We start from the raw sequence: 57671 nt of genomic DNA on the forward strand, positions 1-57671 counted from the left end.
TATTCCGGCTTAGCTCAGTTGGTAGAGCGCTTGACTGTTAATCAAGATGTCGTCAGTTCGAGTCTGACAGCCGGAGCGAGCAGCAGAAAGAGGACCTAACGGGTCCTCTTTTTTGTACCTGTTTTTTCCTTAATATTAAAGGAATAGTATTTTATTTATATGAGAAAATAATGCGGTTACGTGACTTAAAAGCACTTTCACGGTACAATAGTAGCGGATACATTTTATCTAAAGGAGGAAATCTCATGGTAGGAATTGTTTTAGCCAGCCATGGTGGTTTTGCCGATGGAATTGCGCAGTCTGCGCAAATGCTGTTTGGCGAACAAGACAATTTTGCTCATGTCATTTTAAAGCCTGATGAAGGCCCAGATGATATTAGAGGCAAAATGGAAACAGCAATTGCTTCGTTTGAAAATCAGGATGAAGTTTTGCTGATAGTCGATTTATGGGGTGGTACGCCGTTTAATCAAGCAAGCGGTTTACTCGAAAAGCATCCTAAATGGGCAGTAGTAGCAGGTATGAACCTGCCTCTGGTGGTAGAAGCTTTAACACAGCGGATGACTAAGCCAGATGCTACGGCTCACCAAATTGCAACTGCTGTGGTAGAGCCAGCACGTGATGGTATTAAAATAAAGCCGGCAGAATTAATGCCAAAGTCTTCAACAAAAGATCAAACTAAGGCACAAGCTGCTGGTAAAAAGAAGACCATTCCCGCGGGTACTGTTGTTGGTGATGGTCATATTAAATTTGTTTTGGCACGAATTGATTCTCGTTTATTACATGGTCAGGTTGCTACAGGATGGATACCATCCATGCACCCGGACAGAGTAATTGTTGTTTCTGACAGTGTGGCGAAAGACGAAATGCGTAAGAGCATGATTCGTGAAGCAGCTCCTGCCGGTGTTAAGGCACATACTGTTCCGTTAAAAAAGATGGTTGAGATTGCAAAAGATCCCCGTTTTGGCAACACACATGCGTTATTATTATTTGAAAATCCTGAAGATGTTTTAAAGGTAATAAAAGCTGGGGTTGACATTAAGACTGTCAATGTTGGATCAATGTCTTATAAAGTTGGCGATGTCAATGCTAACAATGTATTGTCTATGAATCAAGAAGATGTTGATACTTTCCACGAACTTGAAAAAATGGGAGTCAAGTATGATGTGCGCAAAGTTCCAACTGATAAAGAGGGCAATATGGAAGCTATTTTAAATAAAGCTCAAAGTTTGCTTGACGAACAAAATAAATAAGAGAATAGGAGTAAAACATGAACGCTATTCAAATGATTTTAGTTGTCATAGTTGCCTTTCTTGCAGGTATGGAAGGCATCTTGGATCAATGGGAATTTCACCAACCACTGGTCGCTTGTACGTTAATCGGCCTAGTAACCGGTAATCTGGTTTTGGGCGTTACTTTAGGTGGATATTTACAAATGATTGCCTTAGGCTGGGCTAATATTGGTGCTGCTGTTGCGCCTGATGCTGCTTTGGCTTCCGTTGCTTCAGCTATCATTCTGGTTCAAAGTGGTCAAGGAACAAAGGGGATTGGTATGGCTACAGGTATTGCGATGCCTTTAGCTGTTGCCGGACTATTTTTGACCATGATTGTGCGGACTATTTCTACTGGTATTGTGCACATTATGGACGCAGATGCCAAAAAAGGTAATTGGCGTAAAATTAATATGTGGCAATGGATTGATGTTTGCCTGCAAGGATTGAGAATCGCTATTCCGGCTGCCTTGCTACTAGCTATTCCAGCTTCTACTGTTAAATACTGGCTAGGTTTAATGCCGGCATGGCTTAGTGATGGTATGTCAATCGGTGGTGCCATGGTTGTAGCTGTTGGTTACGCTATGGTTATTAACATGATGGCTAGCCGTGAAGTTTGGCCATTCTTTGCTATCGGGTTTGCCTTGGCGGCTATTAAAGACTTAACTTTGATTGCTTTAGGTGCTATTGGTCTAGCAATGGCTCTTATGTACTTGGCTTTAGAGTCAAACCGTGGTAATAACGGCAGCTCAAGTTCTGATAATGAAGGTACCGGCGATCCACTCGGCGATATCATAGATGACTATTAAAGTGATATTTAAGAGGAGGATTTTACAATGGCTGATAAAAAAATAAAATTAACTAAAGCCGACCGCTTCAAAGTTATGTGGCATTCACAATTTTTGCAGGCTTCTTGGAACTATGAAAGAATGCAGAACGGTGGGTATGCATATTCACTTATTCCTGCTTTGAGAAAACTTTATCCTAAAAAAGACGACATGGCTGCAGCTTTGCAAAGACATCTGGTCTTCTTTAACGTTCACCCTTATCTAGTATCGCCAATTTTAGGTGTTACTTTAGCCTTAGAGGAAGACAAGGCTAACGGTGCTAAGGTTGAAGATGAAGCTATTCAAGGTGTTAAGGTCGGAATGATGGGACCTTTAGCCGGTGTTGGTGACCCTGTATTCTGGTATACCGTGCGGCCAATAGTTGGTGCCTTAGGTGCTTCAATGGCTATTCAGGGCAACATTTTAGGACCAATTTTGTTCTTCGTTATTTGGAATGTAATTAGATTGGCTTTCATGTGGTACACACAAGAATTTGGTTACAAAGCAGGTTCTGCGATTACTAATGATATGTCTGGTGGTCTATTACAAAAGGTAACTCGTGGAGCTTCCATGATGGGTATGTTTGTTTTAGGCTCCCTGATTGAGCGCTGGGTTAATATTAAGTTCACCCCAATTGTCTCAAAAACACCTGTTCAAAAGGGTGGCTATATTGATTGGGGTTCACTTCCAGCCGGTGCTAAAGGTATTCAACAAGCTTTAATTGATCAGGCAAATGGCCTATCTCTTACTAAGTTTAAAGTAACTACTTTGCAAAACAACTTGGATAGTTTAATTCCTGGTTTAGCTGGATTACTCTTGACTTTCCTTTGTATGTGGCTGTTAAAGAAGAAAGTTTCACCAATTGTGATTATTATTGCCATCTTTATTGTTGGTGTTGTTCTGCACGTTCTGAATGTGCTTTAATTCAAAATGGTTGAATCAAGTAACACTAAAGTTGATTTAACGGCAAATGCGACTTGGTTTCGCGCATTGTCGACATACGGTAAAGTAATGGTCGGAGATAAGGCGTTTGAATTTTATAATGACCGCAATATCTCTGACTATGTCCAGATTCCGTGGCAAGAAGTTACCTATGTGGTGGCGGATGTCTATTTCCACGGTCGTTATATCCCTCGTTTTGAAATTCGCACCCGTGCAAACGGAAAATTTATTTTTACAACACGAAATAATAAAAAGACTTTGCGCGCTATTCGTAATTACGTGCCTGCTAATCGCATGCGGCAAGCATTGGGATTATGGCAAAAAATAAAAAGAAGAATAAGACATAATTAAAAAAATTCCTAGACAAAATCGATTGTCTAGGAATTTTTGTTTAGTTTTTGGTTTTGAGAGTTATTGTTCCTTCAACACCCAATTCTGTAGCGATTTTCTTTTTTAAGGCTTGAATTGCTTGCTCAGCTCTGTCTTTTTGATCAGCTGTTACCGCCTCCATGATTAATATTGCATTGGTGGTATCTTCTGTCAACATGGTTCTCTTGCCATCACGCCAGTTAAGAGAGCGACATACTGCACCATTTTCGTCATAATAAATAACTTCACCTGCTCTTGGCGGATCGCTTTTTTCAGCACCAAGTGGATAAAAATCTTCATTTCCACTTGCTACACCGAGGTGCATTTGCCCTGCAATTTGATCAAGATCTTCACCACCGCACGGAACGGCATATTCTAAAGAAACGCTGTTATAAATGTCAACTAAAGGGTTGATAGGATTAAAAACTTTACCTTGAGAAACTCGCTTTAAAAGGGCCTCAATCGAAGACCGTGCACCTTTTTTCTTTTTAAATTTGCTCAGAACCTCACGCCATTCGGCAATAACAATGTTGTCCTTAAACTCTTTTGCTGTTAAATACTGTTTGGCTTCTGTTTCAGCCTGATTGAGCATAATTTGATATTTGTCCGAATTATCAGGGATGTGATTGTTCAGGTCATTAACTACTAGTGTGTAAATTTTTGCTTGGGGAAAAATAGACCAAAAAGTATTATCAACAATTAATTTCTGCATGAGTTACCTCCAAAAATAAAAGCACCTACCAAACTCTACTAAGACCTAAAGAGTTTGATAAGTGCTGTCGCCCGGTGTCGATACTTCTTAATTTTTTTAAATTTTAATATAAAAAACCAGCAAATGCAAATATAATTATGCCTTCTTTTCTTCGTGCCAAATTTTTGACAGAGTTGACAAGACTATAAAGATTAGCAGTGCTGAAATCATAGAAATCCTGTTTTCAGGTAAGATTAACAACAATATGATCATTAAAATAAAAAAGATTAGTGTTATGTAGTCCAAAAAAGGAAAACCGGGCATTTTGAAATCAGTTAATTCTTGCGCAGGTGTTTTTTTCCTATATGCAATATGCGTTAAAAGCATCAGGCACCAAATAATTAAAAACATACTGGTAGAAGTAGAAGAAATAAAATTAAATGCCTCATTGCCGATAACGATGATGACAAAAGGTGCTAACGCCATTAGGCAAGCTGATAAGGTCAGTGCGTTTTGTGGTAATTGTCTTCTTAAATGACCAAATGTCTGGTTAAATTTACCCTTACCGTTAAAAGTAACTGAAAATAACAATCGGCCTGCACTATACAAAATACTATTAGTTGAAGAAACTGCAGCAGAAATAACCACAAAATTAATAATTGAACCGGCATTGCGGATGCCAGTTGCCGCTAAGGTCTGTACAAATGGACTAGAATTAGTAGCCACCTTATCCCACGGAATAACTACTAAAATTGCAATGATAGCCAGTACATAGAATAAAATTATTCGTAGTGGGACTTGATTAATAGCCTTTCTAATCGTTACCTTGGGGTTTTGTGCCTCTGCGGCAGTTAATCCGACTAGTTCAACGCCAACAAAGCTAAAGATGACCATTTGGAAGCCGGAGAAGAAACCGGTGCTTCCTTCAGCAAAAAAGCCACCATGCGCAGACAAGTTAGCTAGAGTAACGGGACCAAAAGAGGTTTTGCCACCAGTTATTAATAAATAGGCTACTAAAATCACAAAAGCAATAACCGTCACAATTTTGATTATGGCAAAACTAAATTCCAAGTTGCCAAAAAGACGGGCAGAAAGCAAATTGATAAATAGCAAAACAGCGATGGTAATTAAACCAGGCACCCAGGTGGGTAAATGCGGGAACCAATATTGAAAGTAAATCCCTAGAGCTGTCATTTCCGCCATGCCTAACGTAACCCAACTAATCCAGTAAAGATAACCTGAAATAAAACCAGTGTTTTTACCTAAATACTTTTCAATAAAATCAATATAGGTGTGTTTAGATAAATCAGAAACTATCAGCTCTCCCAAAGCCCGCATTAGTAGAAATAAGAAAATACCGACCACGACATAAATCAGAATGACGCTGGGACCGGCTCGTCTAATGCTGTTACCTACACCTAGAAATAAACCAGTACCAATTGTCCCACCTAGGGCAATTAATTGAATATGCGCGTTAGTCAAGGTTCGTTCATAGCTTGAACCGTTATTTTCCTCTTCTTCGCTCATTAAATCACTCCAATTTCTTAAAAAAACGTTACATTATTAAATTATAGCATTATACAAAAGTGTATGTTTTTAACTAATTAAAAAAATTAGCAGATTGTAATTTTTGTTATGCTAAAAAGGGCTTCATTTAAGCTTAAATTGTAGTATGATATACTTTATTAAAATTTAATTAAGGAGAACGATGCAATGTTTACCATTAGTCAATTTACTATTAACAACATGACGATTAGTTTAGTTTTACCCGAAATTAGACATGCAGAGGCTTTATATGAAAATATCGCCCATGATCGTAAAGAACTGGCACACTTCCTACCCTGGGCAGATAATATGACAAGCGTCAATGATGAGGTTGATTTTATCAAGGCAATGCGTGTCGATACGGCGCGTTATGAAAAGTTGGCTCTAGTAGTTCTAGTTGATGGTGAACCGGCAGGAATGGTGGATCTGCATAATATCAAACTCAAAAATGAAAGCGGTGAAATTGGTTATTGGCTGGGGCAAAAATATCAGGGCCAGGGAATTATGACTCAAGCTGTTAAAAAGCTAGTGGAAGTTTCGTTTAACCAGTTGGGCCTACATAGCATTAAATTACTGGCAGATACTAATAATCAGCCTAGCAGAGCTATTGCAGAAAGGCTGCATTTTGCTCACGTAGCTACCCTCAGAGATGAAGTTAAATATCACGGTCAGTTTTGTGATATGGAGCTATACATCACATTTAACCCTAAAAATTAGTCAAAAAAATTGCTGGCAAGTTTTTACCAGCAATTTTATTATTTGTCTGCGTAACCTTGGGGATGACTTTGGTGCCATTTCCATGCACTTGTCATCATATTTTCAGCGTTCTCATGTTGTGGCTGCCAGCCTAAAATAGTTCTGGCTTTAGCTGAATCGGCAACTAGACTGTCTGGGTCACCTGCACGGCGTGGGCCCATCGTATATGGAATTTCAACGCTGGTAACTTTACGAGCTGCTTGTAAGATTTCCAAGTTGGAGTAGCCATGAGCAGTCCCGAGGTTGAACACATCAGATTTATTAGTTTTAACTAAGTATTTTAGTGCCAGTACATGCGCGTCAATGAGATCTTCTACTTGAACGTAATCTCTGACATTGGTACCATCTTTGGTGTTGTAATCATTCCCAAAAATAGTAAATTTACCGTCACCGGTCAGAGCACTTTTTAAAATATTAGGAATTAAATGCGTTTCGGGTGCATGATCTTCTCCGATTGAACCGTCACTTGCGGCACCGGCAACGTTGAAGTAACGTAGTGCAATTGATTTGATGCCATCCGCTTTATCTGCCCAATGCATGATATTTTCCATCATTACTTTGGTTTCGCCATAAGGGCTGATCGGATTAAGCGGTGAATCTTCAGTAATTGGTAATTTTTTAGGGATGCCGTAAGTTGCCGCACTTGAAGAAAAGACGAGGTAATTGACACCAGCATCTTTCATTGCTTCTAGGAGCGCAATCATACCCGAAACATTATTGTCATAGTATTTCAGTGGGTTTTGTACAGATTCAGGCACTAGAGAATAAGCGGCAAAATGCATTACTGCTTCAATTTTCTCATTACGCAATATTTGGCTAACTAAAAACTTGTTCTCAATATCGCCTTGATAAAATTTAGCTTTTGGATTGACTGCTTTTCTATGGCCTGTATACAAAGCATCAAGGACAACAACATCATTTTTTTGCTCAATTAATTTCTTAACAGCTATTGAGCCAATATAACCGGCACCGCCGACGACTAAAATACGCATAAATTCCTCCAATTATTATATGGTAATGATCTTCTGTCTAAATTTTAGCACAGTCTGTTAATTTAAAAGACAATTATTGACAGTAAAATCATTTTGCAATACAGTTACTTTTAGTAAGATAGTTAGAAAGAAGTATCAAAATGATTCATAATTCCACAATTAATCAACAAATCAATCATCGCTCTATCAGAAAATTTAAAGATCAAACACTAAATGCAGAACAATTAAATACTTTGTACACCGTTTTTCAACATACAGCAACAAGCATGTTTATGCAAAATGCTACAATGCTTCATATTACTGATGAAGGTAAAAGGGCAAAAATCAGAGAATTATGTGGACAAAAATATGTTGGTGCTGAAGGAGATTTGTTTATCTTTGTAGTTGATTTATACCGCAACCAACAAATTCGCCGCCAATTAGGTAAAGATGACGGACGTGTTCATACCACGGATATTTTCTTTCAGGGGATGGATGATACATTACTTGCTTGGCAAAATGTGGCTAATGCTGTTGAAAGTATGAATCTCGGTTATGTGCCACTCGGTACCATTAATGATCATCCGTTAAAAATGTTAGAGGTATTAGACTTGCCTAAGCTGACATTTCCGGCTCTAGGAATGCAAGTGGGTATTCCTGATCAAGAACCGCAATTAAAGCCGCGCTTGCCACTAGCCTTTACTACTTTTGAAAATGAGTATCCGCGTGATTTTAAAGTGGCAGACTTGAAAGAATATGACCAAGTCGTTACCACTTACTATGACTTGCGGGATGCTAATAGACGTATTGATTCTTTCACTAATCAAATAACTGGTGACAAGTTAAACGATAAGAGAATTGATCGTGACGAGTTGCCCGAATTACTGCACAAGCAAGAGCTTTGCCTAGATTGGAAATAAAATAAAAGTCGCGCATTCGATTGCACGACTTTTTTTGTTTTGGTATAATTTAAACGTTGTGAAAGTTGCTGATTTAGCTCAGTTGGTAGAGCGTTTCCCTCGTAAAGAAAAGGTCGCCAGTTCGATTCTGGCAATCAGCATAACAAAGGCTAATATAGCATTAAAGCCCGTTGTATCAATCTTGATATGACGGGCTTTTGTTTGTTATGAAGCATTTTAAATAATTGTAAATTAATGTGAAATGTTGTGGTCAGTCACACTATAGGTCACACAAAGTAAAATAAGTTGAAAATTTGTCGTCATAAATTTTTCAGGAATGGATATAACCCTTGATGTAGCAGGCTTAATTGCCTGCTTTTTTGTGTGACTGAGTGTTAACTTGCAGTTAGTGTAAAATACATGAAATATATATTAAACTATATAGTAAATTTTCATCATGTTTTAGAAATTGTTACGCTTAGATTGTAAACTTAGCGTAAACTAGATGAATAAAAAATAGCTGAAACAAAATTGATCATTTCTTGTTTTAGCTATTAGTCTTAATTTAATATATGTTTTTATTCAACACATTCTATAGTTGTGCAATTACTGTAGTGGCAGCTATCACTATCTTCAGGAGCTTCATTAGTTGAATCAGCCATATCAACTGCTAGTTTCTGCAATCTAATTAATTCAGTCATTTTCAAGTCCTACCTTTCTATAAACCGCAATAATTATTACTTAAAGCAAGTATACAACATTTATTTTTAATTGTTAATAAAAAATGATATAATTTTTAAAGGGTGATATTAATATGTGTAATTATTTGTTAAATAGTTATAAAAAGATTTATAGTACATCAGTTCTTCCAGACAAAGTTAAAGACATTTCATACTATCATATTTCCAGAAATGCCAATCATTATTTCCTTCAGTTTGACTTTTCAAATAAAAAATCATATCGGCAAGGATTTAAAATTCATATTTCAGCAACTATGAAAAACTATCAAGAGATTTTAAATTCAGTTTTTGAGTTCTGTAAAAATCATAAAGTTGATTTTAAATATATATCAAATATGAAAGAATTATATTTAAACCTTTCTGGTACTACTAATAATCTTTGGTCCACTGGAAAGTTCATAACAATTTATCCAAGTAATTATTCTGATTTTTTGAATTTGGTTAAAGATTTGTATGCTTTGCCTAATTTTAAAGACAAAGAAGGAATTTGCATCTTAACTGATAAAAAGTATAGGGATTCAAATAATATCTTTTATCGTTATGGGATGTTATCTAAAAATGATAATAAAGGAATATATGATAAAAATGGTCAAAAATTATACGATGATTACAAAACTTTAGAATACAAATTACCTTACTTTGTTAAGGAGCCTTTTCCAAAAAAAGAAGCAAGCAATAAAAATAAAAGTAATAATCTTATTTTTAATAGCTATATACCAATTAAAGCATTACATTCTAAGGCTGCAGGCTCCGTTTTCCTAGTAGAAACTAATAAAAGAGAAAAGTATGTTCTTAAGAGTGCAATTAACGGATACTATGACACAACACAGTCAAAAATAGAAATATTAAAGAATGAAGAAAGAAATATAAAAAGAATGCATCATTTAAGTTTCGTTCCTAACTATGTAGATTCTTTTTATGAAGAGAGAAATTATTTTTTAGTTGAAGAGTATATTAAGGGAATAACTGTAGATGATTATAGAGCCTTAACTAGTAATGACTTTATTTCAAACAAAGATACTGCTAGTAAATTCTCTAAGATTATTATAGATTTACTTTCTAAAGTTGATAAACTACATAAGTCTAATGTATTTTTAGGTGATATCTCTAGTCAAAATATTTTGGTTAACACAGATAAAAATGAAGTTTACTTTATTGATTTAGATCAAACTATATTTCTTGGAGAAGTAGATCTACATAAAAGAGAAAATAATTTCTATAGAACAGAAGGATTTTATGATAATAAAATTCAGTATTTGACTCCATTAAAGCAAGATATTGAACAACTGGGATATTTACTTATTTCGTTTTTTTGCCGTGCTAATATGTTTTTAAAAATTGATAATTCTGGTCAAACATCAATAAAATTTTTTGAAAAATTTGCCAATTTAAATAAAATACCTAAAGTTTTCGTTGAAGCAGCAGAACAGCTAATTAAGAATCCTGATATTGATCTGCAAAAAATGATAAATTACTTGAAAACTAGTAATTTAGATTCAGATTCAGTAATTAGCACTGATAGTTTTCCTGATAATTTTTTAAATAGATTAATTAAAACAGATGAATGCGCTAAAATTGATAACTTACTTATATCTGAGTCTTCCGATTCTTTTGTACTTACATATACAGATGATTTTATTTATTCTGATAAACTTTCCAAGCTAAGATTGTATTATTTAAAAGATGAGTCGTTAATACAAAACGTATTTAAAGATTTTAAAATGAGAACAAAGCTTTTTGATAAAGTAAATATACTTATTAAGGAAATTGAAAAACAGAACAAAGATATTAAACAGCTTAGTTTAGAAAATATTATTTCATTAATTTTTTGTTGTCTTGTTATCATTAAAGATTATAAACTGCATGATTCTGATTTCTTTAATAGAATAGTTGAATGTACAGATTTAATATTATCTAAATATTGTGTGCGAAACAAAAATTCAAAGTTGTTAGGATTTAAGGTAAAGCTTATATCAAAATATTTATCACCATACTTAAGTGACGGAACAGCAGGTATTTTAGAATTATTGATATATTTTAAAAAATATTTTGGAATTAATAAGTATGATGAATACATTTTTGAGATGGCAAAAAACCTTAGTAAGGCTATAATGCCTAAAAATGCTTCACTTTATCGTGGCTTAGGTGGAATAGTTAATGCACTATTGGACTATAGAATGGCTTTTGATGATAGCAGATATGATAATACTATTATTAAAATGATCAATTGCTTTAAGTACTATTCAATTAATTCACACGGTACTGCTTTAATGATTGATCAAAGTTTTGGAACAGCAACAACTAATTTTAAAGATGGTAATCAAGGAATAATTTATGTTTTACAAAAAGCAAAACATATTCTTGGAAAGTGACACCAATGAAATTAAAAGATCTTTTAAAATTAAATATTCCACTAAGTGTTGTAATAATCTTTCTTACATTATTAGGATCTATATCAATTGCATATAAGAATTATATATTATCAATAACTATTAATGCCCTAATAGCAACAAACTGGAGTAAATGGTGGCTCTTTACTTTCTTAGAAATGATAACAGATATTTTAGGACATTTTTTAAAGCGGTTAGGGATATATCTTTTTAGTAAACAAAGTCAAGCTTATATTCATCAGATAAGATATCGCATAACCGAAAATTATTTTTCAAAAACTGATAACATTTCTAAAGTGTCTACAATGCAGAATCGATTAACAAATGATTTAAATATGCTTTATGATTTGTATTTAACGCCAACTTATAGAATATGGGGGTTAGTTTGTGATATCATTTTTTCTTCCACAATGATTTTTACTTTTAATCCATTTTTACTTGCTCTAACTTTTATACTTGCAATTATTTTGCTTTTTGTCCCTAAAATATTGTCTAACTCTTTGCAAAAAGCCACCACTAAAATTTCTGTTAGCAATTCAACCTATCTTAATACTTTAGAAAAATGGTTATCTGGTTTAGCTATTCTTCAACGCTACAATGTTCGTAAAAAATTGTTAACAGTATTATCAGATAGTTCGGCAAAGTTAGAACAGGCAACAGTCACTAAAGAGAAAAAAGTTAATGAATTAGAAACTGTCAACATGGCGGCTAATATGATAGCGCAGATGCTAGTTGATATTAGTGCAGGTATTTTAGTATTAACTGGTCAGTTAAACATAGGACTATATTTTAGTTTAGGAAACTACTCTAGCGTAATTTTTAGTGAATTAGGTGCGGTGACATCAAGGATTACCCAAGTTCAATCAACTAAGAGTTTAAGAGATAGTGTTAGTACTAGTTATTCAATTATTCTAAAAAACAATCAAGAATTATCTAAATCTACTTTAGACAATTTTGCTACAATTACAATTAATAATTTAAGTTTACAATTTCCTAATGCTGAGCGACTTGAATATCCAGATTTTACTATTAATGCTGGTGAAAAAGTTTTGCTATCAGGTGATAGCGGTACAGGAAAGTCAACACTTTTAAAATTAATATTAGGAGAAATTATTCCATCAACAGGAACAATAACTTTTAAAGATAAAAATGGCAACTCATTGCAACCAAACTTATCACAGATTGGTTATGTTCCCCAAGAAGCGCAACTATTTCCGGGAACGATTGAAGAAAACATTACTATGTTTAATTCACAATTAGACCATAAGGCGTCGGCTTGGGCGGAAAAAATGCAATTATCCGCAGACTTAAATAAATTTCCAGCCGGGATTCATACAGCGGTCAATTTAAATAAGGAAAACTTATCGGGAGGACAAAAACAAAAAATTGTCTTAGCTAGAACAGAAACTTATGATAATAATATCATTTTAATTGACGAAGGTACATCTGCCATAGATTCTAATGCTACACACAAAATTTTAAAAAATATTCTTTCTAGCAATTCAACAGTAATCTTCATTGCTCACAACTTAACACCGCAAATTCATCAAATGTTTGATCATGAAATTCATTTAAAAAATCCCCAATAAATTTATAAACTGAAAAAAGGCTAGTGAAAATTGATATGGACCCTAAAATTAGGACAAATTATTAATTTTTAACTTAGGACTAGCTGCTGATATTTTATCTTAATTCTTTTGTTATTGTAGTAATCAATATATTCTCTAATTGCCTGTTCTAATTCAGTTGGCTTTTCAAGGCCATAAAGCATTTTCCGTTTTAAGATATCAAAAAACTATCCATTAATCCATCGTCTAATGAATTACCCTTGCATGACATTGATTACTCAACACCACTACTTTTTTAGCCATGCCTGGAAAGTGGTGAGTTGATACTGCCAATCTCGGTCAGTGTAAGTCATATAGTGCCGGATGCTTTTGCCAAGTTAACTCTAATATTAGTCATTGTCTGTCTTAAGTTAGGACTGTAGGAAATTGTATAAGAAATAATTTCTTGCGTGCAGCCATTAATAATTGTTGATAAGTAGGTCTTTTGTCCGTTAAGTTTGAACTCACTTACGTCGGAGTACCATTTATAATTAGGCAAGATAGAGAAGAAATTACGGCGAATTAAGAATAAGAATTTGGAATTATATAGTTTAGTTAAATCAACACCAAAAAGCTCAAGCAATTTCTGAACTACATTTTGTGTTTAAGAGTTTAGTTTTTATAAGACGCATTTTTCTGCATAAATTTTGAATTAATCTAAGTTCCAAATTATGTAGCCATCACTAGTTTTGGTCGCACTTATAAAAGAAGTCTGGTAATAAGTTTCGGAAATAGAGTTAAGGAGAAAATTTAAAACTTTAAAAGCCGCATTTAGCACAGATTCATTTTCGTGTTCTGATGTACTTAGATTATTAACTTCTGCTGCCATTCTTATATATATATTATTGTATTTTAACTCGTTATTTCCCTTATCTTGCGAAAGCGGATTGCCGCTTGGAAAATTTGTACGATTAATGGAAACCAAGAATTGCGACTTGTTTTTTTTGGCAGTTTCAATAATTGAATCAAGTACTTTAATATCCGACTTGGCAAATTCTTTAATAATTTCTTTTGTGATACGCATATTTCCTTCGGGTATCCCTTTACCCAGAGAAATATGCGTTTTTTTAGTTTGGAGGGATTTTTCAAGTGCCATTTTGCCGGTAGTTAAGGCTTCATGGAAAAACATTATCAAGCTTGCAGAAGACAGCTCCTCAGAAGATACTGACCCAGTAAATAACTTACTAGAACTCATGAAATAATCAAATGCTTCAGAAAAGTTAATAATACTAAGAACAAAATTGGCTACGGGCGCAATAAACTGATATTTCGTATATAAAATTTTTTCTTCTAATGTGCCAGCAGTTAATATATTTACGTCATCTGTAAAAAAATTCTTATCCCGAATTTCTTCAAGATACTTTACAGCGTAATTATATACATTGGTTAAATATTTTGTAACTTCTTGTCCATTGTCAAATAGAGTGTCAATATATTTCTTTTTTAGTGTGCGAATAATTGCTGCTCTTTGGACTGGATTTTCGGGTCTAGTAGGATTTGTGGGAGAAATCCAATTAGTAAAAGTTGAACTAGCAGTTTTTTTACCGTATTCATCGATCCGGATAGGTATTTTGTCTGCTTCTATAAAAATATTTTGATTTATATCTTCAATAACTTCAAAATTTTTCTTGTTTTTCTCTTTCCTATATTCAGTTAATAACTTAGGAAATTTGTTTTCAGGTTTAGGACATTCGGGCATAGTTTTGTCTCCTTTATTATTTTTGCTACCCATCATTTTGTATAAGAATGATGGGTTATATTTTTGTTCTAATAGCTATCATACTTAACCATGAAGATTAAATCTGATTGCAATCAAACAAATCTTCATTAGTTGAATAGTATATAAGTGAAATTTTACACCTAATTATGTAAGCGTATGTAAAAAAGCGCTTAGATTGGAGATAAATATGACAATTAAAATAAATTTAACGGCAAAACAAGTATTAAATGGTATCACAGCGATTGTTACTGGAATTAATGAACGTAAAGCCAGTGAAAAATATGACAATGCTAAAGATGTTACCGAATACCCTTATCTAGTGAGAATGGCAATTACAGTTGATAAAAACAATGTTAATAACGGTCAAATGTTAAACTTCAAACTTAAAAAGGTTGATGGATTAAAAGCTGGTAAAATGATCGATTTTGATAAAAGTTCTATTAAGAATGATCAAGTTAATTTATGGGCTAACCAACGTGGTTATGTTCAAGTTTCCATTAAAGGAGATGAGATCATTGCAGGGTAAACATACAACTATCTGTAATTATATTGAAAATGTGCTTGATAGTGTCTTATCGGATGAAGCAAGCACAATTAAGCAATCTTATCTAGTCTTGGAAGTAATTAAGGAGCCTTGTGGCTTCTTGTTTATTCCGCGTTACCCAACAAATTTAGTATTAAATACAGATACCTATTACCGTATTTACGATATTATTTCGGCAGCTGTTTTCCCTGAATATACCTGTGTTAGACCTACTTCTATGCAATTAGTGGAAGTGGACGGTGAACAATTAGCAACAGCCAGAGGGTTTTATTTTCCAGGTTACAAGGGTAAGAAACAACGGCTTGTTGGCACAATTACTAAAATTGTGGCTGATTATGATTTAAATAAGGAAATACCGTTGATGCGGGGCTTAACGGTTGGCAGGAATGCCACCACTTGGATTATTAGTGGTAATACAGGCAGTGGTAAAAGCTATGCTTTACGCTATTTAGAAGAAATAATTAGCCGTTTAACTAATCAAAATGGTGATAAATCAGCACAGGTTATCATGATTGATCCCAAAAAGTCTGATGGTGCAAGATATGCGAAAAAACATACTGAAATCAAATTGTTAATTCCAGAAGATAGCGATCGCCCAGAAGATTTTTTAACTAGAGTGAATGCGGAATTGGCTGCTGTAGTTAAGGAAATGCAGTTAAGGCAAAGTAAGCTTTATGAAGTTTCAAATAAGATTAGTACTGACGCTAACGAAATCAATGTACCACCGATTTTTGTTGTTTTGGAAGAAATGGCAAGCTTAACTTTGGGCTTAGCACCAACTTCAAGACAAGTTAAGGATTTATACCGTGAATTAGAATTAATTGCCTTACTTGGCAGAGAAAGCTTAATCAATTTAATTATTACCAGTCAAATTGCTAGAAATGATATTGTGCCTATTCCGATTCGCTCACAGATGAACGTTAGAATTTTGCTGGGTAGAATTGATAAAGCAACCGTGCAGTATTTATTTCCGTCAATGATTGATGGCTTGTCTATCCCTATTGGTGGCTTAGGAACAGGAATAATTGAGATTAATGATGGTAAACATTACGGGATTGAACCACTTGCAATGCCGACAATAACCAAAGGAGAAGAATCGTGAAGAGGATAGACTTAATTAATAAGTTATTTGATAAATTAATTGCTTTGCTTAGTAAGATCAGCGTAATTTTGTTGATTGTTCTAGTAATTCTGCTAATCGTACATTATTTTCTAAAATTTTATGGTAAATCAATTTCTAAAACAATTGCATTAGAACAAACATTAAAGCTTATGGAACCAGAAAAGCCAGATAAAATAATTGTGGCAGTTAATAAAGTGGTTTGTTGGGCGGGTGTTAAATACCTTGATAATAAAGAGCGTGTGCAGATAATTGTTCCAACTAAACGCTGGTTTCAATTATCATCACAATTAGAAGTTAAAAAACGGATTAGGGAAATGCTTAATTCAGAAGACTTCAGATTATTTTTAATGGATAATTTAAGCAATTATCGTTTTGTAAGTAAGCCTGACTATTATCATAATCAGTTTGTCTTAATCGGTACAAGAATTTAATAGAGGCAAGGTGCCAGCTTTGTCCTCAAGACAAAAAGAATGGCACCTTGCATAATTTATAAATATTCTACTGTGCAAGTGTGTTAAGCATTGATATAACAACATTTGCTGGGCTTGTTATGGCAAATGTTAAAAGTGTGCAAACTGTGCAGAAGGGAATTATATGGCAGAGATTAGAGCTAGACAGTTTATGTACATGCAAGATTTTGACCATTTAAAGATAGATTTTACTGAACTAACCAATATTTTAACTAAGGCTAATATTCAAGAGTGGGCTTATATAATTCATGACCAAGATTTTGATCAAGATAATAAGCTAATTAGGAAACATCTACATGTGGTCTTAAAATATGCTAATCCGCAAATACTTTCTCATGTTGTAAGGCTTTTTAATGATGAACCGCAATATTTAGAAGTTTGGCAAGGAAGAATCAGTAACGCTTATAGCTATCTAATTCATGCAACATTGGAAGCTAAAGATAAGTATCAATACGATCCTAATAGTGTGGTGGCTTCATTTGATTTTCCCGCAAGGATTACTGAAATACAAAGCAGTGTTAACCAAAGCAGGTTAAATTCTAAAGTAGTGGCTAATTTCTTAACGCAATATGCTAATGAAGAAATTGATTATCAAGAATTAGCGGATATTATTGGTTTAGCTGAAGTTGCCAAAAGAAAAAGTGTGATTGACAATATTACCAAATTAATCGCGGACAAAAAGCATGAAGAATGGTTACATGAATATCATGATCGCAAAGCAGAAACAATTTGGTTATGGGGCAGTGCAGGAGTTGGTAAAACACGTTATGCCAACAAGCTAGTTCGTGGTGAAAAAGTTGCTATTTTAGGCAGCAGTCGGGATTACTTTCAAGATTATCATGGTGAACATTATGTAATTTTGAATGATTTGCGTCCCAATGATTTTAGATATGCCGACTTATTAAGGCTATTAGATCCATATGAGCATGATAAAGTAGCGCCAAGACGTTATCATGATGTGAAATTGAACATTGAAATGTTGATTATTACTACTCCTTATAGTCCGTTTGAATTTTATCAACATGTGAAGATTGCTGACGAAAGAACAGATACTTTTGAGCAGCTTAAAAGACGAATTCATGCAATCCATATTACACCCAAATTTATTGCAGAAGTATTTAAAGACAGTGAATCTGAATATGAAGAATTATTTGAAGGTAAGTAAAACAATGAAAGAAGATGAAAAAATGTTTGGCAATGAATTACTTAATGCTAGGCAAATAGCAGAAAAGTTAGAAATTTCTAGCACCTACTTTTTTAAATTAACTAAATTAGGTATGCCATTTCACCGCGTAACTCCAAGAGGTAGAAAGTTCTATAACTATGATGAAGTGGTAAGTTGGATTAGAAATCGGTAGGAACTATGGTAAAATTTAAAGTGGTCAAGGGTATGTTCTTCTTGAAAATAAAAGGAGAGTAAACATGCCAATTAGTAAAATTAATAAAGGTAAGAAAGCTGGTAAGTATCGCGTAAGAATACAGCCAAGAGATGAACATACTGGAAAAGTTATTCCAGTTCCTAGTCAAGTTGCGGACAATTATCGGGCAGCTAAAGCTCTTTATGAAAAAATGTGGGTAGATTTTCGTTCTAATCCACGTGGTAATTATCAGGAACTGAATCAACCACTGGTGCAATCATATAAAAGTTTTATTGAAAGTGAGCATAAGTTAGGTAGATGGCAATCTGCAACTACTTATAAAGCGTGGACTTATACAGTTAGGCTATTAGAAGATTATTTTGGTGATAAAAAGGTAAAAGATATTACTGAAACTGATATCAGGCAATTTGCTCGTGATTATGTTGAAAAACATCATGCAAGTGTTGCGCCACATGCAACTATCGAACGCCAGTTACAGATTATTAGATGTTATTTTGGTTCATTAGATAATATTGTAAAAAATCCTGTTCCTGTAAAAGCTCTGTATAAGTTCTTTCGCAATGATGAGATGACTGTACCAGATGAAAAATATGTTTTTACTGATCAAGAAATTACTGCTATTATTGCAGATATTAAAAAACGTTTAGCTTTGACTAAAACAAATTATTGGTGTAGTCGCTTGGCAATTTGGATAGCTTTGGAAACAGGAATGCGACCGCAAGAAATTCAAGCTTTGAAATGGACAGATTTAACTAAAGATCATGATAAAGTAGTGTTTGAAATTAGCGATTCATGGAATAGCAAAGCAAAGAAATTAAACGGTCATTTAAAAAGTAGACCTAAAGGCGCTAAAAGATTAACTTTGCCAATATCTGAAACTTTGTATAAGACATTAATGATCTTTAAAGACAAGCAAACTGATGTATTGCAAGAATATGGTTTAGATAATGAGCAGGATTATATTTTATTAGCATTAACTACCTATAATTTATGTTCGTTAGGGATGCCAATAGATCAACGTGGCTTAAATGATATGATACGTAAAATCTGTAAAAAGATTGGTGTTAATAATCGTGGCTTGCGTGTTAGTATGTATACTTGTCGTCATACGGTGGCAACCAAATTAGCCAACATTCCAGGTATGAGTTACCCTTGGGCAGCTTATCGATTAGGTCATTCATTAAAAACTTTTATGAAAGTTTATGTTCATGTTGATCAAGATAAGAACGAAGATATGTTAAATATCGTCAGTTCACAATTAGTCACACAAAATTAGATACAATAGTTATAAATGCTAGAGTAGTACGACTTTAAAGTGTTTTGCTACTCTGGCAATCAGCATAATTTTATTGTTTAATATTTTAAAACCGCTCAAAAAAGTTCCATTATGACAGTATCTGAAAGTGTTTTGCTCAATTTTAGAAAACATAAATAATTATGATTTTAAATAAATAGGCACATCAGTAAGCACAATAATATCTAATTATGTTCGTAGTGTGTCTAGTGAATAAGAGTATTTAAAAAATATGATGAACAGGCTATAATAGACTATTTTTCCAAGTATCATAATAATTAGCAAATCTAGGGTACCTGTTTTTGAATTCTTCAATCGAGAGTGATGTATCAAGTAACTTATTATAAGTTTGAAAAACGCTAAAATGATCAACGCTAGCAAACCTTCGTTCATAGCATTGAGAATTATTATCTGCTTTTTGAATTAAATCTTCTATTGCTGTTTTATCGTATTTTTCTAGAAATGGCGCTATCCAAGATGTAAATATATTATTAGCAGAATCGTAAGACGAAGAATGTGCGTAAATAATATTTGCTAGCTCAAAAAATTGATGTGAATAGCCACTTCTTGAATATATGTTATACAGCTTTTGAACTTCATTTGTATAATTTATAAGATCGTTTTTCTGCATATTTGGTATATAACAATTTATAAGTTCAAAGAAATATTCTGCGAGAGTTATTTTATCCATATTATCTGCTCTGCTGGATCCGTACATACTTGTATACACTTTGTCAGAAGAAGATAGTAGTTTATTTTGATGTTGGGCAATGCTGTTAGAATCAATAAAGTAGTTCTTTAAATAAGTTATTGGATCTTTATATGAAAACTTGACAAGATTTTCTTTTAAAAACTTAGGAACATTACTTGAATATAGCTCAGGATATCTTTGAAATAATAGGCTTAATTTTTCAAATACATCAGGAGAATTAACTAAAACATTCTTAAATAAATTTGATGATTCTTGAAAATATTTTTTAGTCAGGTCTGGTTTATGATCAATCATTATAGCTAAAGTTTTATAAAGTATGTTTCTATTTTTATTACAATCAATGTCATCGATGCAAAACGTAAATTTGAATATATTTTTTAACACATAGATATAAATTTTATCATTGTTGTCAATTTCGACAAAATATTTTAGTTTTAAAAAATCGGTCAATGTCTCTTCATCGTTAATAAGAAGAGCATCACTTTTAGAAGCCAATTCTGTAACTAGGTGTTCAACAATTTTTCCATTGGGATGAGCTTGTTGGAGGAAAATGTTATCTAGACTTTCTCGAATAAGACCGGAGACAATTTCCATGCTAGGTTCTTGTAATCTACTCAATGAATTAGAATCAAGATTTGGATGAGCACATAAATTTCTCCAATTTTTAAGTCCCTCGATTGTGGCAAAAGCCTGTTTACTTAAAAAATCTGGCATATTTTCTTCTATTTTTTTGATCATTTTTGTTTCTTTAGATGGAACATAGTTTTTTTTATTATCCTGTATATCTTTCAAAATATCTTTTGCTGCTTTATCTTTATAATTTTTATCGAGATAGTCTAATTTATCAATAATGTTTGCCATTACCGCCGCATAAAGCATGACAATGGCTGATCTGTAATTTTTATTTTCATAAGATGAAATAACTTCTTTTAGATACTCTCTTGATTCATTATCAGGGATTTTTTGAATTTCGAATTCGAACATGTACTTTCCTTTCTGACAACTTTATTTTAGCTATTTTTGCACCCTAATCTTTATCCTTGATGTAAGAGAAAGATCAAAAGTCAATATAAATTTTTCTCAGCTAAGCAAGGTATTTATACAATATATAAATAATATTTTCATTTTCTAAAGAAAAAAATTATCGAATGATTGGAAACAAAGCTTAATTTATAGACTTTTTCCTATTATATCACTTTATTAGTATATTAAATTATAAATATTTGTACTAAAAACAATTCAGAAAAAGTATCTATTTAGATAAGTTCACAAGCTTTTTAGCAATTATAGATCCAATTTTAATTATCACTAATTAGGAGTTTAATAAAATGAGTAAAATTCCAACTCCCACAATTGGAGAAATATTAAAAGAAAAATTTATGAAGCCGCTACAAAATTCAGCATATAAACTAGCAAAATTAATAGGTGTGCCAACTTCAAAAATTAAAAATATATTGCATGATAGAGTTGGAATAACAGTGGATACTTCTATTAGATTAGGAAGAATATTTGGAATGAGTGACAAGTATTTTCTAAATTTGCAGGAAGATATAGATTTTCGTAATGCTAAGATAAAAAAGGGTAAAGAATACGATCAAATAAAAAAGTACCAATCTGCATAGCTGTTTTATCCGTTGATATGTTTGAAATTTGAAATAGTCTTTTAAAATAATTTTATGTATATGCTTATATTTCTTGCCAGGTAAAAGTTTCCTGCAATTAAATATAAAAACTGAATTTGGTTCGAGATTTTATATTCTAATAGAAACGCTATCTTGTATAATAGAATTAATTACTAGATTAATTACAAGGATAAAATAATGGATGTTGCAACACAAAAGAAAAATGCAAAAAAATTTATTAATGATTGGAAAAATCGTGGGCGTGAAAAACAAGACAGTCAGTCATTCTGGTTAGCATTGTTACATAATGTATTAGATGTAGAAAAACCAGAAAATTTTATTCATTTTGAGGAAAAGGTGCATCTTGAACACGATAGTTTTATTGATGCATATATTGATCAGACTCATGTGATGATTGAGCAAAAGGGTAGTAATAAAGACTTAGATAAGCCAATCAGACAATCTGATAAAACATCTCTCACTCCGTTTCAACAAGCCCAGAGGTATTCTGCTGGGTTGTCTTATTCAAAACGTCCACGTTGGATTGTAACTTGCAATTTTAAAGAATTTCGTGTTTATGACATGGAGCATCCCAAGTCGGAACCAGATAAAATTGAATTAAAAGATCTTGTAACTGAATATTATCGCTTAGATTTTCTAGTTGATAGTAGCAATCAACATTTAGAAAAAGAAAAGCAAGTTTCAATTAATGCGGGAGAATTAGTTGGGCTAATTTATGATGAACTTTTAAAACAATATAAAAATCCTGATAGTCAATATTCACAAAAAAGTATTAATCAACTTTGTGTAAGGATTGTTTTTTGTCTTTATGCAGAAGATGCTGGTATTTTTGGCCGCAAAAATATGTTTCATGATTACCTTGAAGACTTTGATGCACATCATTTTAGATCAGCATTGATCAATCTTTTTAAAGTTTTAGACACAAAGGTAGAAGATAGGGATCCTTATTTAGCTGATGATGAACCTAAACTTGCAGAATTTCCTTATGTTAATGGCGGAATGTTTTCAGAAAAGGATATTGAAATTCCTTCGTTTACTGATGAGCTGAGAGATTTATTACTTAATAAAGCTAGTAATGAATTTGATTGGTCTGAAATAAGTCCAACTATTTTTGGCGCGGTTTTTGAATCTACTTTAAACCCGGAAACGAGACGCCAGGGTGGGATGCATTATACTTCTGTTGAGAATATTCATAAGGTAATTGATCCCTTGTTTCTTGATGATTTAAAAGATGAATTTAATGAAATAAAGAAAACTAAACAACCTGCAACATTAAAGAAAAAAGCTAAAACGTTCCAAGATAAAATTGCTAACTTAACCTTTTTTGACCCTGCTTGTGGTTCTGGGAATTTCTTAACAGAAACATATTTGCAACTTAGAAAATTGGAAAATGAAGCTATCAAGTTAATATATCCTAACCCAGTTTTAGATACTGACATAAGTGAAAACGTGATTAAGGTATCTATTAGGCAATTTTACGGTATAGAAATTAATGACTTTGCTGTTTCAGTTGCAAAAACTGCTCTTTGGATTGCAGAAAGCCAAATGCTAGAAGAAACAAAAGATATTTTTTATGCTAGTTGGGACTTTCTTCCATTAAAGACTTATACGCATATTCATGAAGGTAATGCTTTAACAATGGATTGGAACAAAGTTTTACCTAATTATGCATGTCATTACATTATGGGTAACCCACCGTTTATAGGAGCAAATTCAGAAAATAAGGAACAGAAGAAAGAAATTAAAAATTTGTTACCAGGTTTTAAAAATACAGGGTTACTAGATTATGTTGCAGGATGGTATATAAAAGCATCTGATTATATTAAAAAATGTAAAATAAGAGTGGCATATGTTTCTACAAACAGTATTACTCAAGGAGAACAGCCTGGAATTTTATGGAAATATCTCTTAGAAAATAAAATCCATATTGATTTTGCGTATAGATCGTTTCAGTGGTTCAGTGAAGCTAAAAATGGTGCAACAGTACATGTTGTAATTATTGGATTCAGTAAATTTTATAATAAATCCAAATTTATCATAGATGATACAGTCCGAGCCAATGCAACTAATATAAATGGCTACCTATTGGATATGCCAAATATATTGATAACCCGAAGAAATATACCAATTAATATTAATGCTCATAAAATGATTAAGGGAGTTCAGCCTACTGACGGTGGAAATTTAATATTTAAAGAGACCGAAATGCAATCTTTTTTAAAAAAAGAACCGAAAGCACAACCTTATTTTAAAAAATTAATAGGTGCAAAAGAATTTTTATATAATAAGCCAAGATATTGTTTATGGTTAGTAGGTGTTAAACCAAGTATTCTAAGAAATATGCCTAATGTTTTGAAACGTGTAAGTGCAGTAAAAGAATTTCGATTAAGAAGAGAGGCTCCTGAAGGAACAAAAAAGCTTGCTGAAAGGCCAACTGAATTCAGAGAAACATATAATTTTAAATCTTATATTGTTGTACCGAGTACTACTTCTTCAAAACGAAGATATATACCTATGGGATATTTTGATGAAAATACTATTTCTACAAATGCTAATTTAATAATTCCAAATGCCTCATTATACGATTTTGGTATTTTAGAATCGAATGTGCATATGGGTTGGATGCGTGTAGTTGCTGGCCGTTTAGAAACAAGATATAGATATTCTGCTAAAATTGTTTATAACAATTTTCCATGGCCTAATCCTACTGATGAGCAAAAGAAAAAGATAGAAAAAACAGCTCAAGCAATTTTAGATGCACGTGCTTTATATCCTGACAATTCACTTGCCGATTTATATGATCCGTTAACTATGCCATCTAAACTTTTGAAAGCTCATCAAAATAATGATCGTGCAGTAATGGAAGCATACGGATTATCGGTTAGGAATACAACGGAAAGTGATGCAGTTGCCTTTCTATTTAATATGTATAGCAAATTAGCTAAAAAAGATAAAAGTTAACTCATACCTATTCTTAAGAAAAATGGTTAACTACCGTAATGAATGGGAAAAAATACCACCTTTCAACAGTTTGGAAAAGTCTATATGACTAAAAATATTAATGATTATGAAAAGCAATACAAATTGTCTGGAAAAAACTAGTTCTCAGACCATGAAAAAAGAACCATGATTTCCTTACGGATTTCATCGCTTTTTGGCTCTTTATCAAACATCCTAAAGTAGGAAGCAGATAGAAATATGACGATATTTTTATCTGCTTTTGGATTATGCTTAAAAGCTAGCAATGTTTGATGCATCTGCTAGCCAACTTCTTCTTTAGCGTGAATGACTTTTGTAATTGCATGCGGATCTTTGGTGACCAAAGGCATCATAAAATGACTGCAACAGGTTGTAAGCATAAGTGAGCTCCTCACTCCGTGCTATTCCTGGCTTACTACTTTCTCTTGCGTCAGCTTGTTTTTGTAGTGCCAATTATACTGCTTATACTACGGATGAAATTTTTCGAATTCCTGATACTTCTTGAAATACAATTTCCACGGTGATTTAAGGAGTTTATATTCTTTGCTGGTCCTTTTTTAATTTCTTCATGCCCTGCACGCGCAGAGAGTTGAAGGAGCGCGTATGCATTTGTACAATGTGAAAGCGATCAATCACGATTTCAGCGTTGGGAAAGCGAATTCTCACACAATGTCCTAATAGTAAAAATTCAGGTCCAAAGAAACTGTTCTGACATCTGCAAAACCGCTGATGAAAACTTTCCTCTTAAGGTCATTAAGCAAACGGAAGAAATAATCTTCAAGAACAATGTTTTGATCTTTAATATCAAGGGCAAATTTAATATAATTATTAAAATAGAAGATAATTCAAGCTTTCTATAAAATATGAGGTAAAGTTAATATTCTATTACAAGAAACAAGAGGTAGAGGTTCTCTTTTTTATATAATAAAAATCTACTAACGGCTTATCACATGAATAAGTCATCAACAGGATAAATTACAGAGCCAAACAATTCTTAACGAATTTATATTTGAAAGGTTTTATTTTGCAACTAACTTTATATAGATTAAAGACGTTTACGCATAGTAGTCAATGATTGCTTTCAATATTTTCGCAGCGTCAGGGTTGCCGGTGCCTTCTTCATAATATTTGCTAAAACGTGGGTCACACACATACATTTGGGCAAGTTTCTTATGTGCTTCTCCCGAATACTGACCTTTAGGCCAAATTGTCAGTAAATATTCTTTATGTAAGTCGAAAAGGTGCTTGGCAGCAGCTAGTTTGATATCAGTAGTCGTATTAAAGTTCTTTAGTTCAGTTAAAATTTCCGCACTCAGTTTTTTGAAATGTGCTAATTTATCTGCAGATAAAGAACTGAACTTTTCATTACTAAGATCTATTTGAGCATCCCCATATTTCTTCCTGATTTCCGAACCGTATTGTTTTTCATTTTTGGTAATCATTTCTTTTTTTAATGTGGCAAATTTTTCCGTGTCAGTCATTTGTGCTTCTCCCTTCATTGTTGCAAGTGTCTTGTCTAAATTCCTAATCAAATCACCCAGATATTGCTCTTGAGCAACTAATTTGCTGCGCTGATTTCGTAAAACTTGATATTGAGTTTCCGGTGAAGTCTGCATTACCTGTTTTATTTGTTCCAGTGGCAAGTCAAATAGCTTTAAAAATAGAATTTTCTGCAATTGATCAACTTCGCTTTCTTCATAATAGCGATAATTATTTTCGGGATTCCTGCGCGCTTTTAAAAGTCCCTGTTTATCGTAATAACGTAAAGTTCGTGTTGAAATGCCAGCTAGTTTTGCTAGTTTATTGATAGAATACGACATGTTTAAAATCTCCTCACTTGCAAAATTAAGTATATTGGTTGACGTAACGTCAAGGTCAAGCACGGAAAATAATTTTTAGAATAAAAAGCCAGTAATCAATCAAGATTACTGGTTTTTGATTATGATATTTAATTTACGACGTTTAATTTTTCACTTTTTAGAAATGCCTGCAGATTTTCAACGACAATACCCAGCAAACGATTGCGAGTTTCGCGCGGTGCCCAAGCAATATGAGGGGTAATGTAACAGTTTTTAGCAGAAAGAAGTGGACTGTCAGCAGGAATGGGCTCTTTTTGGGCAACATCAATCCCCGCTGCAGCGATCTTGCCTTCATTTAAAGCGTCTGCGACATCTTTTTCATTAATTAAACCGCCACGAGCAGTATTAATTAAAATGACGCCGTCCTTCATTTGAGCAATTGCCCCTTGATTAATCATTTCCGTAGTTTCTGGAGTTTGTGGCACGTGTAAACTGACGATATCTGCTTTTTGATAAAGTTCGTCAAGTTCAACCTGCTTAACGTAATCTGGTAAATCTGATTTTGGCCGATGGTTCCAAAAAATTATGTTCATAGAAAAAGCATGACCGATTTCTGCCACTTTTTTAGCTATGTTGCCAAAGCCAATTAATCCTAAAGTTTTACCGTTTAGTTCCATTAACGGTTTTGCCCAAAAAGTAAAATCAGGGTTGCTGCTCCAGCGACCTTCATGGACTAATTTGTTATGTAAGCCAACTTGACTGGTAATTTCAAGTAGCAATGCAAAAGTAAATTGGGCAACCGCATCAGTACCATAAGTAGGGATGTTAGTTACAGGAATGCCAGCTTCACGAGCTGCAGCAGTGTCAACAATGTTATAACCTGTAGCAGTCACACCAATATATTTGATGTTAGGCGCAGTCTTAAGGACTTTTTCGTCAAGGGGCGTTTTGTTAGTCAAAACAATTTCAGCATCCCCAATCCGCTTTAAAATTTCATCATCGTCGTCCACTGGAGTACGATCATAAAATTTGCATTCACCTAATTTTTCAAGCGCTGACCAATCTAAATCACCAGGATTTAGAGCATAACTATCTAAATTAACAATTTTCATATCTTTACCTCATACATATCTACAAATCTTCTTTTAATTTCTAGTTTACTACATATACGTCTGAATAATTGGAAAACCTTAAATTGTATTAATGTAGTAATTGCAATCTTATTTGACAGTGTTTATAAATAATTTTAAACTTAACGAGTATTCTGCTTTTTTAGTAATATTTAAAAATTATTAACTAGGTTGAAATAAAAAAGTGTTAATGAGCTATTTCTAGATTTTTAAGCTAAGATCATGTTTTTAAATAGTGGTATAAATAAATTAGTAAATAAATATAGAAGTTAGTAGATTTATGAAGGAGTTATCTATGAAAAAATGTCCTCAGTGTGGCGCCATGATGGAAAAAGATGTTAATTTTTGTACGTCATGTGGTTATGATTTACGCAATGTTGATGTTCAAAAAGAAAAAACAGTGTCTGCTGCTGATTTAGTGCAAAATACTGCAAAAACAGGACCCCAACAGACTGAACCAGAAGTTCAAAATGTCAATACACCGAACAAAACGGAAGGACAATTTCAAAATTACTGGCAATGGTGTGTTGATTCTTGGCGTAATCCGGGGACTAGCAATCCCAATGTAGCTAGTTGGTATGGTTGGCTAACGATTTTAATTAAAGACGCTCTAATCGTTTTAGGTCTGTATTTTTGTGCCAACACTATTATTAATACGTTAATTGATTGGGCTAATCATAGAGGCAGCAACATTAGCGGCTGGGAAAATTTTCATGTCCCGTTTAACATCATGCTTGAAATATTTGTGGTTGTAGTCATTTTTGAAGCAGTAGTAATTGGTGGCTTTTATGCTGGCTACAGATATATTTATGACAGAAAGCTCAGCTTTTTAGAGTTTGTTAACCGTAGTGCCCATGCTTGCAATTTAAACCTAATTCTGGCAGCAGCATTCTTTTTATTAATGATTCTGGGACTTAACAGTATTAAATTTGTCGTTGTTTTATTTTTGGTTATGTTAGGCTTATTTATCGCAAGTCAACACGTTATCTTGTTTGGTGATGATGGAGCGGTTCGCGATAAAATTTATGGGTTTTTAATCGCGTTTGCTATTATATTTTTATGTTTGATGATCTTAGATTCAGTTATTTATAGCTCTATGATTCATTCAATCATTAACCAAATAATGGCAACGCAAAATGGATCAATGTAGATAGTGTGAATAAGATGAGTGAATCTAAATTTTGTCCTAATTGTGGTAAGCAGGTAAAACCTGATGCCGAATTTTGTCCTAATTGTGGTCAGAAACTCTCTCCTGCAAGGCCCAGCAGAAAAGAATATCGTTCTAACCAGACTAACACTTCGGTTCAACCAGTCGCTAGTCAGCAGAAGGTTGTAACAAGAACTGTCCATCAGCCGATGAAAAAAAGAAATAAAATTTTGTTAATCTGTTTAGGAATTTTGGTTGTGGCTTTTGCTGCTTTTTATGCTTGGGGTTCTAATCATTACCAGAGAAATAATCAGATTAGTCAGATTGCAGCGAGTCTAAAAAATCCGCATGCTGATTTAGCTCCATATGTGGTTTCTGAAAATCCAAATGCTAGTGTAACCACAGCGGCTTTAAAACCCACTCAGGAATATTATGCTGATCATTATGTTGAAGCTGACAAGATGGCTGAAGCTTTTAAATATGGTAATCAATATGAAAATGTTAGTTTGGTCCAAAATGGTCGCTATTTACTCTTATTCCCTAAATATTGCTTACAGTTAAAAACATATTCACCGCAAATAAGAACAAATCATGCTAATTCGACAATTTATATTAATAACAAAAAGTTTGGTGGAGTTGATGGCAGTGGCGAAGATTATTATAAAAAGGTCACACCGTTATTTCCTGGTAAATACCATATTGAAGTAAAATCAACTGCATCAGGTCATCAGTTATCGGCTGATAAGAGTACTAATATTTTTTCCAATAAAGAAATTGATATGAATATCAAAACGGTCAATTTTACGATTAAAAGTATTCCTGCAGCTGCAGTTTATATTAATGATAAAAATGTGGGTAATCTTGATAAAAAAGGAAATAAAGTATTTAAGGATTATCCGGTAACTGATGATATGAAAATTTATGTGGTTACTAAAGTTGATGGCAAAACCATTAAATCCGAAACCGTTGATTATGATGAAATGGGTTTTGAAGATGATGATGACAGTAGCAGTAATGTAATTAAGCCAGAATGGCCAGGTCTAATTAGCAAAGATGATGCTGAGGATATTTTAGAAAATGACTTTAATTCTCCAGAGGAAGATGACTTTATCGGTGGTGCAGAAAATAAAGGCTACCAAGAATTACATTCTCAAAACTCTGGCTTTAATAATGACGATGACATTAATGACTATAATATGGAATGTTCTGTAGTTTCGATTACACCTGCACCTAACAACTGTAGTAGCGTAACCTATAAGATTACTTACACTTTTGAGCATGATGATTTTGAACATAAGCAAGTCATGTTGTATACTGGTGGACTTTTTAAACAAACAGGTGATAGCGATGACGGCAGTCAAAAAATCAAATCAATTGGTAATGGCAAAATAATCAGTGATAAAAAATACGATAATTAGGAATATTTGTCAAAAAGCAAGTTTATTAATACTTGCTTTTTTGATAAAAAATAAAGCTGTCTATATTTTTACCCTCTAGTTGAATAAATGGTGCTATGATAACAGTAACAAGATGATAATCATATTATTTACAAAGCAATTGTTACTGCTAGGAGGTATTTTTTATGAAATGGCCGCTAAAAATATATGAATGGACAAATAAACTTTTTCCAACTACCAATAAATATTTTAAAGGAGAAACTGTTTTTTGGAGCTCTACTTATTTGATTACGCTTAAAGGTGGTCTAGTACTAAATGTTAATGATTACCCAGCTTTAAAGAAATTAGGTTATTGGATTAAGAGTGCTGACCACAAAAATCTCAAAGTTTGGTCACATTTGTCCCAGCCGGAAGTAGAGCGGAAATTTACTGCAATTACGGGATTAACACCGGACCAATATGATATTGGTTCTATTGCGGGCTTATGGCAACTCTGGCCTAAAGTTAGCTAATAATAATGATCTGGAACCACTCTCTTATAGAGAGTGGTTTTAGTATGCATAAAAACAATTAAATTTCCTAATGCAAAACAACTATTATCATTAATAAAATTGTGCTAGTATTTTAATAGATTAAGAAAGAGAGGTAAATTATCATATGTATAAATCAATTCAAATTACTGAATCAGATTTTATGATTAATTTGCTTTTTTCTTATCTCTTTAAATTGTTGTTGCTGTTTTTTAATAAGATCAATAAGGGGCTTAGCATTATCATCTATGATATGTTGAGCCTTTTTGATTGCTATATTTCCAATGTGGGAGGAAATTATGCCAAAATTTAAAAAATTTTTAGTCAGTGCAGTTGCTGTTTTAGGGGCTGCCTTTCTAGCTGGATGTTCAAATTCAACTAAAAAACAAAGCGATAGTGGAACACCCAAATCTTTAAACGTACAGTTCGTACCCAGTGTTTCTGCTAACAAGCTAGAGGGAAAAGCCAAGCCACTAGAAAAAATGCTGTCTAAAAGGCTCGGAATCCCGGTTCACGTTTCAGTTTCAACAGATAATAATGCTGTGGTAGAAGCGATGAAGTCTAAAAAAGTAGATGTGGGTTTCTTACCAGGCGACGCCTATGTGCAAGCTCATAAACAACACGCAGCCGACGTCTTATTGCAGTCAGAACGTTACGGACTGAAAGCTCCGAGTGGTACTTGGACTAAAAAGTTAGTTCATACAATGCGTTCAGAGATTTTGGTCAGAAAGGGTTCAGGTATTAAGAGCTGGAAAGATCTGAAAGGCAAGTCAATTTCCATTCAGGGTCCTACTTCGACAACGGGCTATATTTTCCCAGTAGCTGAATTAAAGCAAAAAGGGTTAGATGTTCCGCGCAGCTGTAAGTTAGTTACCGTTACCGGTCATGACCAAGGTGTACTCAACGTTTTAAATAAGGATACCGATGCTGCCTTTGTCTTTGAAGATGCGCGCAATAACGTCATCAAGGATAATCCTAAAATTAAATCGCAGGTTGTCCCAATTTACTACAGCCGTCCCATCCCTAATGATACGATTTCAGTGGTTCCCAGCATGTCTAAAGCGTTTAGAGAAAAATTAGCCAAGGCCTTTATTGCTATTGGCAAGTCGAAAAGCGGCAGAAAAGTGATTGAAAATGTCTATGATCATGAAGGATATGTCAGGGCGAAAGACAGTGACTATGATATCGTACGCAAGTACCAAAAGATTGCTGAAGCAATCAAAAAATAACAATCTATTATCAAACTAATTCTTTAATGCACCACTTTGAGATAAATTTAAATTTATCTCAAAGGGTGCATTTTTTTAAAGAAGCAAAATTTCTTTTGCTAAAGAGCACTTTTTACATTTAAATAATAGTATCAATGTTAATAAATACTCACTTTGAAAGGAGACTTGATTATGAAAGTTGTCATTGGCAGTGACAAAGATGGTTTTGTCCTAAAGGAAAAAGTAAAACATTACCTAAAAGAACATGACTATGAAGTTTTAGACGTTACACCAGAGCCCGCTGTGGACTTTGTCGAATCTAGCCTAAAGGTAACACGTAAAGTTTTGGAAAATGGGATAGAAAAGGCTATCATGTTCGACGAGTATGGAGTTGGGTCAGCAATGGCTTCGAATAAGGTCAAGGGCATGATCACGGCAAACTTAAATGAAGAAAGAACCGCGCACATGACCGCCATGCACAATGGTGCCAAGGCCATTGCTCTTGGCAGTGGCATTGTCGGAGAAAAGTTGGCCTATTCAATTGTGCAGCACTATTTAGATGCTAAGTATGCAGGTGACCGTCATCAAATACGTCTGAATATGCTTGAAGAAATGATTTAAGGGGGATCTCATGTTAGATAACGATAGACCGCAACCAGAATTTGTTGATCCTAAGGTCGATAAGCACACTGTTGTAGCTTTAGGAAATGATCACGTTGTTACTGCCGTAAAAATGGCTATTTCTGATCACTTAAAAGAAAATGGCTATCAGGTAATTGATGAGGGTACCCACGATAATACCAGGACGCATTATCCTATTTATGGTAAAAGAGTAGCAGAAGATGTTGCTTCTGGTCGTGCTGACTTCGGTATTGTGCTGTGTGGTACCGGCATAGGTATTTCAACGGCTGCTGACAAAAACGAAGGAGTTCGTGCTGCGATGGTCGGGGATGTTACTCAGGCTGAATACGCCCGTCGTGAACTAAATGCTAACGTACTGGGTTTTGGCGGTATTGTACTGGGACGCGATTTTATTTTTGATATTGTAGATGCTTTTTTAAATACTAGTTATCACGCTACCAGTAAGAATAAGCAGTTAATTGCAAAAATTGATCAGATTGCGCAGCCAAATCCTGAGCAAAAAGATAATGAACACTTTTTTGACGCTGAAAACAAGAAGTGGGCTGAAGGCAAATATCATGACTAGAAAAATTTAAGGATAAAAGTATGACATAAAATGTAAAAAGCCGTTAGGTAAAAAATTGCGGCTTTTTTATTTACATAAGTTACAAAAGGTTACTTTAGTTTGTTAAAGTTACTAACTTCACAAATAAGTAGTATTATTAATGTGAAAAGAATAACTAATAGGAGGAAATAAAATGAATATTGCGCAAGCAATCAAAGTAACTTTTTCAAATGTTGCGATTGTCAGTTCAATAACATCAACAATTTTCATTATTCTATTGGGCTTTTACCTGCGTAAACGCGGTATTTTTACTGAAAAATTCGGTAAAATTTTGTCCAAGATAGTTTTGACGGTTGCATTACCAGCTTTGGCTTTTAACTCATTTATGCAACCGATTAGTAATGAAACTTTATCACAAGGGATGAACGTTTTAATCTGGGGAATTGTAATTTATATCATTTTGATATTCTTGACCCCTTTGTCCTATGTTAAATACCCTCAAGATAAAAGAGATGTTTTAGCCGTATTAACTACATTTGGTTCAACTACTTTCTTTGGTATTCCAATTGTAGGGGCTGTTTTCGGTCCTAAGGGTATCATGTACAGCTCCATCTTTAACATCGGTTACCGTATCTTCTTATATTCGTATGCGTATATAAAGATGTCTGGATTAAAGATGAAGGCCAGCAACTTAAAAAAGATGTTTGTTAACCCAGTCGTAATTGCTACATTCTTGGGTTTGATTTTATGGTTGTGCCAAAATTACGTACCGCAAGTAGCTGTTAAACAAGCAGTTAACGGCGTAATTGATGCCAATGCACCAATAGTTCACGTTGCGTTTTACCGTATTGATCAAACCGCAATTTGGCTATATAAACCGATGCAATACTTAGCAAATCTGGCTTCACCTCTGGCTTGGTTATCAATCGGTTCAACGTTAGGCTCAACCTCATTCAAAGAAGCTGCTGCCAACAAGACTTCTTGGTACTACAGCTTTAACAAGGTTATACTAGTGCCAATCTTGAACTTACTGCTCTTGGTTATTTTAACTGTAACTAATATTTTACCTGTCAGCTACATTGCGTTAGGAACAATTATTATCATGATGGCTACCCCAACTGCAGCTGTTGCATCATCTTATGCTATCAGCTTTGATCGTGAGCCGGTGCTATCTTCTGATGCATCATTTATTTCAACAATTATGGCGGTTATTGCCATGCCAATATGGATTGCTTTTCTGGGTGTTCTGAGCCAGATGGGTATATTTCACTAATTAGGAGGGAAATTCTATATGTTTAAAATAGTAGCCTACGGCGTTCGCAAAAATGAAGTAGATTATTTTAAGAAATTAAATAAATATAATTATGATTTACAACTTGAATCTGACATGTTAACCCATGATAATGTTGAAACTGCCAAGGGGGCTGATGCGGTTTTACTCAGAGCCAATTGTGTGGGTGATGAAACCAACTTGGCCAAATTCCACGAGTGGGGCATTAAATATGTTTTCACAAGAACAGTAGGTTATAACCATATTGATCTCAAGGCAGCTAAAAAATATGATATGAAAGTTGCCCGCGTTCCTGCTTATTCACCATACGCAGTGGCCGAATTAGCTATGACTTTAGGAATGATGCTCTTTAGACATACTGCCTTAGCTACCAGCTTGACTAATAAAGGAGACTTTTCAGTTTCGACAGCTACTTTTTCAGGGGAAGTTCATTCAAGTACAGTAGGTATCATTGGTACTGGTAGAATTGGTGCTACCGAAGCACAACTCTATCATGGTATGGGGACCAATGTTTTGGGCTATGATCCTTATCCGAGTGACTTTGCCAAGCAATATGTTAAGTTTGTAAGTCAAGACGAATTATTAGCGCAATCAGACATTGTTTCAATTCACGTACCGTATTTCCCAGGACAAAATGATAATTTAATAGATGCGACTTTTCTAAGTAAAATGAAGAAGAATGCGGTTCTGGTTAATACCGCCAGATCACAACTGGCAGATTACCCTGCTGTGATTAAGGCAATTAAAGATGGTCAAATTGCCGGCTTTGCAAGCGACGTGCTACCTGATGAAGAAGAAGTATTGGGACATAATTTTAATGGTAACATTACAAATGATTTGACTAGACAATTAACAGAATTATATCCTAAAGTTCTATTAACCCCTCATATTGGTTCATATACCAGTCCAGCTTTAACAGACATGATTAACGTCAGTTATGAAAACTTCCACCAAGTTTTGGAAACAGGTCATACTGATAATGATGTCAAACTTGACTAAAGTTTATCTAATTAAAAACAAGCTACATTAGTAGCTTGTTTTTTTATTTATTCAATTTGTAGATTTTAATTGGACGACCAATTTTTAAATAGTGTACTTTGGCAGAAAGTTTGCCGGTTTTTTCCAGATAATCTAAGTATTTCTTAGTAGTAATGCGTGATAATTTTGATTGTCGTGCTACATCTTGATTGGAAAATTCACCGGCAAGTTTTGAAATAGCAGTTTCAATTTTGGTTAAAGAAAAGTCCGAAAGTCCTTTAGGCAAACCATTATCATTATTTGAGTTATTAATATCTTGAGTGATAAAAATGCGGTCTAGTTCACCTTGTGATACTACGTTGTCTTTTTGCAACAATTCGTTATATTTTAGAAAATGTTCAATTGCCTCTTTAAAACGTTTAAAAGAAAAAGGTTTAAGTAAGTAATCCAAAATACCATATTTTAAAGCTATATTGATATTTGAGCTGTCTTTGGCGGCAGAAAGCATAATGACATTGGGGTGGAGATTGTGCTTAATAAATTGTTTCAACAGTTCGGTACCGGAAGTTTTAGGGAGATAAACATCAAGCAATATCAGGTCAGGACTGATTTTTTTAGTAATTGCCAATGCCTTTTGGGCCGTATCAGCTTGATAAACAGTCAAGTTTTCCGGCTTAATAATTCTCGTTAAATATTGTTTGTTAATTGAGCTGACCATTGGGTCATCTTCAACTATTAAAATTGTTAACATTTTATTCCTTTTCGCTTTTTTTCTGCAAAGGTAATTCTATATAAAAATTGCTGCCATGAGGCTTACAAGATGAAACTACAAGATGACCACTATAAGATTTAATGATTTGCTGCACCAGTATAAGTCCATAGCCGTGATCTTTACCCTTAGTTGAATACTTTTGTTTAAACAAATGCTTTTTGACTTCGCTTGAAATACCAGTGCCGGTATCTGTAACTTCAATAATCAAAACGGAACTTTCGCTGTCAAAATTAATTGTTAAGGTAATTTTGCCGCTATCTTTAATTGCCGCGAGCGAGTTGTCAATGAGGTTGCCTAGTATTTTAATCAGGTCCAAATTCAATTGCTCAGTAACAATCTTTTGCGGTAAGTTGGAGTCTGGCGTAATTTCCAAGCTGATTCTCTGCTCTTGTGCCTGGTTCATTTTCCCCGTCAAGAAGCCAACGAGTGCAGGAGATTCGAGTTGCTTATTCAATTGGCCAAATTCTTGCTGGTAATTTTGATTTATTTGCGCGATGAATGAATTAACTTGATCATACTGTTTTAATTCAATCATCCCGTAAATTGCCTGCAATTTATTTAGAAATTCGTGTGACTGTGCCCGCAGTGACTGAATGTATTGCTGACTGCCGGCAAGCTGCTCGGATAGTTTCTGATATTTGGATTGATCCTGCAGTAAAGCTACTTGACCAAAAATCTGCTTATGGTATACCAGCTGGCTGACTGAAACAATATATTCTTTAGCATTGATCAAGACCAGTTCATTTGTCTTAGGCAATTGCTGGTTATCTGCAAATAATAAATCATTTAAATTTTTATCTAAAGGCTTTCCTACTATTAGAGAGGGAAAAGATTTCTTGGCCAAGTAATTAGCCGTAATCAAAATTTTTTGATTATTAACCACGATAAGCGCTTCATCAATACTATCATTAATAGCATATAATTCTGTGAGCTTAAATGCAATTTCATTTGGCTCCATGTCGAACAGCGTTTTTTTAATGTGCCTTGCTATTAATAACGCCAGCAGTATGCCAATTATTAGGGCAACCAAAGAGCCAATCACAACAGATTTTTGAGCAACTCGAATAACTTTACTGATTGATTTGTCAGTTAAGCCGACACAAACAATTCCGATTTGCTTTTCTTGCGCAAAAATTGGGCGAAAAATACGGTAGCCGGTTCCCAAAACACCCATACGGTGTGAATAATGCACCTTACCGGAACTTGATTTTTGAGCATCAGAAGGCGAACTAAATCTTTTGCCAATATGATTTTCAGCAGGGTGGGAATAACGAACGTAATTATTGTCAAGTACCACGATAAAGTCTACCTTAGTTTCTTTTTTTACTTGGTCAGCATATTTTTGGATCGAGTTATCTTTTGTCGGTTTGACTCTTTTTCTTAAAGCAGTTTGTACCTGCTGATTATTGGCGACAATTTTAGCCACACTATTAATTTCTTCTTTGATGATTTGCTTTTGGTTTTGCGCTACTTGATATGATGTGATGGTGCCAGCAGTTAAAATAAAAACAATAGTGGTAAAAAAAACCAGAAAAATAGTTTTTGACTGTAGCGTAAAACGTGTTTTTTTGAACATATATCTTCCTTTGTTTTTTGCAATTATATTTAATTGTAATATAAATTTTTAAATTAAGATTTTTAAAATAAAAAACATAAAAATAAGTGATTTTGCTAATTGGTAAAATCACTTATTTAATTAAAGAAAGAATGTGTATTGTTATTGCAAATGCAAAGCACTGATAACTTGATCAACTGTATTATCCATATTAATACCGGTGAGAAAAGCTAAGCCGTTGATGACAGGAGTACCTACGTCTTCAGTATACTTTGCAGTAGTGACAATTAAATCATAATCATTTGCTTGACTACGTAATTGGGGAATTGAAGTCTGTGAAAAGCTCACTTTATCACTACCAAACCCCCGTTTTTTCAATTCTTCTTCCAATTTGTTGCGTGCAACTGTTGAAGTGGCTATCCCAGAACCACAAGCTACTAAAATCTTTTTCATAATTCTATTCCTTTCTCTGACTAAATATTAAATGTGAACTTCTTGAAAAATTTGGTTTAAATCAGCAAACAAATCTTCTGCTGTAGTATATTTCATGAGTTCTTTGAGATGTTCCGCATCTTGCACAATGCCCATGATCTTTTGCAACATTGATAACTGTCCTTTTGGCTCTGCAATTGCCATCATAATAACAATGGAAACTGGTAAAGTGCTTTTTGGTTCTCCCATGTTATGAAAGTCTACGGGCTCTTTTAATGTCATTACAGCTAAAGTAGATGTTATTACATGTTCTGAATCTGCGTGAGGAATAGCAACGTTAATTTTACCGGTTGGCAAACCCGTAGGAAAGATCTTTTCCCTTGCTAGCACAGCATCTTTATATGTAGAACGAGCATAACCGGCATTTTCAACCTCTAATGCCAGAAAAGACAACGCATCATGATCATTTTTAAATTTTTTATTTGGAAAAACAAGATTTTTATGAATTATTTCCAATATAATCATCTCCATTAGCTTAAATATTTTTATAAAAACTGAAGTAGTCTTAAAATAGAATAGCGCTTTCATTAGATATTTGCAATACTTTTAGACAAAAAAATTGTCATATTTTATTTTTTGCAAAATATTTTTGTCAAAAGTATTGCAATTGCACTTAATCAGTCTTATATTAAATTCGAAGCGAAAAAAAAGGAGTGTAAATTTGGACGCAACAAAACGTAGAATGAAAATTTTAGATATGTTTCAATCACAAAATACTCTAAAAATTTCTTTTATATCCAAAAAGTTAAATGTTTCCAGGGAAACCATTCGAGGCGATTTATCAGTATTACAAGATCAAGGCAAAGTAACTTTGATCCGTGGTGGTGCTATCTTAATTGTTTCAAAAGATGAAACCCCTTACGAAAAAAGATTAGACTTTATGGTCGCAGAAAAAAACGAAATTGCTGAGTCATTTTGTAATTGTATTAAAGAAGGGGATACGATTTATTTGGACTTCGGTACCACGTCCTTGTTCGTAGCTCAGAAACTTCATAGGTTTAAAAAGCTAACGGTTGTTACTAATTCGCTTCCTATCATCAATGAGCTCTATAAAGATGATAATGTTGCACTCTTTGTATTAGGGGGGAGAGCTAGGAAAAATGAAGGGTCTTTTGTAGGCGAAATCGCTCATGAATATTTAGATTCATTAAACATCAATATTGGTTTCTTTAGTGGTGGCGGTTTTGATACAAAGGTAGGACTTTCAAACTTTAGTATAGATGAGTCTAAATTATCAAGAATCTTTGTTAAGAAATGCTTGAAAGTAGCAGTTGGGGTTGATCATTCAAAATTTAATCAGATTTATACCCAAAATGTTGCCAGCATAGAAGATATTGATATTTTAATTTCAGATACGATTGATAGAAAAATATATAAAAAACTGGAAGATAAAATTCCAGAAGTTATCTCAAGAAAATGAGGTGTTTAAATGCAAGTTTTACAATATATAGTTAACTTAGGTGCCTCAGTTATGATACCAATTGTGATCTTTATCATTGGTGTCATTTTCCGCGCAGGTGTGGGTAAATCCCTCAAAGCCGCTCTTTCAATCGGTGTCGGTTTTACAGGAATAAACTTGGTAATTCAACTGCTTACCAATAATTTAGGTAAAGCAGCCGAAGCAATGGCTAAGAACTTTCACTTAGGCCTAGACGTCGTTGACGTTGGCTGGCCAGGAACATCACCTTTAGCGTGGGCATCAGAACTAGGATTAATAGCAATTGTAGTTTCAATTATCGTTAATGTAATTATGTTGCTGACTAAGATGACGAAAGTTGTTAATGTCGACATTTGGAATATTTGGCATATGGCTTTTACTGGCTGTATTGTACAAGTTGTTACAGGCAGCTACTGGTTGGCAATTATCGCCATCATAATTCATTCGGCTATTGTTTTTAAACTGGGTGATATTTTCACTCCAGTTACAGATAATTATTTTGGCTTAAACGGTATTTCAATCCCTCATGGCGATTCAGCAATCATGGGAGTATTTGCTAAGCCAATTGATGATTTAATTGACCACATTCCAGGATTAAATAAAATAGATATTTCTTTTGAAACTATTGAAAAGAGATTTGGAGTTTTTGGTCAACCATCAATTTTAGGTGCCTTTTTAGGATTAATAATCGGTCTATTAGCAGGACAAGGAATTGGTAAAGCCTTAACTTTGGCCATTCAAATGGCGAGTGTCATGGTTTTGATGCCAGTGGTTGTGAAATACATTATGGAAGGTTTAATTCCAATTTCAGACGCTGCCAAAAAAATTATGGATAAGCACTTTAAAAACGCTAATTTCACAATTGGTATGGATCCAGCCTTGTTACTAGGTGATTCCAACGTAATTGCGACCAGTTTATTGCTAATTCCGATTACACTCCTTTTAGCGATGATCATGCCTGGCAACCGCATTTTACCATTTGGTGATTTGGCTACTATTGGATTCTTTGTTGCTATTGCGGCAGGTATTCATAAAGGTAACATTTTTAGAACATTGATTTCAGGTACTGCTATTATGACCATGACGATCTGGATTTCTAACCAAACTTGGAAGTATCAAGTTAAGCTAGGTCGCTCTGTTGGTTTGTTAGCAGCAAATAAGAAAGTGGGCTCATTAGACCAAGGTGGTAATCCTATTACCTATATTTTGGCTAAGGGTCTTTCAAAGGAATTTAGCATTGGGTTGCTTATTATTTTTGTCCTTTGGGTAAGCGCTTTCGTTTATACCTATATCAGCTACAAAAAGAAATCATTGTACAAGATTGATTCAGTCGAAGAAAAAAATTAGAACAAAATAGAACAAGAGGTTAGTAATGTTGCACGAGAATGATTGGTTAAATATTAAGAATAAGGTCTTTATCGTAACCGGTGGCTCTTCAGGAATAGGGAGCGCGATTGTAGATGAACTGCTTGATGATGGAGCTAAGGTTGTCAATGCTGATTTAAATGATGACAAACGTGAAGCACCAAATTATTTATGGGTTAAAACAGATGTCACCAGTAAAGAAGATACAGAAAATGTCGTTAAAACAGCAATTGATCACTTCGGTCAGTTGGATGGATTAGTGAATAACGCTGGTATTAACATCCCTCGTATTCTGGTTGATCCGAAAGATCCAGACGGAAAATATGTAATCAATGAAAACAATTATGACAAGATGTTTGATGTTAATGTTAAAAGTGTTTTCTTAATGTCTTCTGCAGTTGCTAAAATTCTTGTAAAACAAAAACATGGTGTAATTGTTAATATGTCCTCTGAATCAGGCTTGGAAGGCTCACAAGGTGCTGGAATTTATTCTGGAACCAAGGGAGCAATCAATGGTTTTACCAGAGCTTGGGCAAAAGAATTAGGTCAATACAACGTCCGCGTAATCGGTGTTGCACCAGGTGTACTGGAAGCAACTGGACTAAGAACCCTATCTTATGAAGAAGGGTTAGCATATTCTAGACATGAAACTGTTGAGCAATTACGTGCTGGCTACGCCAACACTTCAACAATTCCTTTAGGTAGGAGTGGCAAATTATCTGAAGTTGCCAATCTTGTTGTCTTTTTCCTTTCAGACAGATCAAGTTATATGACCGGACAGACTGTTAATGTGTCTGGTGGTAAATCAAGAGGATAAACTTTTAAATTTGTATTTCATTTTTAATCTTTTCACTCGTCGTTTTAAAGATGAAAAGAAAAATGATATTGAAGGAGAGATATAATGAGAACAATTTCTGCAGCAGTTGCTGAACACATGGCAAAACTGTCAACAGCTGATGGCATCATCAGCGCCTTGGCAATTGATCAACGTGGCTCTTTGAAAAAAATGCTGGCTGATGCTGCTAATAAGCCTGCTGACGAAACAACGATTGTTGATTTTAAAAAAGCAGTTTCCAGTGAACTGACTCATTATGCTTCAGCCATTTTGACTGATCCTGAATATGGCTTACCGGCAACCAAAGTTAGAGATCAAGCTTGCGGCTTGCTGCTTTCTTATGAAAAAACTGGTTATGATACGACAGAACCGGGCAGAATGCCTGACCTAATTGCTAACCAGTCTGGATTAAGAATTAAAAATGAAGGTGGCGATGCCATTAAGTTTTTGGTTTACTATGATCCCGATGAAGGACAGGAAATTAATGATAAAAAGCAGGCTTTTGTTGAAAGAGTTGGTGCAGAGGCTTTAGCTAATGAACTACCATTCTTTTTAGAAGTTTTAACTTATGACGCAAATATTGCCGATGCTAAAAGCGAGGAGTTTGCAAAAGTTAAGGCCGATAAAGTGCTTAAAACAATGAAAGAATTTTCCAAACCCCAATACGGTGTAACTGTCTTAAAGGTTGAAATTCCTTTCAACATTAAGTTTGTTGCCGGCTTTAATGGGGACAATAACGTTGTTTACACTCAAGAAGAAGCTAAGGATTTGCTAAAGAAGCAGTCTGAAATAACTGATTTACCATATATTTTCTTGTCTGCTGGCGTAACCAGTGAAGAATTTATCGCTGAAATCAAAATGGCTGAAGAAGCTGGTGCTGATTTTAACGGTGTTCTTTGCGGGCGAGCTACTTGGAAACCCGCAATCAAACCTTTTGCGGCTGAAAGTGAAGCAGCAGGTAGAAAATGGTTATCTACTCAAGGTAAAGAAAATATCGAAAGCTTGAATGAGGCTCTTAAAAAGGCTAAGTCCTGGCAGGAAAAGTTAAAAATTGCTAAGTAATTTTTAGATTAAAAGAAAACTTTCTACACAGTAATTAGATGTAGAAAGTTTTTTTATTTAATATGAAGATTTTCAAAATAAGACCAATATTTTTGTTTCCGAACTAGTTTTGTAGACTGAGTATCGCCAAAATGAGGTAATTGCTGTTTAATTCCGTTCATCATTTTGTTTAAAAATGAAAAAGCGGCACTTGCATACTGTAGTTTAATTCATGCATTCTTCTCATTCAGATATTCAAATCAAACAAAAACAGAGGACAAATTGCTGCCTTCTGTGATCAGTGTATTTTAATCTGCTATTTTTTTAGCGTTTTCCATTGCTTTCATAATTGCAGGATTTTTGGAATGACAATCCTTAATCATTTGCAAGTCTTCTTCATCTAAAATAACTTCGTATTTGCTCATTGTGTTTTTCCTTTCTGCCAAATCTAAATTTTACTATAACACTTTATTGGGTAAACGAGTAAAACTAGTCAAAGTTTTTCATTTGTGTTGCAAAATCAGTTTTGTTCAGCGAAGTTTGCACATTGCAAACGGGTGTTCTTGCTATTAGCAATTCAAGTTTAATCCCTTGCTACTGCAGCGTTTTCAAGCACTAAATTTAGAATAAATTTGTGTTACAAGTGTGACATTTTGAGTGGCAGAGGTAATTAATTCTTAAAAGTTGAGTGATATTCCTGTTATGGTTCTGCAACTTTAACGTTGTACTATATAAACCATCAAATTGAATAATACTTTGCTATTTTTGATTTGAAAAAATTGTTAAGGATTTTTATTTAAGGAGAGAATTTTTTTGAAGGTAAAATCTATCTTAGTTAAATCAGCAGCAGTAGCAGCATTATCTGCTTCAGGAGTTGCGATCATGAGCAAGGCTAATACTAGCGATGTTCAAGCAGCTACTGTGGAAAATGATGCAGCAGTTGTGACTGTAAACTACGTTGATGGCAATTCAATTCGTGTTTGGGACAGTTACAAACATCCTGAAGCTACTGGGCAAATTTTACCAAGTAATTCTTCTTGGAAAGTCATTAAAACTGCTTATGACAAGAAGGGTCACAAGTGGTATGACCTAGGCAAGAATCAATGGGTTAGAGCTAAATATGTTAATAAAGGCTACTACCCAGCAAATGAATCTCAAAATACAGCAGCTGCAACCGGCAGCGTAACGCAAAACAGTACAGTTGCTGCTAATAATGATTCTACAAATTATAATAATGTAAATTACACTGCTGCTGCTTCTGATACAGAAGCAGGGGCTAAGGCATGGATTGCAAATCGTGAATCCGGTGGCTCATACAGTGCACAAAATGGACAGTACATTGGTAAATACCAACTTTCTGCTTCATACCTTAATGGTGACTACTCAGCTGCTAACCAAGAACGTGTTGCTAACAATTACGTTGCGAGTCGTTATGGTTCATGGGCAGCTGCTAAACAATTTTGGCAAGCTAATGGTTGGTACTAATTAGCTGGCTGTTAAAAATAAAGATTGATATCAGCAGACGCTCGTGAATTAGCGTCTGCTTTTTATTTTCTAGTTACTTAGTTTTATTTTTACCAATTTAGTAAATTAACTAATATTTCAAGTTGTTTTTTGAATTGAAAAAATAATTTAATTGGAATTCTCTAGTAATAAGTTTAGAATTAAATTTATACCAAAAAGAGCCAATATAAGAGTAACTCTCGAGGAAGATTATGAAGAAAAGCAAACTTGCTATTGCCGTCGTTAATATTATTTTTTTAATCACAATTCCAGGATTGACTTTAGGTGAACCTGAACAAGCAGCAGCAGCTACTATTAAAGGTTACGTTAAAGTAAAAAAGAAGAAAAAAGTACGACTTTATAAGTTATCTGGTAAGCATTCCAACTTTTATGCGCAATCTAAATACCGCTATCCCTATAGCGCAAAGAAAAAGATTGGCAAGAAAAAGAAAATGGCTTATAAAATTGGCAACAATTCCCATTGGATTCTGGCTAAAGATGTCAAAGTCATTAAAAAGAGTACCAAACGTGTTTATACCAAAGCAAAGATGGTGCTGCCAAGCGGCTATACTAAAACTGAACTGTTATCTGCCTATCAGGGCAAACCAAGTAAAAGTTTTATTGATGCATCAATGCAGGGGATGAAGATCAATGATTTTAGCCGTCTAAAAGTATCTGAAAGTAAAGCTGATGATGAAACCCAAGTAGATTTAGGTCAGCTAACCCCACAGCAGATTGGTGATCTAACAGCTTTTTCTTTAAGACTGATCAATGAGGCTAGAAATGATTTAAACCTAGCTCCGTGGGTTGCAAGTGGCGGAACAGGTAAGTTAGCCGCTGACATTGCGCTAGAGTACAGTAAAAACAATAAGACCATTAAAGACAGCCACTATGTTCCCGGAATTGTTCGTGCATGCAATGCTAACGGCTTAAAACTTGATGACAACTTTGTTGAAGATATGGCTGGGTTTTATAATCCTAATTCGACAATGACTATGACAGAACTAAAAAAGAGTATCTATTTTGGTTTAAAACAAATGATTTTTGGTTATGTCGGCAGTGGCGAAGAAGAAAGTGCCGACCGGAATTATTATCAGGAATGGGAGCACGCTGGCGATTTGTTTAATACTCAAGGATCGTTGCATGATGGCGACTACAATTATTATGGCTTTAGTATCTCTCATAATGATAATATTTGTTCTTTGCACTTTATCAGCGTTCCCACATACATTGTAAAAAGTAAAAAATACAACTCTGGGTTTGAGCCTTAAAAAGAGCAGCGTTGTTGACGGGCTGCTCTTGCTTTCACTTATAAGTTTGACAAGATAGGATATGAAAATGTTAGTATACATTCGTTTGGCCAAAAAAGAAGATCTGGATCAGATTATGATCATCATTGATGAAGCAAAGAAGCTATTAAAAAAAGACGGCATTCCTCAGTGGCAAAGTGGCAGTCCCAATCGGGAAATGCTTGCTGAAGATATAGCTAAAGAGCGTGCTTATTGCCTTGTAGCAGATCAAACCATAGCGGGAGTGGCAGTTTTACTGACAACACCTGATCCCAACTATGCACAAATAGACGGTTCTTGGGCAAATACTAGTGAACAATATGCTACTATTCACAGAATTGCAATTAGCACAAAATTTCGCGGACAGCACCTGAGTCAATTTATGATGTCAAATTTAATTTCTCGTGGTCTAATGCTGGACATCAAGAACTTCCGTATTGATACCCACGCACTTAATCAGCGCATGCAGGGCCTGATTAAAAGTCAAGGGTTTAATTACCGGGGGATAGTTCAGGTTGATCAGACTGAAAACAGTGCCAGAAATGCCTATGAGCTCAATTTATCATAAGAAAAATATTTTTTTGCTTGACTTGCAGGACACAATTTCCTATACTATTTAATGTTGAGCAATCAAGTAAAAGCTCAAATGGCATTGGGTTATAGCCAAGCGGTAAGGCACTAGTTTTTGGTACTAGTATGCGCTGGTTCGAATCCAGCTAACCCAATTGTTCTTACGAACACCCAACCCGAAAAAGAAGCAGTTTTAAATAGACTGCTTCTTTTTTTGCCTGTTTAATTCCAGTAAAAGATGAAGAAAATAAAGTACAATTATTTAGCTTTTGCTATTTAAATTTTATATGAATGGGTTTATTATATTTTCTGTGCTTTGTTTGTAATGTTTATATTCAAAATGAGGTAAAACAAACATAAAAATATGAATAGCGGTAACAACAAAACAATTGTATTTGGCCATAGGGGTTATCCCGCTAAATTTGCTGAGAATTCGATGGAAGGTTTTCGTAACGCAGTTGAAAACGGGGCTGAAGGGATTGAATTTGACGTTCATTTAACCAAAGACAGTGTCCCGGTAGTTATGCATGATGAAAAGGTTGATCGTACAACTGATGGTAGCGGCTATATTAAGGACTACACTCTTCAAGAATTGAGAAAGTTGCATCTAGCAAACGGTGAGCGGGTACCAGAACTGAAAGAATTATTTGCGTTACTCGCAAATCGCGATCTTCAGATTAATTTAGAGCTTAAAACAAATACTATTCATTATCCTGGAATTGAAAAAATTGTTTTAAATCTCGCACAGAACTATCATTTTATTCATCCCATTATTTACTCGTCATTCGATTATGTTACTTTGAAAAATTGTCAGGAGATTGACCCTAAGCAAATTTATTGTTACTTAACCGATGAGGATGTAACTAATTCGGCTAAACTAGTTAAAGATAATCATTTTGCTGGTATTCATCCGGGAAAGTTTTTGCCGGCGACTGAAGCAATAACTGAGCGTATTTGGACGGTAGATGATCCCCAAACTGCCAAAAAATATTTTCAGGAACATGTTGCAGGTATTTTTACCAACAATTATCCTGCGATGATTAAACTAAGAGACCAAATACAAGGCTAAGATAATCTGCATTTTAAAAGACACCTTTAATTCAAAAATTAAAGGTGTTTTTTAATTAAAACGATTTTGTTTTATACCAATTGTATGAGCTAAAAATTAGAAAAATCTTGTAGAAAAATAATTTTATTAAAGGTATAATTTAGATAATTAAAAAGAAAGTTTGGTGAAAGATATGGCAAAATTAATTAAATATGTCCGCAAGGGACTAGCTGAAACCCCTTCTAGCCCAATCTTAAAATTTTCAGATTACGCTAGTAAAATCCCTGATGTAGTTAAATTTACTCTGGGAGAACCCGATTTTAATACTCCTGACCATATTAAGGAGGCTGCTAAGAGGAGTATTGATGAAAATCATTCTCACTATGCTCCTTCAAATGGAACAATGAGTTTGCGTAGAGCCGCTAGTCAGTTTTTGAGTAAAAAATACGATCAAAATTATGATCCGGAAACTGAGGTACTAGTTACTAACGGTGTGACTGAATCAATTTTTGATGCCGTTTTAGCAACTCTTAATTCTGGCGACGTGATGGTTGTACCCACGCCTATTTTTCCGCTCTATATGACGGATGAAAACATTATTAATGAGGGTATAGAGGTTGTTAAAGTTAACACATCTGATGACGGCTTTAAGTTGACGCCAGCAAAATTGCAAAAGGTAATTGATCAGTACGGAGACCGGGTGCGAATGCTGGTCATGAATTATCCGACTAACCCAACTGGGGTAATGTATAGTCAAGATGAATTGGACGCATTAGCAGATGTTATCCGCGACAAACCAATTTTTGCGCTATGTGATGAAATCTATAGTGAATTAAACTATGACCAGCCTCACGCATCAATGGAAAAATCATTGCATGACCAAGTTATTTTAATGAACGGCGTTTCCAAGTCATGGGCCATGACCGGTTACCGTATTGGGATTGTTTGTGCTCCAAAAGATATTTTGCAGCAAATTGCAAAAATTCACCAAGCAATTGCCACAACTGAACCAACACCAATGCAAGATGCAGCAGAAGAAGCCTTTAAGAACGGAATGGATGATGCACTGCCAATGAAAGAAGAATTTCAAAAGCGGCGCGATGTTCTATATGCCGGTTTAACTAAATTAGGCTTTGAATGTGCTAAACCCCAAGGTGCATTCTATATCTTTGCCAAAATACCAGAGGGCTTCGACCAAGATGATAATCAATTTATCTATGAATTGGTTGATAAAGCTCATGTAGCTGTTTCTGCCGGCTCTAGCTTTAGTGAGGGCGGACAAGGCTATATTAGATTTTCTTACGCTGTTGCTATGGATCAAATTAAAGAGGGATTGAAGCGATTAGAAAAGTTTGTTAAAGAAAATAAGAAATAATTTTTAAGCAAATTTTGCTTGCAATCACGTACGTTTTTCGGTATTATAATTAACGTGCGTGACGGAGGAGTAGCGAAGTGGCTAAACGCGGCGGTCTGTAAAACCGCTCTCCCTGAGTTCGGCGGTTCGAATCCACCCTCCTCCATTATCACTGGGTTATAGCCAAGCGGTAAGGCACTAGTTTTTGGTACTAGTATGCGCTGGTTCGAATCCAGCTAACCCAATAATCAAAAAGACGACTCGTACGAGTCGTCTTTTTTGTTACTTCAGGCTATGTTATTAACCTTAATATACATATTCTTATCAATTACATAGTAAAGCTTCTTTTTAATTTTGATCGGATTACCATAGACCCGAACTGATTTGCCTTTCTTTACCAGTAATTTACGAATTCTTTTGCCTTTTTTGTTATAAACGAATGAATTGTGCTTGATTTTTCTTTTCTTACCCTCAATGTCTTGTGAGTTAGCAAAAATATTTTCACCAAGTTTATAAAACTTTTGGTTATTAATAGTTTGTGTACCGAAAGTTTCAACAGTCATTCCTGGTTTAAGAATAAAGCCTTGAATTGGACTGCCTGTTTTATCATAAACCTGAATTGAGCAATAAATTGTACGTGGCGCCTTAACATTGTTGCTATCAACTGACTGCGGCTCTACCGTTTGCTTTTCATCTTTGGCTGGTATTGCGACCGGCTCATCTTCTGTGGCTTTTTTGTTATTTTGGACTTCACTAGCGGGAGCAGAAACAGGAGGGACATTAGTTGAAATACCTGTAGTGGTTCCGACTGAACCAGCGGTAGAATTGTTGGACTCAAAACTTGAGTCTCCTTTATTAACAGGTAAGTGGTTGTCACTAGTGGCGTGATTTAGATCAATTGAACCATTAGACCAAGTTATAGGCTGACTGACATAGGTTTCAGCTGGACAATTGACATCTTCTTTATCGTATAATTTTGCTAATTCTGCTACCGAAATTGCTTTTCCTGCAGGTTTAGCTATGCTGCCATTACTTACTGGGATAACCTTAGGCATTTTGAAAGTGGCAAAAGCTGCTGATTTCAGCCGATGCTTTCCGAGACTAAGAATAAAACCATTACTGTTATTGCCTAGTCCGTCTAACATGCTTGTCATTTCAAAAATGTTACCCGTATCCCAGTGGCTTAAGTTTAATTGCCTTAAATTAGGATCATTGAACATATAGCTCATATTAGTGACGTTATATGTTTGCCAAGAAGTAATATCATCTAAATCCGTAGCAGCTATCCCATTAAACATATAACTCATGTTTTTGACATTGCCGGTTTTCCAGTTAGCCAATTTTAGAGTTGTTAAAGAAGTGTCACCCTCGAACATGTGACTGAAATCAAAGACACTGTCAGTCCTAAAATTATCTAAATTGACCTCAGTTAATTGAACATCATTTTTAAACATGCTGTTCATGTCCCTGTTTGAGAGTGTATCCCATGAGCTCAAATCAAGCTGCTTGAGACTAACGTCATTAGCGAATAAACTGCTTAAATCACTGGCATTGCTGGCATCAACATTTTCTAGACCGATAAAACCAATTAAATTCGGTAAATTAGCAAACTTGCTACTAGAATTACGTGCTAGGCCAGCTTTTAGATACTCGCCATAATCAGCCATCACTAATTCAAACTTAATATATTGGATATCGCTAGGACTAACTTTTTCACCTTCGTAATCATGATCGGCCAACATCTGGCTGATTGGTGTCGCTGACAAAACCCCACCTTTAATTGTTAAGGTCTTTGTGTCCTCGTTATAGGTCCAGTCACACTTGTTATCTTTACCGCGAGCGGTAAATTTTTCGTTTTGTGTGCTTTTGGTAACACTATTTTCAATTTCTGACTTGCTAGTAATGTTATTTTTAAAATTGTTATTATTTTTGGTGTCAGAATTACTTACTGAAATGGGTGATGAGTTAACACTGGCATAGACCGCTTTTTCAGTGGTTACCATAGCTGAACCGATTAAAGCGCTTGCAATTAAACTATAAGAAAAAAACTTAGCCCTGTTATTTTTTGAAAAATAATAGGCGTTATTTTTTCCCTCTCCATTATTAAACTTTAGCATAATTAAAACCTCTTTATGTAATTTATACATTTACCTTTACCATAGGGTATACAGCATTTTTTATGGTAGGTCAACTATTGATATCGAGGAATTAAATACTTTTTGTTATCTAAAAAAAGCCAAAATAGTCATTACTATGCACGGTAATTTATTAGTTATTTATTTCACAAAAGCTGAAAAGTGTTATTTATAAAAAATCGTATATAATTGGTCTGAACCAATATTAATAAAGTGGTATTTATATGCAAAAAACAATATTGTATATATTATTTTTTGAAGTTAGCAAATTGTAGTTTGACAAATTTAATGGTTACTTTTAATTGCAATAGAGCTGTTATTTAGCTTAAAAAATCAAATCGGTAAATTTTAACTATTTTTGCGCTAATCATAGTACAATAGATGCTAGCTTACTTTTAATTGAGAAGGGAAACTTATGTCAAGACTTGTGCGAGTGGGCGCTGGTGGCAAGGAAATCAGCTGGCACGATGCCTTAAAAGACTTGCGTGCAGATGATGTTCTCTTATTAGAGCCCGGATTTTATGAATTGCCTACAGGAATATATCTATCTGATATCACAATTAAAGGAACTGGCAATCTGCCTGAAGATACAACAATACTTGGTTATGTTAATGTTGATGCTGGCAGTCAGTTTATTAATTTAGAAAACTTATGTATTAATACGGTTGATGACGCTAATAGTTTGTTTTTGCCAGCAGAAGCAAACGCTTTTTTGTCATTGCGCAATTGTATAGTTAAAGGCTTCGGCAATGATACTGCCGTTATTGCAGCAAATGGTAAAGTCACTCTTGAATTATATTCAACTGTGATAATGAACGGCTCCGTTTCTTTATTTGCCGATGCAAATTTTCGCTTAGAGATGAACGATTCTACCATTAAAAATGTTACTAAGGATATCGGTGCTTTAGCTTTAGAAGGTCACGGTACCGCTATAGTTAATAATTCTCGCATTCAAGGTAGTATTGATACTTTTACAAAATCTAATGTAGAGCTTGATGTTAATAATTCTCAGGTTGACTCATTGCTGTTGCAGGGACAAGTTTGGCTGAATATGCTTAATAGCACGGTATTATCACAAGAAGATACTGGAATGTTTGTTACAGATGAGGCTTGGGTTAATATCATTGGCAGCGAAGCTAAAGGTGGTATTTATTTTGAAAAGAAGCCGCATGCTATTATTCAAAATAGTCGGCTTAATCGTTTAATTGCGACAGGAGAAGCTCAGCTTACACTTAATAATTCTGTCATTGTTAATCACGCTGATTTTCAGGATAAAGTTGATTGTAATTCTCGGCGGGTTACCTTCAATGGTGGTAATGAATATGAATATTTTTTAGCACTTAGTGATCATGCACAACTAGAAGGACATGACCTTATTTTTAACTCTAACGGAGCTAATTTAGCGGTAGAAAACAAGGCACAAATGCATGCGACTGTGATTGCGACGAGTGATAAATCAATTACTGTTGAATGTGGGCAAGATGCTGAATTTCGCTTGTGGGGAATGAAATGGACCACCAAAAAAAGTTAAAAGTAAATAGGTGAATGATAGCGCTTTATGCAAAATAGACCAATTTAGATTATAATAAAAGATGTAATGGGGGTGTATACATGGAAGAACCAATGTACATCAAAATTCATAATCAAATTAAAAGAGAAATAGAAAATCATGATTATCAAGTTGGCAGCAAGATACCAGCTGAAAGACAATTAGCGCAAAAGTTCGGTGTTTCCCGCATGACATTGCGTCAAGCGATAAAAACTTTAGAAGATGAAGGGATCTTGGAGCAACGTTTGGGTAGCGGTACGTATGTTGCTAATCAAAAAGTGCAGGAAAAAATGTCAGGTATTATGTCATTTACCGATATTACCCATGCCAATGGTCAAACGCCATCCAGCAAGTTGATTTCGTATCGCTTTGGTAAGCCGTCTTTATCTGAAATGGAAAGGCTTGACTTAAGTGATAAACAAGAAGTTCTGCGGATGGAGCGAATTCGCTATGCCGATGATGTTCCTATTTGTTATGAAGTAGTAACCATTCCGCAAAGTGTAATTGCGAATATGTCAAAAAGTGATATTTCTTCTCATTTATATCAAACTTTAGAAAAAAGTGGCTATAGTATTGGTCGGGTAACTGAACATATTTCTGCAGCTGTCGCAAATGAAAATGCTGCGCGTTTACTCGATGCCAAAAAGGGTGAGGCGCTGATTACGCGTTTGCAAGTAACGGAATTATCAGACGGTACCCCTTTTGAATATACGAGGGCTAGCTATGTGGCAGATCGTTTTGAGTTTACTTTTTCTAAATAAAAAGCTCTGAATTAACTTCAATCAGTTAGTTCAGAGTTTTTTTTATTTCAAATCGTTTTTGATTTTAGTGGTGGAGATTCCCGGCGTTCGCGGCAGATAAACTACTTTGCAATAAGGTTTTAAAAAGTCAAATTTGCCTTGCCAATCATTTCCCATCACAAAAGTATCAATGCCGTATTTTTTAACATCATTTGTTTTTTGTTGCCAGTCTTTTTCAGGAATAACTTCATCGACGTAACGAATGGCTTCAAGAATATACTTACGCTCCGCATAAGTATTATAAGATTCTTTATGCTTTTGCAACTGATTAAATTCATCGGTTGATAGGCCCACAATCAGGTAATCTCCAAGTTCACGTGCGCGCTTTAATAAACGAACATGACCATAATGCAACAAATCAAATGTGCCGTAAGTAATAATTTTTTTCATATCGGTACTCCTATTATTTTGACGAGTTAATAGTATCATATTTATAAAAAAGGTAAAGCATGTCCAGAAATGGATATTAATTTGGTAAAATAAAAGTAAATTGAATGGTAGGAGATAGTTATGGCTAAAGTAAATATTTTAGGAGTTAATTTCGATAATAAAAGTTTTACTCAGTTTCAAAACGAATTTATTGGCCGAATTAACGCCCACAAATCAACTTTGATCGTTACCGCCAACCCAGAAATTGTCATGGCAGCTAATGAAAATCCTGAATTCATGAAAATTTTAACTTACGATGCTGATTATATCACTGCTGACGGTATTGGCATTGTTAAGGCAAGTCAGATATTAAAAAAGCCTATTAAACAACGGGTAACCGGCTATGATTTATTTGTTTGGCTGATGAAATTAGCTAATGAACGGGGACTACGGGTATACCTGATAGGAGCTAAACCTGATGTAATACATGCTATCCAGGCAAAAATTGCACGTGATTATTCTGATATTCAACTAGTTGGTGCTGAGGACGGGTATTTTAACGAAGACCTTGAACTTGTTGCTTATCAAATTGAGCGGACCGAACCTGATTTAGTTTTTGCTGCGTTAGGTTCACCTCGGCAAGAACAGCTTTTATCTATTTTACGTAAAAATTTATTACCTGCTTTGATGATGGGAGTTGGCGGCAGTTTTGACGTTTTTTCAGGAAAGGCAAAACGCGCTCCGCAAATTTGGCAGTCAGCCCATTTAGAATGGTTTTATCGCCTGCTTAAAAATCCTTCACGTTATAAAAGAATGCTGGTTTTACCACGATTTGTTAATGAAGTTTACAAATCAAAAAAGGGAAAAGAATAATTATGAAAGTTTTGCATGTTAATGCCGGTCTGGAAAATGGCGGCGGTTTGACGCATATTATCAACCTGTTAAAGCAGGCAAAAAGTGAACAGCAAGACTTTTCTTTGCTCTGTTTAAGCGATGGACCCGTTGCTCAAGCTGCAAGAGCTGCAAAAATAAAGGTGCATGTTTTGGGAATAACAAGCCGCTATGACTTAAGAAGCTTAAAAAAACTCACTGAATTTATTAATAATGGCGATTATCAAATTGTTCATACTCATGGTGCCCGTGCAAACCTGTTTGTTTCCCTAATTAGGCGCAAAATAACTGCTAAATGGTGCATAACTATCCATTCAGATCCCTATCTTGATTTTGCTGATCGCGGTCTGAGTGGAAAATTGTTTACCAAAATTAACCTCAGTGCTATTCGTAAGGCAGATTGTATTTTTGCTGTTACCAAAAGATTTGCCGATTTAGTGGTAAAGAAGGCAAAGGTAAAAGCTGAAAAAGTTCATGTCATTTATAATGGCACTTTTTTTCATCAAGACAGTGAAATTCCGGCAAAGTATGAACACCCTAACTTTAATATTGTGAATGTGGCCAGAACTGAAAAAGTTAAGGGTCAGGATTTGTTATTAAAAGCTTTGAAAGAACTAAACAATGCCAACGTGCACTTATTTATTGCTGGGGATGGTTCACAATTAAAGGCACTAAAAGACTTAGCCCGGAAGTTAAATTTAGGACCACAAGTTACTTTTCAAGGTTTCATGACACATAAGCAGTTGAAAAATTTATATCGGCGAATGGATCTAGCTGTATTGACTTCTTATTCTGAAAGCTTTCCTCTGGTTTTACTAGAAGCAAGTGACAATCTGCTGCCGCTATTATCGACAGCAGTTGGTGATATTAACATGATGATCCCTGATAAAGAGCATGGCTTTGTGGCTCAAATTGGAGATGTTTCTTCAATCTGTTCTGCCTTAGAGCAGGCAATAAGTATGCCCCAAAAACAACTGAAAGAAATGGCATATCTGGAAAAGAATTATGTGGTAAAGCACTTTTCATTACACCAGCAGCTAGATAGTATTTTGCGGGTGTATGACGCTATCCTTTGAGTTGGTAAGATTGTTAAAAAGTCCACAAATGTTTATAATAAAACAAAAATATTTAGTGAAATTAGTTAAGAGGACAGAATGTTTTACCAAGAATTGGATAAAGATGATTCGTTAACCCTTCATACAGACCTGTATGAAATTAATATGATGTATACCTACTTTAAAAAAGGAATTTCGGAGCGTAACGCTGTTTTTGAAGCGTACTATCGTCAAGAACCATTTGGCAATGGCTATTCCGTTTATGCAGGTCTAGAACATGTGATTATGTACTTAAAGAACTTAAAGTTTAAAGAAAGTGATTTGAAGTACTTAAAAGAAGAAGTTGGTTACGATGATGACTTCATTGACTATTTGCGTCATTTAAAAATGAAGTTGACAGTTCGTTCTATGCCGGAAGGTGAAATTGTTTTTGCCAATGAACCATTATTGCAAGTTGAAGGACCGCTTGCGCAATGTCAATTAGTAGAAACTGCTATTTTAAATATTATTAACTACCAGACTTTACTTGCTACTAAGGCGGCGCGTGTTAAATTGGCTGTTCAAGGTGACGGTGTGATGGAGTTCGGTACACGGCGCGCACAAGAAACAGACGCCGCACTTTGGGGCACCAGAGCAGCATATATTGGTGGCTTTGACTCAACAAGCAATGTACGTGCCGGTAAACTGTTTGGCATACCAATTTCAGGTACTCATGCTCATTCTTTAGTTGAAGCCTTTGGCAATGAATACGAAGCATTTAAAGCTTATGCAGAAACGCATAAGGACTGTGTATTTTTGGTTGATACCTACGATACGGTCAGAAGTGGGGTTCCCAACGCAATTCGGGTTGCTGATGAAATGGGAGAGCGGATAAACTTCCAAGGCGTAAGAATTGATTCAGGAGACATGGCCTATATTTCAAAGCAGGTTCGCCGTGAACTTGATAATGCTGGTTACACTAAAGCTAAAATTTACGCTTCTAATGATTTAGATGAAACAACAATTACCAGTTTAAAGATGCAGGGCGCTAAGATAGATGTTTGGGGTATTGGTACCAAGTACATTACCGCTTATGATCAGCCTGCTCTAGGAGCTGTTTATAAATTAGTTTCAATTGAAGATGATCAACATCGTATGCGTGACACATTAAAAATTTCTTCGAATGTGGAGAAAGTGTCAACACCTGGTAAAAAGCAGGTTTGGCGGATTTCAGCTAATACGGAAAAGAAAAATGAAGGTGACTGGATTGCGCGCGTAGGCGTAGATCCCCGCAATTTTGATTCATTGTACATGTTTCACCCACAATATTCATACATTAACAAGGTCGTGACTAATTATACTGCTGAGCCTCTTTTAAAAGATATTTTTGTTGATGGCAAACTAACTTATCAGCAACCTAAATTAATTGATATTAAGAAGTTCTGTGCTGCTAATTTAGACGGGTTATGGGAAGAATATAAGCGCAGCCTGAACCCGCAAGAATATCCAGTTGACTTATCCCAAGATTTATATGACAGTAAAATGAATATCATTCAAGATATTCGCAATAATATCAACAAAGGAGTTGGTGCACAATGAGACCGTTGCAAGAAAAAATCATTGCCTATGAACATGTTTTACCCCAAATTGATCCTGAAGAAGAAGTAAGACGGTCAATTGATTTTTTGAAAGATTATCTCAAAGCTAATTCTTTTTTGAAAACTTATGTTTTGGGAATATCGGGCGGTCAAGATTCTACTCTAGCTGGTAAACTTTGCCAGATGGCGATTGCAGAAATGCGCGCTGAAACGGACGATAACTCCTACCAATTTATTGCAGTTCGTTTACCATACGGTGTTCAGACAGATGCACAGGATGCAGCAGATGCAGTAGCTTTTCAAAAGCCCGATCAAGACTTAATCGTCAATATCAAGCCTGCTGTTGATGCTTTGGTAACCAGTTTGCATGAAGCAGGTCAAGAAATTACGGATTTCAATAAAGGTAATATTAAGGCCCGTGAGCGTATGGTAGTGCAGTATGCTATTGCAGGAGCTAATAACGGTGCTGTTGTCGGGACAGATCATGCAGCTGAAAAC

General features: G+C 34.7%; 53 protein-coding genes, 5 tRNA genes and 2 pseudogenes (1 of these 60 running past the window's edge). 44 read left to right on the forward strand and 16 right to left on the reverse strand.

Annotated elements, in window-relative coordinates; translation table 11 throughout:
- Positions 1 to 3: 3 nt before the first annotated feature.
- The 5 genes from H3T47_RS07845 (at position 4) to H3T47_RS07865 (ending at position 3388) form a co-directional block, all read left to right on the forward strand.
- Positions 4 to 76, forward strand: a tRNA-Asn gene (locus tag H3T47_RS07845).
- A 169-nt stretch (positions 77 to 245) separates the two neighbouring features.
- Positions 246 to 1250, forward strand: coding sequence for a mannose/fructose/sorbose PTS transporter subunit IIA (locus H3T47_RS07850; protein WP_199283108.1), 1005 nt, complete (start codon positions 246 to 248; stop codon positions 1248 to 1250).
- Positions 1251 to 1267: 17 nt separating this feature from the next.
- Positions 1268 to 2077 (forward strand): PTS mannose/fructose/sorbose transporter subunit IIC, encoded by an 810-nt coding sequence (locus H3T47_RS07855; RefSeq protein ID WP_038521354.1) that lies wholly within the window; start codon positions 1268 to 1270, stop codon positions 2075 to 2077.
- Positions 2078 to 2104: 27 nt separating this feature from the next.
- Positions 2105 to 3019, forward strand: coding sequence for a PTS system mannose/fructose/sorbose family transporter subunit IID (locus H3T47_RS07860; RefSeq protein ID WP_199283109.1), 915 nt, complete (start codon positions 2105 to 2107; stop codon positions 3017 to 3019).
- A gap of 6 nt (positions 3020 to 3025) precedes the next feature.
- Entirely contained in the window at positions 3026 to 3388 is a 363-nt protein-coding gene (locus tag H3T47_RS07865) for a DUF956 family protein (RefSeq protein ID WP_187159917.1), read from the forward strand.
- Between the two features lie 40 nt (positions 3389 to 3428).
- Here H3T47_RS07865 and H3T47_RS07870 read toward each other — a convergent pair whose 3' ends face one another.
- Both H3T47_RS07870 and H3T47_RS07875 read right to left on the reverse strand, forming a co-directional pair.
- Complete coding sequence (locus H3T47_RS07870; protein WP_199283110.1) at positions 3429 to 4118, reverse strand: B3/4 domain-containing protein; 690 nt, start codon at positions 4116 to 4118, stop codon at positions 3429 to 3431.
- A gap of 135 nt (positions 4119 to 4253) precedes the next feature.
- On the reverse strand, positions 4254 to 5624 hold the full coding sequence (locus tag H3T47_RS07875; protein WP_199283111.1) for an amino acid permease: 1371 nt from the start codon (positions 5622 to 5624) through the stop codon (positions 4254 to 4256).
- Between the two features lie 186 nt (positions 5625 to 5810).
- Here H3T47_RS07875 and H3T47_RS07880 point away from each other — a divergent pair, with 186 nt between their 5' ends.
- Positions 5811 to 6359 (forward strand): GNAT family N-acetyltransferase, encoded by a 549-nt coding sequence (locus H3T47_RS07880; protein WP_199283112.1) that lies wholly within the window; start codon positions 5811 to 5813, stop codon positions 6357 to 6359.
- A gap of 38 nt (positions 6360 to 6397) precedes the next feature.
- On the opposite strand, the gene galE is transcribed toward H3T47_RS07880, so the two are convergent.
- Positions 6398 to 7390, reverse strand: a complete 993-nt coding sequence (gene galE, locus H3T47_RS07885; RefSeq protein WP_199283113.1) for a UDP-glucose 4-epimerase GalE — start codon at positions 7388 to 7390, stop codon at positions 6398 to 6400.
- A gap of 140 nt (positions 7391 to 7530) precedes the next feature.
- On the opposite strand from galE, the gene H3T47_RS07890 reads away from it, so the two are divergent.
- Positions 7531 to 8289: an NADPH-dependent oxidoreductase gene (locus tag H3T47_RS07890; protein WP_109918050.1), complete on the forward strand. Its 759-nt coding sequence runs from the start codon at positions 7531 to 7533 to the stop codon at positions 8287 to 8289.
- 67 nt (positions 8290 to 8356) lie between these two features.
- Positions 8357 to 8429, forward strand: a tRNA-Thr gene (locus H3T47_RS07895).
- A 417-nt stretch (positions 8430 to 8846) separates the two neighbouring features.
- On the opposite strand, the gene H3T47_RS09370 is transcribed toward H3T47_RS07895, so the two are convergent.
- Positions 8847 to 8969, reverse strand: coding sequence for a hypothetical protein (locus tag H3T47_RS09370; protein WP_255409515.1), 123 nt, complete (start codon positions 8967 to 8969; stop codon positions 8847 to 8849).
- 113 nt (positions 8970 to 9082) lie between these two features.
- On the opposite strand from H3T47_RS09370, the gene H3T47_RS07900 reads away from it, so the two are divergent.
- Both H3T47_RS07900 and H3T47_RS07905 read left to right on the forward strand, forming a co-directional pair.
- A complete protein-coding gene (locus H3T47_RS07900) occupies positions 9083 to 11380 on the forward strand; it encodes a hypothetical protein (RefSeq protein ID WP_038521373.1) in 2298 nt (765 codons plus the stop codon).
- Positions 11381 to 11385: 5 nt separating this feature from the next.
- The gene (locus tag H3T47_RS07905; RefSeq protein WP_038521376.1) at positions 11386 to 12987 is read left to right on the forward strand and encodes an ABC transporter ATP-binding protein; all 1602 of its coding nucleotides are present in this window, start codon (positions 11386 to 11388) and stop codon (positions 12985 to 12987) included.
- A 68-nt stretch (positions 12988 to 13055) separates the two neighbouring features.
- On the opposite strand, the pseudogene H3T47_RS09440 reads toward H3T47_RS07905, so the two are convergent.
- A pseudogene (locus H3T47_RS09440) lies at positions 13056 to 13531 on the reverse strand (DDE-type integrase/transposase/recombinase); the annotation flags it as partial.
- A 126-nt stretch (positions 13532 to 13657) separates the two neighbouring features.
- Positions 13658 to 14704, reverse strand: a complete 1047-nt coding sequence (locus tag H3T47_RS07920) for a hypothetical protein (protein WP_038521379.1) — start codon at positions 14702 to 14704, stop codon at positions 13658 to 13660.
- Positions 14705 to 14912: 208 nt separating this feature from the next.
- Here H3T47_RS07920 and H3T47_RS07925 point away from each other — a divergent pair, with 208 nt between their 5' ends.
- The 6 genes from H3T47_RS07925 to H3T47_RS07950 all read left to right on the forward strand — a co-directional run bounded on the left by H3T47_RS07925 (position 14913) and on the right by H3T47_RS07950 (position 19517).
- Positions 14913 to 15251, forward strand: a complete 339-nt coding sequence (locus H3T47_RS07925) for a hypothetical protein (RefSeq protein ID WP_052059631.1) — start codon at positions 14913 to 14915, stop codon at positions 15249 to 15251.
- The gene (locus H3T47_RS07930) at positions 15232 to 16371 is read left to right on the forward strand and encodes a chromosome partitioning protein ParA (RefSeq protein ID WP_052059632.1); all 1140 of its coding nucleotides are present in this window, start codon (positions 15232 to 15234) and stop codon (positions 16369 to 16371) included. Before H3T47_RS07925 ends, H3T47_RS07930 begins: the two co-directional genes overlap by 20 nt.
- Positions 16368 to 16823, forward strand: coding sequence for a hypothetical protein (locus H3T47_RS07935; protein WP_038521387.1), 456 nt, complete (start codon positions 16368 to 16370; stop codon positions 16821 to 16823). Before H3T47_RS07930 ends, H3T47_RS07935 begins: the two co-directional genes overlap by 4 nt.
- A 163-nt stretch (positions 16824 to 16986) precedes the next feature.
- Positions 16987 to 18027 (forward strand): Rep family protein, encoded by a 1041-nt coding sequence (locus H3T47_RS07940; RefSeq protein WP_038521390.1) that lies wholly within the window; start codon positions 16987 to 16989, stop codon positions 18025 to 18027.
- A complete protein-coding gene (locus H3T47_RS07945; RefSeq protein ID WP_199283146.1) occupies positions 18002 to 18220 on the forward strand; it encodes a hypothetical protein in 219 nt (72 codons plus the stop codon). Before H3T47_RS07940 ends, H3T47_RS07945 begins: the two co-directional genes overlap by 26 nt.
- 64 nt (positions 18221 to 18284) lie before the next feature.
- Positions 18285 to 19517, forward strand: coding sequence for a tyrosine-type recombinase/integrase (locus tag H3T47_RS07950; RefSeq protein WP_038521395.1), 1233 nt, complete (start codon positions 18285 to 18287; stop codon positions 19515 to 19517).
- Between the two features lie 262 nt (positions 19518 to 19779).
- Here H3T47_RS07950 and H3T47_RS07955 read toward each other — a convergent pair whose 3' ends face one another.
- Positions 19780 to 21231 (reverse strand): hypothetical protein, encoded by a 1452-nt coding sequence (locus H3T47_RS07955; protein ID WP_199283114.1) that lies wholly within the window; start codon positions 21229 to 21231, stop codon positions 19780 to 19782.
- Positions 21232 to 21575: 344 nt separating this feature from the next.
- On the opposite strand from H3T47_RS07955, the gene H3T47_RS07960 reads away from it, so the two are divergent.
- Positions 21576 to 21869 (forward strand): HigA family addiction module antitoxin, encoded by a 294-nt coding sequence (locus H3T47_RS07960; protein WP_199283115.1) that lies wholly within the window; start codon positions 21576 to 21578, stop codon positions 21867 to 21869.
- Between the two features lie 198 nt (positions 21870 to 22067).
- On the forward strand, positions 22068 to 24851 hold the full coding sequence (locus tag H3T47_RS07965) for a DNA methyltransferase (protein WP_199283116.1): 2784 nt from the start codon (positions 22068 to 22070) through the stop codon (positions 24849 to 24851).
- Positions 24852 to 25351: 500 nt separating this feature from the next.
- Here the strand turns inward: H3T47_RS07965 and H3T47_RS09305 are convergent.
- From H3T47_RS09305 to H3T47_RS07980, 3 genes and pseudogenes are all read right to left on the reverse strand, one after another.
- Positions 25352 to 25582 (reverse strand): annotated as a pseudogene (locus H3T47_RS09305) (transposase); the annotation flags it as partial.
- 342 nt (positions 25583 to 25924) lie between these two features.
- On the reverse strand, positions 25925 to 26689 hold the full coding sequence (locus H3T47_RS07975) for a MerR family transcriptional regulator (RefSeq protein WP_199283118.1): 765 nt from the start codon (positions 26687 to 26689) through the stop codon (positions 25925 to 25927).
- Between the two features lie 128 nt (positions 26690 to 26817).
- A complete protein-coding gene (locus H3T47_RS07980) occupies positions 26818 to 27780 on the reverse strand; it encodes a D-2-hydroxyacid dehydrogenase (protein ID WP_109918057.1) in 963 nt (320 codons plus the stop codon).
- Between the two features lie 313 nt (positions 27781 to 28093).
- On the opposite strand from H3T47_RS07980, the gene H3T47_RS07985 reads away from it, so the two are divergent.
- The 8 genes from H3T47_RS07985 (at position 28094) to H3T47_RS08020 (ending at position 35556) form a co-directional block, all read left to right on the forward strand.
- The gene (locus H3T47_RS07985; protein WP_158593312.1) at positions 28094 to 28948 is read left to right on the forward strand and encodes a zinc ribbon domain-containing protein; all 855 of its coding nucleotides are present in this window, start codon (positions 28094 to 28096) and stop codon (positions 28946 to 28948) included.
- Positions 28949 to 28962: 14 nt separating this feature from the next.
- Positions 28963 to 30363 (forward strand): zinc ribbon domain-containing protein, encoded by a 1401-nt coding sequence (locus H3T47_RS07990; RefSeq protein ID WP_109918059.1) that lies wholly within the window; start codon positions 28963 to 28965, stop codon positions 30361 to 30363.
- A gap of 164 nt (positions 30364 to 30527) precedes the next feature.
- Positions 30528 to 30854 (forward strand): hypothetical protein, encoded by a 327-nt coding sequence (locus H3T47_RS07995; protein WP_199283119.1) that lies wholly within the window; start codon positions 30528 to 30530, stop codon positions 30852 to 30854.
- A 317-nt stretch (positions 30855 to 31171) separates the two neighbouring features.
- On the forward strand, positions 31172 to 32101 hold the full coding sequence (locus H3T47_RS08000; RefSeq protein ID WP_199283120.1) for a phosphate/phosphite/phosphonate ABC transporter substrate-binding protein: 930 nt from the start codon (positions 31172 to 31174) through the stop codon (positions 32099 to 32101).
- A gap of 171 nt (positions 32102 to 32272) precedes the next feature.
- Entirely contained in the window at positions 32273 to 32701 is a 429-nt protein-coding gene (lacA, locus tag H3T47_RS08005) for a galactose-6-phosphate isomerase subunit LacA (protein WP_199283121.1), read from the forward strand.
- A gap of 10 nt (positions 32702 to 32711) precedes the next feature.
- Positions 32712 to 33287 (forward strand): galactose-6-phosphate isomerase subunit LacB, encoded by a 576-nt coding sequence (gene lacB / locus H3T47_RS08010; RefSeq protein WP_199283122.1) that lies wholly within the window; start codon positions 32712 to 32714, stop codon positions 33285 to 33287.
- Between the two features lie 172 nt (positions 33288 to 33459).
- On the forward strand, positions 33460 to 34539 hold the full coding sequence (locus tag H3T47_RS08015) for an AEC family transporter (RefSeq protein ID WP_109918063.1): 1080 nt from the start codon (positions 33460 to 33462) through the stop codon (positions 34537 to 34539).
- An 18-nt stretch (positions 34540 to 34557) separates the two neighbouring features.
- Positions 34558 to 35556, forward strand: a complete 999-nt coding sequence (locus H3T47_RS08020; RefSeq protein WP_109918064.1) for an NAD(P)-dependent oxidoreductase — start codon at positions 34558 to 34560, stop codon at positions 35554 to 35556.
- Positions 35557 to 35599: 43 nt separating this feature from the next.
- On the opposite strand, the gene H3T47_RS08025 is transcribed toward H3T47_RS08020, so the two are convergent.
- The 4 genes from H3T47_RS08025 to H3T47_RS08040 form a co-directional block, all read right to left on the reverse strand.
- Entirely contained in the window at positions 35600 to 36286 is a 687-nt protein-coding gene (locus H3T47_RS08025) for a response regulator (RefSeq protein ID WP_046326775.1), read from the reverse strand.
- A 1-nt stretch (position 36287) separates the two neighbouring features.
- On the reverse strand, positions 36288 to 37883 hold the full coding sequence (locus H3T47_RS08030) for a sensor histidine kinase (protein ID WP_199283123.1): 1596 nt from the start codon (positions 37881 to 37883) through the stop codon (positions 36288 to 36290).
- A 141-nt stretch (positions 37884 to 38024) separates the two neighbouring features.
- Entirely contained in the window at positions 38025 to 38315 is a 291-nt protein-coding gene (locus H3T47_RS08035; protein WP_046326777.1) for a PTS sugar transporter subunit IIB, read from the reverse strand.
- Positions 38316 to 38342: 27 nt separating this feature from the next.
- Complete coding sequence (locus H3T47_RS08040; RefSeq protein WP_199283124.1) at positions 38343 to 38810, reverse strand: PTS sugar transporter subunit IIA; 468 nt, start codon at positions 38808 to 38810, stop codon at positions 38343 to 38345.
- Positions 38811 to 39036: 226 nt separating this feature from the next.
- Here H3T47_RS08040 and H3T47_RS08045 point away from each other — a divergent pair, with 226 nt between their 5' ends.
- From H3T47_RS08045 to H3T47_RS08100, 12 genes are all read left to right on the forward strand, one after another.
- The gene (locus tag H3T47_RS08045; RefSeq protein WP_199283125.1) at positions 39037 to 39774 is read left to right on the forward strand and encodes a DeoR/GlpR family DNA-binding transcription regulator; all 738 of its coding nucleotides are present in this window, start codon (positions 39037 to 39039) and stop codon (positions 39772 to 39774) included.
- Between the two features lie 9 nt (positions 39775 to 39783).
- Positions 39784 to 41139, forward strand: coding sequence for a PTS galactitol transporter subunit IIC (locus H3T47_RS08050; protein WP_046326780.1), 1356 nt, complete (start codon positions 39784 to 39786; stop codon positions 41137 to 41139).
- 25 nt (positions 41140 to 41164) lie between these two features.
- Positions 41165 to 41974 carry an SDR family oxidoreductase gene (locus H3T47_RS08055; RefSeq protein ID WP_046326781.1) on the forward strand — a complete coding sequence of 270 codons (810 nt, stop codon included), beginning with the start codon at positions 41165 to 41167 and terminating at the stop codon, positions 41972 to 41974.
- A gap of 84 nt (positions 41975 to 42058) precedes the next feature.
- On the forward strand, positions 42059 to 43054 hold the full coding sequence (locus tag H3T47_RS08060) for a tagatose 1,6-diphosphate aldolase (protein ID WP_199283126.1): 996 nt from the start codon (positions 42059 to 42061) through the stop codon (positions 43052 to 43054).
- Between the two features lie 792 nt (positions 43055 to 43846).
- Positions 43847 to 44518 carry a hypothetical protein gene (locus H3T47_RS08065; RefSeq protein WP_046326783.1) on the forward strand — a complete coding sequence of 224 codons (672 nt, stop codon included), beginning with the start codon at positions 43847 to 43849 and terminating at the stop codon, positions 44516 to 44518.
- 230 nt (positions 44519 to 44748) lie between these two features.
- Positions 44749 to 45807 (forward strand): SEC10/PgrA surface exclusion domain-containing protein, encoded by a 1059-nt coding sequence (locus H3T47_RS08070; protein ID WP_199283127.1) that lies wholly within the window; start codon positions 44749 to 44751, stop codon positions 45805 to 45807.
- Positions 45808 to 45874: 67 nt separating this feature from the next.
- Positions 45875 to 46393, forward strand: a complete 519-nt coding sequence (locus tag H3T47_RS08075; RefSeq protein WP_199283128.1) for a GNAT family N-acetyltransferase — start codon at positions 45875 to 45877, stop codon at positions 46391 to 46393.
- Positions 46394 to 46478: 85 nt separating this feature from the next.
- Positions 46479 to 46550, forward strand: a tRNA-Gln gene (locus H3T47_RS08080).
- A 209-nt stretch (positions 46551 to 46759) separates the two neighbouring features.
- On the forward strand, positions 46760 to 47464 hold the full coding sequence (locus H3T47_RS08085; protein WP_199283129.1) for a glycerophosphodiester phosphodiesterase family protein: 705 nt from the start codon (positions 46760 to 46762) through the stop codon (positions 47462 to 47464).
- Between the two features lie 172 nt (positions 47465 to 47636).
- Complete coding sequence (locus H3T47_RS08090) at positions 47637 to 48818, forward strand: aminotransferase class I/II-fold pyridoxal phosphate-dependent enzyme (RefSeq protein WP_199283130.1); 1182 nt, start codon at positions 47637 to 47639, stop codon at positions 48816 to 48818.
- Between the two features lie 63 nt (positions 48819 to 48881).
- Positions 48882 to 48963: transfer RNA gene (locus H3T47_RS08095), tRNA-Tyr, on the forward strand.
- Between the two features lie 7 nt (positions 48964 to 48970).
- A tRNA-Gln gene (locus tag H3T47_RS08100) sits at positions 48971 to 49042 on the forward strand.
- Between the two features lie 42 nt (positions 49043 to 49084).
- Here H3T47_RS08100 and H3T47_RS08105 read toward each other — a convergent pair.
- Positions 49085 to 50914, reverse strand: a complete 1830-nt coding sequence (locus tag H3T47_RS08105; protein ID WP_199283131.1) for a BspA family leucine-rich repeat surface protein — start codon at positions 50912 to 50914, stop codon at positions 49085 to 49087.
- A 433-nt stretch (positions 50915 to 51347) separates the two neighbouring features.
- Between H3T47_RS08105 and H3T47_RS08110 the strand changes: the two genes are divergently transcribed.
- Together H3T47_RS08110 and H3T47_RS08115 are read left to right on the forward strand one after the other, a co-directional pair.
- On the forward strand, positions 51348 to 52463 hold the full coding sequence (locus H3T47_RS08110) for a hypothetical protein (protein ID WP_109918075.1): 1116 nt from the start codon (positions 51348 to 51350) through the stop codon (positions 52461 to 52463).
- 80 nt (positions 52464 to 52543) lie between these two features.
- Positions 52544 to 53242 (forward strand): GntR family transcriptional regulator, encoded by a 699-nt coding sequence (locus tag H3T47_RS08115; RefSeq protein WP_038521477.1) that lies wholly within the window; start codon positions 52544 to 52546, stop codon positions 53240 to 53242.
- Positions 53243 to 53284: 42 nt separating this feature from the next.
- Here H3T47_RS08115 and tagD read toward each other — a convergent pair whose 3' ends face one another.
- Positions 53285 to 53671, reverse strand: a complete 387-nt coding sequence (gene tagD, locus H3T47_RS08120) for a glycerol-3-phosphate cytidylyltransferase (RefSeq protein ID WP_038521479.1) — start codon at positions 53669 to 53671, stop codon at positions 53285 to 53287.
- A 120-nt stretch (positions 53672 to 53791) separates the two neighbouring features.
- On the opposite strand from tagD, the gene H3T47_RS08125 reads away from it, so the two are divergent.
- The 4 genes from H3T47_RS08125 to nadE form a co-directional block, all read left to right on the forward strand.
- Positions 53792 to 54523: a WecB/TagA/CpsF family glycosyltransferase gene (locus tag H3T47_RS08125; RefSeq protein ID WP_046326790.1), complete on the forward strand. Its 732-nt coding sequence runs from the start codon at positions 53792 to 53794 to the stop codon at positions 54521 to 54523.
- Positions 54524 to 54525: 2 nt separating this feature from the next.
- Positions 54526 to 55617, forward strand: a complete 1092-nt coding sequence (locus tag H3T47_RS08130) for a glycosyltransferase (RefSeq protein ID WP_199283132.1) — start codon at positions 54526 to 54528, stop codon at positions 55615 to 55617.
- A gap of 78 nt (positions 55618 to 55695) precedes the next feature.
- Positions 55696 to 57174, forward strand: coding sequence for a nicotinate phosphoribosyltransferase (locus H3T47_RS08135; protein WP_046326792.1), 1479 nt, complete (start codon positions 55696 to 55698; stop codon positions 57172 to 57174).
- On the forward strand, positions 57171 to 57671 hold the 5' portion of the coding sequence (nadE, locus tag H3T47_RS08140) for an ammonia-dependent NAD(+) synthetase (protein ID WP_199283133.1). The gene runs 327 nt beyond the window's last position; 501 of the gene's 828 nt are visible here — the first part of the coding sequence; its start codon is at positions 57171 to 57173; the stop codon falls past the right edge of the window. Before H3T47_RS08135 ends, nadE begins: the two co-directional genes overlap by 4 nt.

The organism is Lactobacillus sp. W8093 (assembly GCF_016100925.1).
Lineage (GTDB): Bacteria > Bacillota > Bacilli > Lactobacillales > Lactobacillaceae > Lactobacillus > Lactobacillus helsingborgensis.

Coding starts and splice junctions, on each gene's coding strand:
- H3T47_RS07850 (WP_199283108.1), top strand. CDS start 246: ATGGTAGGAATTGTTTTAGCCAGCCATGGTGGTTTTGCCGATGGAATT.
- H3T47_RS07855 (WP_038521354.1), top strand. CDS start 1,268: ATGAACGCTATTCAAATGATTTTAGTTGTCATAGTTGCCTTTCTTGCA.
- H3T47_RS07860 (WP_199283109.1), top strand. CDS start 2,105: ATGGCTGATAAAAAAATAAAATTAACTAAAGCCGACCGCTTCAAAGTT.
- H3T47_RS07865 (WP_187159917.1), top strand. CDS start 3,026: ATGGTTGAATCAAGTAACACTAAAGTTGATTTAACGGCAAATGCGACT.
- H3T47_RS07870 (WP_199283110.1), bottom strand. CDS start 4,118: ATGCAGAAATTAATTGTTGATAATACTTTTTGGTCTATTTTTCCCCAA.
- H3T47_RS07875 (WP_199283111.1), bottom strand. CDS start 5,624: ATGAGCGAAGAAGAGGAAAATAACGGTTCAAGCTATGAACGAACCTTG.
- H3T47_RS07880 (WP_199283112.1), top strand. CDS start 5,811: ATGTTTACCATTAGTCAATTTACTATTAACAACATGACGATTAGTTTA.
- galE (WP_199283113.1), bottom strand. CDS start 7,390: ATGCGTATTTTAGTCGTCGGCGGTGCCGGTTATATTGGCTCAATAGCT.
- H3T47_RS07890 (WP_109918050.1), top strand. CDS start 7,531: ATGATTCATAATTCCACAATTAATCAACAAATCAATCATCGCTCTATC.
- H3T47_RS09370 (WP_255409515.1), bottom strand. CDS start 8,969: ATGACTGAATTAATTAGATTGCAGAAACTAGCAGTTGATATGGCTGAT.
- H3T47_RS07900 (WP_038521373.1), top strand. CDS start 9,083: ATGTGTAATTATTTGTTAAATAGTTATAAAAAGATTTATAGTACATCA.
- H3T47_RS07905 (WP_038521376.1), top strand. CDS start 11,386: ATGAAATTAAAAGATCTTTTAAAATTAAATATTCCACTAAGTGTTGTA.
- H3T47_RS07920 (WP_038521379.1), bottom strand. CDS start 14,704: ATGCCCGAATGTCCTAAACCTGAAAACAAATTTCCTAAGTTATTAACT.
- H3T47_RS07925 (WP_052059631.1), top strand. CDS start 14,913: ATGACAATTAAAATAAATTTAACGGCAAAACAAGTATTAAATGGTATC.
- H3T47_RS07930 (WP_052059632.1), top strand. CDS start 15,232: ATGAGATCATTGCAGGGTAAACATACAACTATCTGTAATTATATTGAA.
- H3T47_RS07940 (WP_038521390.1), top strand. CDS start 16,987: ATGGCAGAGATTAGAGCTAGACAGTTTATGTACATGCAAGATTTTGAC.
- H3T47_RS07945 (WP_199283146.1), top strand. CDS start 18,002: ATGAAGAATTATTTGAAGGTAAGTAAAACAATGAAAGAAGATGAAAAA.
- H3T47_RS07950 (WP_038521395.1), top strand. CDS start 18,285: ATGCCAATTAGTAAAATTAATAAAGGTAAGAAAGCTGGTAAGTATCGC.
- H3T47_RS07955 (WP_199283114.1), bottom strand. CDS start 21,231: ATGTTCGAATTCGAAATTCAAAAAATCCCTGATAATGAATCAAGAGAG.
- H3T47_RS07960 (WP_199283115.1), top strand. CDS start 21,576: ATGAGTAAAATTCCAACTCCCACAATTGGAGAAATATTAAAAGAAAAA.
- H3T47_RS07965 (WP_199283116.1), top strand. CDS start 22,068: ATGGATGTTGCAACACAAAAGAAAAATGCAAAAAAATTTATTAATGAT.
- H3T47_RS07975 (WP_199283118.1), bottom strand. CDS start 26,689: ATGTCGTATTCTATCAATAAACTAGCAAAACTAGCTGGCATTTCAACA.
- H3T47_RS07980 (WP_109918057.1), bottom strand. CDS start 27,780: ATGAAAATTGTTAATTTAGATAGTTATGCTCTAAATCCTGGTGATTTA.
- H3T47_RS07985 (WP_158593312.1), top strand. CDS start 28,094: ATGAAAAAATGTCCTCAGTGTGGCGCCATGATGGAAAAAGATGTTAAT.
- H3T47_RS07990 (WP_109918059.1), top strand. CDS start 28,963: ATGAGTGAATCTAAATTTTGTCCTAATTGTGGTAAGCAGGTAAAACCT.
- H3T47_RS07995 (WP_199283119.1), top strand. CDS start 30,528: ATGAAATGGCCGCTAAAAATATATGAATGGACAAATAAACTTTTTCCA.
- H3T47_RS08000 (WP_199283120.1), top strand. CDS start 31,172: ATGCCAAAATTTAAAAAATTTTTAGTCAGTGCAGTTGCTGTTTTAGGG.
- lacA (WP_199283121.1), top strand. CDS start 32,273: ATGAAAGTTGTCATTGGCAGTGACAAAGATGGTTTTGTCCTAAAGGAA.
- lacB (WP_199283122.1), top strand. CDS start 32,712: ATGTTAGATAACGATAGACCGCAACCAGAATTTGTTGATCCTAAGGTC.
- H3T47_RS08015 (WP_109918063.1), top strand. CDS start 33,460: ATGAATATTGCGCAAGCAATCAAAGTAACTTTTTCAAATGTTGCGATT.
- H3T47_RS08020 (WP_109918064.1), top strand. CDS start 34,558: ATGTTTAAAATAGTAGCCTACGGCGTTCGCAAAAATGAAGTAGATTAT.
- H3T47_RS08025 (WP_046326775.1), bottom strand. CDS start 36,286: ATGTTAACAATTTTAATAGTTGAAGATGACCCAATGGTCAGCTCAATT.
- H3T47_RS08030 (WP_199283123.1), bottom strand. CDS start 37,883: ATGTTCAAAAAAACACGTTTTACGCTACAGTCAAAAACTATTTTTCTG.
- H3T47_RS08035 (WP_046326777.1), bottom strand. CDS start 38,315: ATGAAAAAGATTTTAGTAGCTTGTGGTTCTGGGATAGCCACTTCAACA.
- H3T47_RS08045 (WP_199283125.1), top strand. CDS start 39,037: ATGAAAATTTTAGATATGTTTCAATCACAAAATACTCTAAAAATTTCT.
- H3T47_RS08050 (WP_046326780.1), top strand. CDS start 39,784: ATGCAAGTTTTACAATATATAGTTAACTTAGGTGCCTCAGTTATGATA.
- H3T47_RS08055 (WP_046326781.1), top strand. CDS start 41,165: ATGTTGCACGAGAATGATTGGTTAAATATTAAGAATAAGGTCTTTATC.
- H3T47_RS08060 (WP_199283126.1), top strand. CDS start 42,059: ATGAGAACAATTTCTGCAGCAGTTGCTGAACACATGGCAAAACTGTCA.
- H3T47_RS08070 (WP_199283127.1), top strand. CDS start 44,749: ATGAAGAAAAGCAAACTTGCTATTGCCGTCGTTAATATTATTTTTTTA.
- H3T47_RS08075 (WP_199283128.1), top strand. CDS start 45,875: ATGTTAGTATACATTCGTTTGGCCAAAAAAGAAGATCTGGATCAGATT.
- H3T47_RS08085 (WP_199283129.1), top strand. CDS start 46,760: ATGAATAGCGGTAACAACAAAACAATTGTATTTGGCCATAGGGGTTAT.
- H3T47_RS08090 (WP_199283130.1), top strand. CDS start 47,637: ATGGCAAAATTAATTAAATATGTCCGCAAGGGACTAGCTGAAACCCCT.
- H3T47_RS08105 (WP_199283131.1), bottom strand. CDS start 50,914: ATGCTAAAGTTTAATAATGGAGAGGGAAAAAATAACGCCTATTATTTT.
- H3T47_RS08110 (WP_109918075.1), top strand. CDS start 51,348: ATGTCAAGACTTGTGCGAGTGGGCGCTGGTGGCAAGGAAATCAGCTGG.
- H3T47_RS08115 (WP_038521477.1), top strand. CDS start 52,544: ATGGAAGAACCAATGTACATCAAAATTCATAATCAAATTAAAAGAGAA.
- tagD (WP_038521479.1), bottom strand. CDS start 53,671: ATGAAAAAAATTATTACTTACGGCACATTTGATTTGTTGCATTATGGT.
- H3T47_RS08125 (WP_046326790.1), top strand. CDS start 53,792: ATGGCTAAAGTAAATATTTTAGGAGTTAATTTCGATAATAAAAGTTTT.
- H3T47_RS08130 (WP_199283132.1), top strand. CDS start 54,526: ATGAAAGTTTTGCATGTTAATGCCGGTCTGGAAAATGGCGGCGGTTTG.
- H3T47_RS08135 (WP_046326792.1), top strand. CDS start 55,696: ATGTTTTACCAAGAATTGGATAAAGATGATTCGTTAACCCTTCATACA.